Below are 47,375 nucleotides of genomic sequence, written 5' to 3'. Positions count from 1 at the left end.
CGCGCGACAGGCGCTGGAGCGCTTCTACGCGATGTTCAGCAACGAGCCGCTCGTGCTCGACAAGTGGTTCTCGCTGCAGGTACGGCGCCGGAGCGCGACGGCCAGGTCTTCGAGCGCGTCAAGTCCCTCCTGCTTCACCCTGACTTCAGCATCGCCAACCCGAACCGCGCGCGCAGCCTGATCAACGACTTCTGCCGCGGCAACCCGGCGGCCTTCCATCGGCCCGACGGCGCCGGCTACTCGTTCTGGGTCGACCGGGTGCTCGCCCTCGACGCCGTCAACCCGCAGCTCGCCTCGCGCCTGGCGCGCAGCCTCGACCGCTGGACCGTCCTCGCCGAGCCATACCGCAGCAAGGCGCGGGAAGCGATCGCCCAGGTCGCGGCGGCGCCGAAGCTCTCGGACGATACCGGCGAGATCGTCTCCCGCTCACTTTCGGCGAACTGACATGGCCACGAAAGCACGCAAGAAGAACGCGTTCTACGCGCAGTCGGGCGGTGTCACCGCCGTCATCAACGCGTCGGCCTGCGGCGTCATCGAGACGGCGCGCATCCACCGGCACCTGATCGGCACCGTCTACGCGGGGCGCAACGGCATCATCGGCGCGCTGACCGAGGACCTGATCGACACCAGCAAGGAGTCGGCGACGATGATCCGGTTGCTGCGCTCGACCCCGGCCGGCGCCTTCGGATCGGCCCGCTACAAGCTGAAATCGCTCGAGGCCAACCGGCGCGAATACGAGCGCCTGATCGAGGTCTTCCGGGCCCACGACATCGCCTGGTTCTTCTACAACGGCGGCGGCGACTCGGCCGACACCTGCTTCAAGGTGAGCCAGCTGTCGAAGGCGATGAGCTACCCCCTGCAGGCGATCCACGTGCCGAAAACGGTCGACAACGACCTGCCCCTCACCGACTGCTGCCCCGGCTTCGGCTCGGTCGCCAAGTACATCGCCGTGTCGGCGCTCGAGGCGTCGTACGACGTCCGCTCGATGGCACGCACGTCGACCAAGGTGTTCGTCCTCGAGGTCATGGGCCGCCATGCCGGCTGGATCGCCGCCGCCGGCGGGCTGATCGAGGAGCACGGCATCCCGGTCGTCATCCTGTTCCCGGAGATCGAGTTCGACGAGGCGAAGTTCATCGCCAAGGTCGATGCGATGGTGAAGACGCACGGCTACTGCACGGTCGTCGTCTCCGAAGGCGCGCACCGAGCCGACGGCAGCTTCCTCGCCGAGCAGGGCTCGCGCGACGCCTTCGGCCATGCCCAGCTCGGGGGCGCCGCGCCGGTGGTCGCCGGCATGGTGCGCTCTGCCCTCGGCTACAAGTTCCACTGGGCGGTGGCCGACTACCTGCAGCGCTCGGCCCGCCACATCGCGTCGAAGACCGACGTCAAGCAGGCCTACGAGCTCGGCAAGCGCGCGGTCGAGCTGGCGATGAAGGGTCACAACGCCGTCATGCCGACGATCGAGCGCACCTCGGATTCGCCCTACCGCTACCGGCTCGGCATGGCCGATCTCGCCGACGTGGCCAACGTCGAGAAGTTCATGCCGCGCGACTTCATCAGCGCCGACGGCTTTTCGATCACCGAGAAGTGCCGCCGCTACCTGCGCCCGCTGATCGCCGGCGTGGACTACCCCGCCTATCGCGGCGGGCTGCCTCGCTACGCGACGCTCAGGAACGTCGCGGTAGAGAAGAAGCTCCCGCCTTTCGAGCTGGCATAACCTACTTCGCGGCGGCCAGACCGAGGCGATCGATCAGGGCCTTGTCGCGCACGAAGGTCTGGTTCGCCCACTTCGCGTAGTCGTCGCCGCTCCGATACCAGGCGTCCTGGTTCAGCTGGTCGAGCAGCTCGAGGTGGCGCGGCTCGTCCATGGCCTTTCTGAACGCGTCGTGCAGCGTCTTGACCACGGCCGGGTCCATGCCCTTGGGCCCGACCAGCCCGTACGGCGAGGTCGAGACGACGTTGTAGCCGAGCTCCTGCGCCGTCGGCACGTTCGGCCAGCGCTTGGTGCGCTTCTCGCCGAAGGTCACGAGCAGGCGCAGCTGGCCGGCCTCGACCAGCTTGTCCCAGCCGGAGGCGTCGCTCTGCGCCATGACGTGGCCGCCGAGGATCGCCTGGGTCAGGTCGGCGTTGCCCTTGAACGGGATGTGGTTGAGGGTGACCTTGGCATTGCCGGCGAGCTCCTCCAACAGCAGGTGCGGCGAGGTGCCGATGCCGGTGGAGCCGTAGTCGATCTTGCCCGGGCTCTTGCGCGCGGCCTCGATGTACTCGTTGAAGGTCTTGTAGGGCGAGTCGGCGCGCACCGTCAGGCCGAAGGTGTAGCCCGAGACGCCCATGATGAAGGTGAAGTCCTTCAGGGGATCCCATTGCACCTTCTGCATGTGCGGCACACGCAGCATGCCCATCGGGTACTGCGCGATCGTGTAGCCGTCGGGCTTGGCCGTCAGCGCCATGGTTCCCGGGCCCGTCGTGCCGCCGCCACCCGGCTTGTTCTCGACGATGATGCTCTGGCCCAGGTGCTTTCCCGCGAGCTCGGCGAGCAGGCGGTGGTGACGATCCGTCGAGCCGCCCGCCGGCCAGGGAACGATGAGGGTGATGGGCCGGTTCGGGAAGACGGCTGCCTGGGCGCCGGCGAGGGCCGGCGCCCCCGCGGCGGCGGCGGCGAGCAGCGTGAGCAGGAGGCGACGCGGCTGCGATGGTCGGGTCATGGTAGGGACGGTCAGTGGGGATGCAGGATCGTGGCGCAGCTCGTCAGGGCCGTGCATTCGGACGAACCCATCCCGCAACGGCAAGGTCTTGCGAGCCTCGCTGGTAGAATCATCGGCTTTAGATCGATCGCCACGGCGACGGTCGACGCCGGCGTAGCTCAGTTGGTAGAGCAGCGCATTCGTAATGCGAAGGTCGGGAGTTCGACTCTTCTCGCCGGCACCAATTCCACCCCCGTCCGGCCCGCAGCGCTGTCCGTTGACCGGGCCTCAGTCCCGGGTCCTGCTCGCCCGGCCAAATGCCGACGCCACGCCCTCGAGGGTCGAAGCCCGGGCCGGGACCAGTCGGGCATCGATGGGCAGGCGCGCTGCGAACGTGGTGCCCGTGCTCCTCGCGGAAATCACTTCCAGCGAACCGCCGTGCGCCCGGGCGATCTGGTCGCAGATGAACAGCCCGAGGCCGAGCCCGCGGCGGGCCGTCGACGTCGAGCTGCGCCAGAACGGCGTGAAGATGTTGGGCAGGCTGTCCTGCGGGATGGGCTCGCCCTGGTTGGTGACCGTTACCGTGATCGAGCTGTCGTCGATCGTCGCTGAAAGGGAGATGGGTTCGGACGGGGAGCCATGGACGAGCGCGTTGCCGAGCAGGTTGGACACCAGCTGCTGCAGACGACCTCGATCGCAGCGGACCGGACGGCCGGCGTCGATGGCGACCTCGAGCTCCCGGTCGGGGTGGCTCAGCTGGTGCTCGGCCACCACCTCGCGCAGGGCCTCGGCAACGTCGTGCACATCGGCCACGTGCAGCTCGAAGCCGCCGCCCAGGCGACCCTTGGCGAAGTCGAGAATGTCGTCGATGAGGCGCGACATCCGGCGGGCGCTGCTGCCGATGCGCCTGGCGACCGCAGCGGCGCGCGGCTGGAGCGCTGCGCTGGGAAGCTGGAGGTAGTCCGCCCCGGCGAGCACGCCGGTCAGCGGCCCACGCAGGTCGTGTCCGAGGATGGCGATGAACTGTTCGCGGAGCTCACGCTCGGCTCGCTCGTTGGCCAGGGCCGCGCGCTGCTCGGCGCTGGCGCGGTCGTTGGCGAGCTGCGCTGCGATCAGCTCGGCGAAGCCCGTGAACATGCCGACGACACGTGGATCGGAGACCTTGGCAGGATGTCGGTCCAAGGCGCAGAGATTACCGAAGTACTCGCCCGTGGGCAGCACGATCGGGACCGAGATGTAGCTCTCGATCCCATAGAGGCGCGGCGTCGGGTGGTCGCGATAGCAGGGGTCCGCGCTGGCGTGGTCGAAGACGACCATCGCGCGCGATTCGCGGGATTCGCGACAGAGGGTGGTATCGATGTCGAGCTGGTCACCGGCGGCGAGGCCGAAGCCCAGCCTGTCGTGCACCGCGCAAGCCGTCCACGTACCGGACGTCACCCGGGCGACTGCCGAGAAGCCCATGCCCGTCACGTCGCAGACGATGCGCAGCAGTGCCGGAACCACGTCGAGTCGGCCGATGGCCGCGACGTCTTCCGCGATGGCGTCGCTGGTGTCTTCGATGCGGACGCTCATGGTCGTCTCCCTGTGATGTCGCTCACGCGGTGCGGGATACGCTTCCCTTCGACGCCGCGCCGATGCTGCCGAGGGCGCCGGCAACGGCGAAGACATACCAGAGCGACAACGTGCCTGCTTCGGGCGCAACGAACGAAGTTGCCGACAGCATGAGCGCCACGGCGGCCAGGACCGCCAGCACCAGCAGCGCGCAAGAGACGCCGAACGAGAAGCCCTGAACCTGGGACGTCCTCGAACCGGCGACGGTCATCATGTAGCCGACCAGGGTGAACAGCGGAAAGAGGATCCAGAGCGCGAGGCCCGGAGACCCACCGGCCAGACCGAACGGCCCCGCCACGAGAAGGGCGCCGGAGAAGAGGCCCATGAGCACCAGAACGGCACCGGCGAGCAGCACGACCATGGGGCACCTGTCGGGAAAGGAAGGGAGATCATTGTGCGGCCTTGACGTGCTGAGCAACTATCGGCCTCGCGGCGGTCCCTGCGATCCCGTCGCGCTGCCCGAGATCTCGTTCAACATCGCCTACACCGTGCCGAGCCGCGATGCCGCGAAATCGTGGCGAAACATCCTCGCCGGGCGCTCGTACATCAACTTCCACACCATTCAGTTCCCGGCCGGAGAGATCCGCGGTGCACTGATCGCGCCGATCCCGGAGCCGGAGACCTACGCCCTGATGCTGGGCGGCCTGGCGGCGCTCGGCTGGATGGGGCGGCGCAGGAAGCAGCGCCGCACGGGCTGATCGTCGGCGCGGCATACCCGGTCCCGCGCAGCCACCCCGGCGCCGGCTGAGCGGTCGGCTGGCCGCAGCGTCAGGCCCGACCGGCTCCTTCACGCAGGGAAACCGTCGGTCCACGAAAGCGGCCGTGGTTCACCCCGTTCCGCGCGGTCGGCCGTGCAACGGGCTACCCACTCTCCACGGAGCCTCGCATGCCGACCCGCCGCACCCTGCTCGCCCTCGCCCTCGCCGCCGCCGCGGCCGGCGCCTGCAGTTCGCTACCCGCCCACGCCGTCGGTGCCCTCGTCGACGTGCAGATCGTCGACCGCGGCCGGGCCGACGTGCTCCCGACCTGGCGCCACCGCGGCGCCACCTACGTCGCCGGACGCCCCGGCGACCGCTACGCCGTCCGCCTGAGCAACCGCACCGGATCACGCGTCCTGGTCGTGCTGTCGGTCGACGGCGTCAACGCCGTCAGCGGCGAGACCGCGGCGACGGGCCAGACCGGCTACGTCCTGGCCGCGTACCAGACTGCCGAGATCACCGGCTGGCGCAAGAGCACCAGCGAGGCGGCGGCCTTCTACTTCACCGCCCTGCCCGACTCGTACGCCGCCCGCACGCAGCGGCCGGACAACGTCGGCGTGATCGGCGCCGCCGTCTTCCGCGAGCGCGTGCCCGAGCCGGTGCCGCACTGGCGCGAGCAGCCTCCGGTCGCGCGCGACCGCGGCGCGGTGGGCAGTGCCCAGGAGGATCGACGCCCGAGCAGCGAAGCCGAAGCAGCCAAGAGCGCCGCAGCGCCGGCGCCTTCTTCCGAGCGCATGCAGCGCGAATCGCCGGCCCGCAACGAGCGGATCGGCACCGGCCACGGCGAGCGCGAGTATTCGCCGACGACGCAGACCGCCTTCGAGCGCGCGTCGCAGCAGCCGGCCGAGATCGTCCAGGTGCGCTACGACAGCCACGCCAACCTGCTTGCCAGCGGCGTCATCCCGCGGGCGCGGCCGCTGCCGCGCCAGCCCGAGGCTTTCCCTTCGTTCGTTCCGGATCCGGCCTGAGCCGCGCCGCCGGCTCAGGCGCCGCCGCCCGCGCCCTGCAGCAGCTGCCAGACGCGAGCCGGCGTCGCCGGCATCTCGAGCGCCTCGGCGCGGCGGCCGAGGCCGGCGCCTGCCAGTGCGTCGATCACCGCATTCATCACCGCCGGTGTCGCCCCGATGGTGCCCAGCTCGCCGACGCCCTTGACGCCGAGCGGGTTGAGCGCGCACGGGATCGAGGTGTCGAATTCGGTCCGGAAGTCCACGCCGACGTCGGCGCGCGGCAGCGCGTAGTCCATCAGGCTGCCGGTGACGAGCTGGCTGCTGCCCGGGTCGTAGACGACCTGCTCGCAGAGGGCCTGGCCGATGCCCTGCACCGCGCCGCCCTCTACCTGGCCGCGCGCGATCGTCGGGCTGATGACGCGGCCGATGTCGTTGACCGAGGCGTAGGCGACGACGCGCACGTCGCCGGTGTCCGGGTCGACCTCGACTTCGCAGACGTGGCAGGCGTTCGGCCAGGTCGGCCCGCCGACGGTGGTGCTCGAGTCGAGGTGGATGCGCGCGCCGGGCTGCTTGCCGGCGAGCGCGAAGAGGTCGATGCCGAGGTCGGTGCCGACGACGGCGAAACGGCCGGCGCGGTATTCGATGTCGGCCGCCGCCGCCTCGAGCGCCTCGCCGGCAAGCGCCTTCGCATGCTCGACCGTGCGCTCGGAGGCGTCGCGAACCGCCGACCCGCCGGTGAACAGGGAGCGCGAGCCGGCGCTGCCGAAGCCGTTGCCGCGGTCGGTGTCGCCCTGGACGACGCGGATGCGCTCGATCGGCACGCCGAAGACGTCGACGGCGAGCTGCGCATAGCTGGTCGCGATGCCCTGCCCCATGGCCTGCGTCGCCGAGAAGATCTCGATCGTGCCGTCCGGGGTCACGTCGACGCTCACCTTCTCCTCGAAGACATTGCCGCCGGTCCACTCCAGGAAGGTGGCGATGCCGCGCCCGCGCAGGAGGCCGCGCCGCTGCGAGGCGTCGCGGCGCGCCGCGTAGCCGCCCCAGTCGGCCAGCGCCAGGCCCTGGTCGAGGATTTTCTCGAACGCACCGCTGTCGTAGACCTGGCCCATCGGGTTCGTGTAGGGCATCTGCGCGGGGGCGAGCAGGTTGCGCCGGCGCAGCTCCGCCGGGTCGATGTTCATCTCGCGCGCGGCGGCGTCGAACAGGCGCTCGATCAGGTAGATCGCTTCCGGCCGGCCGGCGCCGCGGTAGGCGCCGGTCGGCGTCGTGTGGCTGAGGACCGCCTGCAGGTGCAGGTCGATGGCCGGGATGGCGTAGACGCTGGTCGAAACCCACGGCCCGATCAGCAGCTGGATCACGACCCCCGTGGCGGTGGCGTAGGCGCCGACGTTGGCCAGCGAATGCACGCGCAGCGCGAGCACCTTGCCGGCGGCATCGAGGGCGAGCTCGGCGCGGCTGCTGACGTCGCGGCCGTGCGATGCCGACAGGAAGTCCTCGCTGCGATCGGCCTGCCAGCGCACGGCCCGGCCGAGCGCGCGTGCCGCGTGCGCGACGACGATGTCCTCCGGGTAGATGCCGGTCTTCATGCCGAAGCCGCCGCCGACGTCGCCGATCAGGACGTGGACGCGGTCCTGCGCCAGCCCGGGCAAGGCGCCGGAGATGCCGGCCGCCACCGCCGTCGGCATCTGGTTGCTGATGCGCACCGTGAGGCGACCGCTGCCGGCGTCGAAGGACGCGGCGTTGCTGCGCGGCTCCATCGAGACCGGCGCGACGCGCTGGTTGACGAGGTCGAGCTCGATCCGCACCGCAGCGCGCGCGAACGCTTCGGCGGCGCGCGCGGCATCGCCGTGCCGCATCTCGGCAGCGATGTTGTCGGGCGCCTCGGCGGTGACCGCAGTCGCGCCCTCGGCGACGGCGGCACGCGCGCTGACGACTGCCGGGAGGTCCTCGTAGTCGACGGCGATCGCCTCGGCCGCATCGCGTGCCGCCTCGCGCGTCTCCGCGACGACCGCGGCGACCGGCTCGCCGACGAAGCGCGCGAACTCGTGCGCGAGCGCGCGCCGCGCCGGCGTCACGGTCGTGCGCCCGTCGGCGCGGCGGAAGTCGGTCGTCGTCGGCATCGGCTGGACGCCGGCGGCGACCAGCTCCGCGCCGGTGTAGACGGCGAGCACGCCGGGCATGGCCCGCGCCGCTTCGGCATCGATGGCGAGGATCCGCGCATGCGCGTAGGGCGAGCGCTGGAAGGCGATGAAGGCGGCGCCGTCGTGCAGCAGATTGTCGGTGAAGCGGCCGGCGCCCATCAGGAGGGCCCGGTCCTCGATGCGCCGGACCGCCCGGCCGCTGCCGAAGCGCGCCGCGGCGTCGCTGGTCGAAGTCGTCATGGTCACGTTCCCAGGGACACCCACATCGCCTTGTCGCGGTCCGCCGTCCAGATGCGCGGATCGCGGTGGCCGGTGGCCTCGTCGTAGGCCCGCGACACGTCGAACGGGATGCAGTGCTCGTAGATGACCCAGTGGCCGTACTTCGGCCGCAGCAGCGCGTCGGTGTCGGCATGCACGCGCTTCAGGTCGTGGCCCTTGGCGACGCCCGCCTTCACGCTTTCGAACATTTCGGCGATGAAGGAGCGCGTGCCGGCGATGCCCTCGGCGCACATCGCCGCGCTGGTCAGCGCCGCGCCGCGGCCGGGAACCGCCTGCTCGGCGCCGAGCGCGGCGACGTTGCCGAGCGTCGTCGGCCAGTCGCTGAAGTAGGCATCGCCGGCGTAGGGCGTGGCGCCGTACTCGACGAGGTCGCCGCTGAAGAGGATCTTCTGCTGCGGCAGCCAGGCCACGGTGTCGCCCTTGGTGTGGCCGGGGCCGAGCTGGATCAGCTGCACCTCGAGGGAGCCGAGCCACAGCGTCATGCGGCCGCGGAAAGTCACGGTCGGCCAGGTCAGGCCGGGGATCGTCTCGACGGCGCGAAACAGGCGCGGGAAGCGCTCGATCTCGCTCTTCATGTCGGCCGAGCCGCGCTCGACGATGAGGTCGCGCGTGTCCTCGCTGGCGATCACCTCGCTCGCGTCGTACGCGCTCGCGCCGAGCACGCGCACCGCGTGGTAGTGGCTCATCACGACGTGCTTGACAGGCTTGTCGGTGACCTCGCGGATGCGCCGGATGACGTCTTCCGCCATCACCGGCGTCGCTTGCGTGTCGATCACCATCACCGACTCGTCGCCGATGACGACGCCGGTGTTGGGGTCGCCCTCGGCGGTGTAGGCGTAGGCGTTGTCGGAAAGTTTCGTGAAGCTGACCTTCTTCTCGGCGAGGTCGGCCTGCGAGGCGAATGCTTTGCTCATGGGTACGTCCGTTCAGCTCGCCCGCTGCTCCGGGCGAAAGGCGCATTCTGGGCGAAAGCGGAAGTCAGGTTCCGGTGCGGGCCAGGAACGCCGAGATGGTGGCGAAGAAGGCGTCCGGCACCTCGGCGACGCTGAGGTGCGAGGCGTCGGCGAAGACCTCGAGTTGCGCGCCGGGGATGCGATCGGCGATCGCCTTCGCCATCTCCGGTGTCGCGCCGGCATCGCGGCCGCCGGCGATGACGAGCGTCGGCGTGGTCACCGTCGCGAGCCGGTCGAGCCAGTCGACGCCGGACACGGCGTGGCAGGCCGCGACATACCCCTGCGGATGCGTGCGCAGCAGCCGCGCGCGCAGCGTCGCCGCTTCCTGCGGATGCGCGGCCCGGTGTTCGGCATGCAGGTAGCGCTCGACGACGGCCTCGGCGACCGCCGGCATACCGCCTTTCTCGACCGCCTCGATCCGCGCCGTCCACACCGGCCGAGCTGCGTCGGGGTAGCGCGAGGTCGTGTTCGCGAGCACGGCACTGGCCAGCAATCCCGGGTGTCGCACGGCGAGGCCCTGGCCGACCATGCCGCCCATCGACAGGCCGATCCAGGCGACCGGACCGCGGCCCCATTCGCGGATGACGCGGGCCGCGTCGTCGACGAGGTCGTCGATCGCATAAGGGCCGGGCGGCCGCGCCGAGCCGCCGTGGCCGCGGTGGTCGTAGCGCAGGACGGTGTGGGTGGCGGCCAGGCGCGTTGCGAACGCGTCCCACATGTGCACGTCGAGGCCGAGCGCGTGGCTGAGCACCACCGGTGGTCCCTCGCCCTGCACGGCGACGCGGATTTGCGGCGCGCTGAAGGTGTGGTGGACGGCGACCCGTGACGCTGCCGACAGCGGCTGCGGCGCGGGTGCGCGGCCTTCGGCACGAAGGATGTCGGTCGTCAGCTTGAACGCGGTGTTGGCTGCCGGCACGCCGCAGTAGATCGCGCCCTGCATCAGCGTCTCCTTGATCTTGCCGAGGTCGACGCCGCCCTGGATCGCGGCCCGGCAGTGCAGCTCGAACTCCTCCCATCGCGCCAGGGCCATGGTCATGCCGAGGACGAGGAGGCGGCGCGTGTCGTGGTCGAGCCCGGGCCGGCCCCAGATGTCGTTCCAGGCATAGCGCGTGATCAGGTCCTGGAACTCGGCGTTGAAGTCGGTCGCGCCATCCAGCGACTTGTCGACCCAGGCGTCGCCGAGCACGGCGCGCCGGTTGGCGAGGCCCCGCTCGAAGTCGTCGGACCGATCGGAGGGTGGCGAGCGATCGCTCATGGGAGGTCTCCGGACGAGGAAGAGGACACGTGCAAGGCGTCGAGCTGGACCCGGGCGATGGCACCGGCGCGGCGCGCCGCCGCGTCGATGTCGAACACCGCGTCGAGATCGGCCGCGTCGACCGCCGCGAGCGTGACGTCGTCGCGCACGGCGGCGCGGGCCAGCGCGCGCAGGTCGGCGCCGGCGGATCGGGCCGCCTCGGCCGACCACGCCGCGACCCGCTCGTGCGCCCGGCTCTTGCCGACCGAGCGCGCCATCACAGCGGCCGCTGCCTCGGCAAAGACGGCACCGCGCTGCGCCTCGATGTTGGCGCGCATCCGGGCCGCGTCGACCTCGAGGCCCTCGGCCGCATCGGCGAGCGCGACGAGCGCACCGTGCGTGGCGAGAAACAGCGCCGGCCACTCGGCGAGCTCGGCCTGCCAGCGACCGAGGCTGCGCTCGTGCTCCTGCGGCATCGACGCAAGCAGCGCCGCCACTTGGTGCGGCGCCCGCGTCGCCGCGGCGATGGCCGTCATGGCCGCGACCGGGTTGCGCTTGTTCGGCATCGCCGACGACCCGCCTCGGCCGAGCCCGGCCGGCTCGGCCATCTCGCCCACCTCGGCCTGCGCCAGCAGGGCGACGTCGTGGCCGACCTTTCCGAGCGAGCCGCACAGCACCGCGACCTCGCAGGCGAGCGAGACCCAGGCGTCGCGCTGCGTGTGCCAGGCACCGGGGGCGACGGCGAGCCCCAGCCGGTCGGCCAGACGCTGCGCGACGGCCGGACCGCGCTCGCCGAGGGTCGCGAGCGTTCCCACCGCACCACCGAACTGGAGCTGCAGCGCGGCGGTGCGCGCGCGCGCCAGCCGCTCGCCGGCGCGCACCAGGGGCGCGATCCAGGCGACGAGCCTCAAGCCGACGCTGACGACCTGCGCCGGCTGCATCAAGGTGCGGGCGAGCATCGGCGTGTCGAGATGCCGGCGCGCCAGGCGAACCAGCGCGGCCAGCAGGCGCTGCCGGTCGGCGTCGAGCAGTTCGAGGGCGTGGCGCGTCGCCAGCACCATCGCCGTGTCGATCACGTCCTGGCTCGTGCCGCCCCAGTGCACGAAGCCGGCCGCCGCTTCGTCGGCGGCCGCCACGCGCCGGGTCAGGTGCCGGACCAGCGGGATGGCGAGGCTGCCGGCGATGCGCGCTTCCGCCACGAGCACGTCGATGTCCGGCTCGTCGGCGCAGGCAGCGACGATGGCCGCCGCCGCCGCCGCGGGTATCACGCCTTCGTCGGCCTCGGCCTGCGCCAGCGCCGCCTCGAAGGACAGCATCGCCGCGACCAGCGCGCGATCGCCGAACCGTTCGGCCATCGCAGCACTGCCGAGCGTGCGCTCGAAGAGCCACCCGCTCATTCGTCGTGCCGCAGCGGCGGCTGTTCGGCGTCGCGCGGCAGCACCGAGGCCAGCACCTTGTCGACGCGCTTGCCGTCGAGATCGACCACCTCGAAGCGCCAGCCGTCCCACTCGACCGAGTCGGCGGCATCGGGCAGGCGCCCGAGCAGCAGCATGATCATCCCGGCGAGCGTGTTGTAGCGGCCGCGGTCCTCCTCCGGAAGCTCCTTCAGCGGCAGCCGGTCCTTCAGCTCCTGGATCGGGATCAGGCCGTCGAACAGCCAGCTGCCGTCGTGGCGCTGCACCGCCCACGAGTCGGCGTCCGTCTGGGTGCTGAACTCGCCGGTGATCGCCTCCAGCACGTCGCGCACGGTGATCATCCCCTGCACCTCGCCGTACTCGTCGACGACGAAGACGATCTGCGGCGCCGTGGCGCGGAACTGCTCGAGCAGCTCCATGCCGGAGAGCGTTTCCGGAACGAAGACCGGCGGCGGCAGGTCCAGCGCCAGGTTCAGCGGCTCGCCCTGCATCGCCTGCAGCAGCAGCTTCTGCGCGCTGATGACGCCGACGACGTCGTCGAGGCCGTCGCGACAGACCGGATAGCGCGAGTGGTCGGCTTCGCGGATCACCTGCAGCACCTCGTCCGCGGTGTTCGACACGTCGAGCCAGACGATCTCGGCGCGCGGGATCATCATCGAGCCGACCTGGCGGTCGTCGAGGCGGAAGACGTTGCGCACCATCTGGTGCTCGTGCGCCTCGATCACGCCGGCGTCGACGCCCTCCTCGAGGCTGGCCTCGATCTCCTCCTCGGTCACGCTCCGCTCGGGGACGTTGCGCAGGCCGAGCACGCGCAGCGTGCCCTCCGTGCAGGCCGTGAGCAGGCGCACGAAGGGCCGCGTCAGCCGCGACAGCACCTCCATCGGCCGCGACACCACGCGGGCGACCGATTCCGGGTACATCTGGCCGATCCGCTTCGGCACCAGCTCGCCGAAGACGATGGTGAGGAAGGTGATGATGATCACGACCAGTCCCGTGGCCGTGAGGCCCGCCGCGCGATCGCCCATCTCGAAATTCGAGCGCAGCCAGCCGGCGAAGGGGACCGAGAAGGCGGCCTCGCCGACGATTCCATTGAGGATGCCGATCGAGGTGATGCCGATCTGCACGACCGAGAGGAAGCGGGTCGGGTCCTCGTGCAGCGTCATCGCCTGCCGGGCGCCCGCCTCGCCGGTCTCGACCATCACCTGCAGCCTCGCCTTGCGGCTGGCGGTGAGCGCCATCTCGGACATGGCGAACAGCGAATTGAGGAAGATCAGGAAGAGCAGTAAGGCAACGTCCATGCGCGGGCGCGGGCGTAAGCGGAGAACGAGCGTAGCAGAATCAGGTCAATGCACGCCCCCGCGCTCACTTCGTTCGCTGCCCCCCGAGGCGCCGCGCCGCGCCCTCCCGTCGGCCGGGCGGGCGCGCGATGAACTACGTGGTGGGCGACATCCAGGGCTGCGACGACGCACTCGCACGGCTTCTGGGCACCATCGCCTTCAGCCCGTCGCGAGACCGCGTCTACGTGCTCGGCGATCTGGTCAACCGGGGGCCGGCGTCGCTGGCCACCCTGCGCCGGCTGCGCGATCTCGGCGACGCCGCGGTCTGCGTCCTCGGCAACCACGACTGGCACCTGCTGGCCGTGGCCGCCGGCGTGCGCCCGCGCCACCGCACTGACAGCTTCGACGACATCCTCGACGCACCGGACCGCGACGCCTGGCTCGAATGGCTGCGCCAGCGGCGCATGGCGGTGCACGCGCACGGCTGGCTGATGCTGCATGCCGGCGTGGTGCCGCAATGGGATCTCCAGACGACGCTGTCGCTCGCCGGCGCGCTGGAGCGAGCCCTGCGCGAAGCGGCGCCGCGCGCGTTCCTCGACGCGATGTTCGGCAACGATCCCTCGTGCTGGAGCGACGTTCGCACCGACAAGGAACGGCTGCGCTTCACCCTCAACACGCTCACGCGCATCCGCTTCGTCTCGGCCGAGGGACGGCTGGAGTTCACCGTCAAGGACGGCGCCGACGCGGCACCGCCGGGCTTTCATCCCTGGTTCGACGCGCCCGGCCGGCGCACCGCCGGGCAGGCGATCGCCTTCGGCCATTGGTCGTCGCTCGGCCTGCTCGACCGCCCCGACCTGCTCGGCCTGGATACCGGCTGCGCCTGGGGCGGCAAGCTGACCGCAGCCCGGATCGGGCCTGCGACGCGCGAGATCTTTCAGATCGCGTGCTGACCGGGGGAACGCCTGCCCTCGTTCAGAAGCTCGCGATCAGCGCGACGCGGAACGATCGCGACTCGATCGGGTGAAAGTGAATGTCGTCGACGCCGCCGCTCGCTTCCCCGGGCAGCCTCGAGGTATAGAAGTAGTCGATGGCCGTCGCCTTGCGGTTGGTCAGGTTGAAGGCTTCCAGCTCGATCTGCACCGACTTGCTGAACTTGTAGCCGATGCGACCGTTGAAGATGCCGGTGCTTTTCGAGCGGACGCTGTTGTCCTCGGTCAGCGGGCGCGGGCCGAAGTAGCGGAACTGCAAGGCGCCGAACCAGGGCCCGACGTTGTCGACCGCCAGCGCGAACGAGGCGACGCCCTCCACGGCGCCGGGGATGCGATCGCCGGCCGGGCCGGCATTCCTGAACCGCGCCCGCGCGAAGGCGATGTCGGCGTCGATCGTCAGCCGGTCGTCGAGCTTGTAGTAGTTCGCCAGCTCGAAACCGGTCCGCCGGCTCGGCCGACTCGCTTCGGTGCCGCCGGCGTCGCCCACGAAGAGCAGCTCCGAATCGAAATCGAGCCGATACACCGCGAGCGACGTCTGCAGGCCGGGAAGCAAGGTCGTTCGCAGCCCGACCTCATGCCCCTTCGAGCGCACCAGCGGCGATACCTTGTCGACGGGTCCGCCTGTCCTGGGGTCGACGGTGATCGTCGTGCCGCGCGCATCGTTGCTGTGAAAGCCGCCACCGAGGTTGACGTAGTACTCGGTTTTCGCCCAGGGCCCGAAGATCAGGTTCAGCTTCGGGTTGACGATGCTGTCTGACGCCTTGCCGCTGTTGGCCGGGTTGTCGCTCGCCACCTTGAATCGGTAATGGTCGGCACGCAGACCGGCGACGGTACGGAACCATTCGCTCCAGCGGGTCGTGTTCTCGACGTAGACACCCACGCTGCTTTCGACGATGTGGTCGGAGCGGGTGGTCGACAGGAGCTGGCGCGCCCGGGTGCTGTTCAGCGAATTGAAGATGTTGTCGTTCTGGATCTGCAGGCCGATCGTGGTGTCCGAGTCGCGGCCGGAAAACGGCGTGCGCAGGGTGTGGCTCGCGTTGACCGCGCTGGTCGTGCGCCGGTCGGGCTGGCTGAATTGGTCGCCGTTCACCGGATCGTCCAGGAAGTAGGTGAAGTTCGAGAACAGCTTGAGCTGCCAGCCGATGAGATAAGCCTGGACCTTGGTGACGCCGGCCTCGGTACTGCGGCGCCACTCGCCCGAGAGGCTGTAACGATGCGCGCTGCCGCCGTCGCTCGGGTCGATGGCGTCGAAGCGATTGCGGATCAGACCGCTGTCGATCGCCCGCTGCGGAATCTGGTCGGTGGCGTTCCACCTGGCCCGGTAGGCCATGGCGGTGATGTTCGATCCGTTCGCCAGGTCGCCCTGGCTGTAGCGGAGCACGGCATTGACCTTCCGGTAGTCGTCCGGGTTCTCGAACGGGCCGTCGTTGCGCAGGCCTTCGAATGCGTACAGGAACTCGCCCGGGCCGAGACGGCGCGAGCTGGCGACCAGGGCGCGGCGGTAGCCGTTCTCGCCGAGCGCCACGCTCGCGATTCCCTGCGCCAGGGCGTTGGCGTAGCTCAGGCTCACCGCGCCTGCCGACGAAAAGTCGCCTTCGCTGGCGTAGTACGGGCCCTTCCTGTACTGCAGGCCGGTCGCCAGCTCGGGAATGATGAAGTTGAGGTCGGTCCAGCCTTGGCCATGCCCGTGCGAACGCTGGTTGACGACCATGCCGTCGACGGTCGTGCGCAGGTCCGTGCCGTGGTCCAGATTGAAACCGCGCAGATAGAACTGGTTGGCCTTGCCCTCGCCGCTGTGCTGGCTGACGATCAGCCCGGGCGTGCTCTCCAGCAGCTCGGCGGGCCGGTATACCGTCCGTGCATCGAGCTGCTTCTTGGTCACGGTACCGACGTTGGCAGAGTCGGCCACACCGACGAGGTTGGTCGAGTTCCCGGTGATCTCGACCTTCTCCAGGACTTGTTCGCCGCCGGCATGGGCAGCGGTGCCGGCGAGCAGGACGATGGCCGCTGCGCAAGGGCGCGAGACGGGGGTCCAGCGACAGGGAAGCCGGGCGGCAGACGGCCCGTGCAGGTGTTTCATGAGAGTCCTCGAGTAGGGCCAGCGTCCGATGCGTCGCGCCGTGGACGCGCGCGAAGGAACGGATGGCCCGATGGATGGTCCGCGCCGCGTTTCGGCGGCCGAAGGGGGTGCCGAGCGATCCCCGTGGACCGCATGGCGGGCTCTGGCGAGCTCGGGCGAGCTCGAAGGCGACCTACGCCTTCGGCGGACGCTCAGGTGGCGCCCAAGCCAAGCTCTTGAAGCGTCCCGGCGGTTCCTGCCTCCACCGCAACGACGAAACCTCCGGCACGTGCAGACCGGGCTCGGGCATCGTCGCGGCATGAAGCACGATCGACGCGACGAGCGAAGGAACGGCATCGGCGGACGTCGACCCTGGCCCTGCGGGCCCCAGGGCGAGAACGGTCGCATCGGCCGCGCCATGCCGGTGCTTCAGCCAGAGCGTGTGGCCGTGCGTCGTGCGGGCAGCCGCAGCGCCGACGACGATCCGGCGAAAGTCCTGCCAGCCCTGGAGCGGATCGCCGTGCACCGCCGCCGGACGATGGACGTGCGTCGTGCCGAGCAGTTGCGCCAGCACACCTGACAGGCCGATGAGCGGAAGGGCGATCAGGAGCAGCGATGCCACCCAGAGCCGCGACGAGCGGGCTCTGGCCGCACGGCGGCCGGGTGGCCCGTCCTCGCATTCGCCCCTGCTCATCGGAAAGAGGATACGTGGGCGAGGCGGGGTCGGATGCAGCCAAGCCCGAGCCGGCGCCTCAGGCGGAAAACAGCCGCTGCAGCATCCAGACGTTGAGCGTCACGACCACCGCGGCCGCCGTCCACAGCAAGGTGGCGGTCCGGCGGCCGAAGGCGAGCGCGCCCAGATGCTTGCGGCTGGTCGTGAACATGAGCAGAGGCACGATGGCGAAGGGCAGCTGCATGCTGAGCACGACCTGGCTGAAGACCAGCATCGAGTTGGCGCCGGCGCTGCCGTACCAGGCCGTCACCGCGATGGCCGGGACGATGGCGATGGCACGCGTCAGGAGCGCGCGCAGGGCCGGCGTCATGCGGATGTCCAGGAAGCCTTCCATGACGATCTGGCCGGCAAGCGTGCCCGTGACCGACGAGCTCAGCCCCGAGCACAGCAGAGCGACGCCGAAAAGAGCGCTCGCCGCGCCGACGCCGAGCAGCGGCGACAGCAGCTCGTAGGCCTCGCTGAGCTCGGTGACCGTGCCGACTCCAGGCCGGTGGAAGGCGCCGGCGGCGAGGATCAGGATGCTGGCGTTGACGAGCAGCGCCAGGCCGAGGGCGAGGGTCGAGTCGATCGTCGCGAAGCGGACCGCCTCGCGCCTGCCCTCGGTCGTCTGCACATGGCGCCGCGTCTGCACGATCGAGGAGTGCAGGTACAGGTTGTGCGGCATCACCGTGGCCCCGATGATCCCGATGGCGAGGTAGAGCATCTCCGGATTGGTAACGATCTCGGGCCGCGGCACGAAGCCGCCCAGCACGGCGGCGAACGACGGTTGCAGCCAGGCCATCTGGAAGGCGAAGCAGACGCCGATCGTCCCCACCAGCACCACGATCACCGCCTCGAGCCAGCGGAAGCCGCGCGTCTGCAGGGCCAGGATCAGCATGACGTCGAGGAAGGTGATGCAGACACCGCCGAGGAGCGGGATGCCGAAGAGCAGGTTCAGGCCGATCGCCATGCCGATCACCTCGGCCAGGTTGCAGGCGACGATGGCGATCTCGCAGAAGACCCAGAGGAGCAGGTTCACCGGCCGGGAGAAGTTCTTCTTGCAGGCCTGCGCCAGGTCGAGCCCGGCGCCGAGGCCCAGGCGCACGGCCGCCGCCTGGAACAGCATCGCCATCATGTTCGAGAGCAGGATGACGGCGAGCAGCGTGTAGCCGAACTGGGAGCCGCCGGCCAGCGAGGTCGCCCAGTTTCCCGGATCCATGTAGCCGACGGCGACCAGGTAGCCCGGGCCGAAGTAGGCGAGCATCCGGCGCATGCCGGAGCCGTTCGCGTCGGCGGCCGGGACATGGATCGAGCGATGGACCTCGGGCAGGCTGCGCGGCCCGTCCGGAGCAGGGTCGAAGGCGGGCGGGGCGGCGGCGGCGGCAGTGTTCATCGGTGCGAGGACGGGCAGCCCGGCCCCTGTGCAGCCATCGTGCCGTCGCAGTGTCTGCGAAACACGCGGCGCCCGCCGGCGCCGGCCGCTGCTTCAGGCCGCGGCGAGGCAAAACCTGCCGTCAGGATTACGTCCCGAGTGTGCGCAGCCCTTGCCGTTCTGATAGGCCGGTCGGCCGACCTGGCCCGCATGGCTGGCGGAGACGGTGAGATTCGAACTCACGGGGGAGTCGCCCCCCCGGCAGTTTTCAAGACTGCTGCCTTAGACCGCTCGGCCACGTCTCCGGGCACGGCGACGTCGAATCGCCGGCGCCGGGATCTTCGCACGGCGGTAACCCAGAAATGGCGGCCTGCCTACGACCTTGCCCTCTTCCCCGGCCCGGCACGCTCCGGTGCCGCCGGCCACGAACTCATCGCCATTTCCACGCTGGCGAGGAGGCTCTTCCTCGAAGCGCCGTCCTTGGCCTGCATCGACATGCCCTGGTAGACGGTCGCATAGAAGTTGGCGAGCGCACGCGCATCGGTGCCGGCCGGCAGCTCTCCATCGTCGATGCCTCTCTGGATCCGCTCCGCAATGCTCCTGACGTACAGGGCGCGCCGCTTGGCGACCAGGGCTTGCACGCGCTCGGCAGCGACGGAGCAGTTCGTCGTCGCCATGACCATCATGCAACCGTGCGGCTGGCAGGCGTCAGTCAGCTGCGCTGCGCCCTCCTCCAGCAGCCGCTGCACCGCCCCGCGCGCCGTCGGCTCCTCGGCGAGCGCCCGCGCGCCGAACCCGCCCGGGCCCTTGAGGTAGGACTCGATCGCTTCGAGGAAAAGACGCTCCTTGTCACCGAAGGCGGTGTAGAGGCTGGGTGGCGTGATCCCCATCGCGGCAGTCAGGTCGGCGACCGACGCGGCTTCATAGCCACGCTCCCAGAACACGTGCATCGCCTTCTCGAGGGCGGCATCGCGGTCGAAGGACAGAGGTCGTCCACGCGTCTTGGCGGTTCGCGACGCAGCTGCATCAAGCGCGGGTGGACCCGAGCTGCGGCTCGTCTTGCGGGCCTCGATCCTGCTTTTCATAGCGATAACTACTTAATGTCTTGACGAAGTCACATGGGATGGCTACATTCTGCCAGATGCCGTAGCGCTCGCTATGGATTGATCAGAATCCCATGAACTCCATTCCTCCCGGTATTCAACCGCGCCTCCTGATGTCGGGCACGGTGTTCACGGCGCTTGCAGCCCTGCCTCTTCTCGTCGGCTGCGGCGCTCAGGCGGAAGCGCAAGGCGGACCGCCACAGGCGCCGCCGGTGAGCGTGGCCCCTGCCGTTCAGCGACAGATCGCGGACACCGAGGAGTTCAGCGGCCGCCTGGAAGCGGCGGAGTTCGTCGAGCTTCGGCCGCGCGTCGGGGGCATCATCGACAAGGTCCACTTCGCGGACGGGGCGGTGGTCCGCAAGGGCGATCTTCTCTTCTCCATCGACCCTCGGCCGTTCGAAGCCGAGGCCGCACGGGCCCAGGCCCAGCTCACGTCCATGAAGGCGCGCCTGGAGCTGGCGCAAAGCGAGCTCGCCCGCGCGCAGAAGCTGCTCGACTCGCAGGCAGTCTCGAAACAGGAGGTGGATCAGCTCAGATCCGGGCAGCAGACGTCGCAGGCAGACATCCAGGGCGCCGAAGCGGCGCTGCGGATCGCCCGGCTCAATCTCGAATACGCGCAGGTGCGCGCGCCGATCGCCGGACGCGTGTCGCGTGCCGCCGTGACGGCGGGCAACGTCGTCAACGAGCAGTCGGTGCTGACCACGCTCGCCGGGGTGAGCAAGGTCTACGCTTACTTCGACGGCAGCGAGCGCACCTATCTGCGCCTGAAGGACGCCCGAGCCGCAGGCAAGGCACCCAGGGTTCGCATGGCCCTGCTCGACGAACAGGGCTTCCCGCACGAAGGCCAGGTCGACTTCATCGACAACCGGCTCAATCCGCAAACCGGCGCGATCCGCATGCGGGTGAGCTTCGACAACCCGGGCGGCCGCTTCACGCCCGGTCTCAGCGCCCGGCTGCGGATGGAGAGCGCCACCGCCTATGACGCGGTGCTGGTGCCCGAGCGCGCCATCGGCACCGACCAGACGAAGAAGTTCGTCTACGTCGTCCCGGCCGACGGCAAGCCACAGTTCCGCGAGGTGAAGCTGGGCGCCCTGGCCGACGGCATGCGCATCGTGCAAGGCAGCCTCAAGAGCGGCGAGCATGTCGTCGTCGACGGCCTGCAGCGGATCCAGCCCGGCATGACCGTCGCTCCGCAACTGCTGCAGGTCGATGCCAGAGGCATGCCGATTTTCCCGCCGCCGGCCGGTGCGCCGGGCACCCCGCCACCCGGCGACAAGAAGCCGGACGCCAAGAGCTGAAGCCGGACCGGCCATGGATATCTCGCGCTTCTTCATCGACCGGCCGCGGTTCGCGGCCGTGCTCTCCATCATCATCTTCCTGCTCGGTCTCCTGGCGATCTTTCGCCTGCCGATCTCCGAGTACCCGGAGGTCGCGCCGCCGCAGGTCGTGGTCAGGGCGCAGTTCCCGGGCGCCAACCCGAGGGTGATCTCCGAGACGGTGGCGACGCCGCTCGAGGAGCAGATCAACGGCGTCGAGAACCTGCTGTACTTCGACTCGCAGGCGACCGCCGACGGCGCCATGACGCTCACCGTCACCTTCAAGATCGGCACCCATCCCGAGGTCGCGGAGACGGCGGTGCAGAACCGGGTCAACCGGGCCCTGCCCCGCCTGCCCGAGATCGTCCGCCAGATCGGCGTCACGACCGAGAAGTCGAGTCCCAATCTGACCATGGTCGTCCACCTGGTCAGCCCTGACAACAGCCGCGACGCGCTCTACCTGCGCAACTACGGCCAGCTCAACATCCGCGATGAGCTGTTGCGGATCCCCGGCATGGGCTCGGTGCTCCTCTTCGGCGCCGGCGACTACGCCATGCGCATCTGGCTGGACCCCGCCAAGCTCGCGGCGCGCAGCATCACGACCGGCGAGGTCGTCGCCGCTGTCCGTGAGCAGAACGCCCAGGTCGCGGCCGGCACGGTCGGCACGCCGCCGTCGCCGCGAGGCACCGAGTTCCAGCTTGCCGTCAACACCCAGGGTCGCCTCGTCAGCGAAGAGCAGTTCGCCGACATCATCGTGCGCGCCGAGCCGGCGACCGGTGGCCTGGTCCGGATCCGCGACCTCGGCCGGGTCGAGCTCTCGGCCGGCTCGTACTCGCTGCGCAGCCTCCTCAACAACAAGCAAGCCGCGGCGATCGCCATCTTCCAGGCCCCGGGGTCGAACGCCCTTGCCCTCTCCAACAACGTCCGTGCGGCAATGGAGCGCCTGAAGGCCGACTTCCCCCAGGGCATGGGCTACAGCATCGTGTACGACCCGACGCGCTTCGTGCAGACCTCGATCGAGAAGGTGGTGCAGACCCTCATCGAGGCGACGCTGCTCGTGGTCCTGGTCGTCATCATCTTCCTGCAGACCTGGCGCGCGTCGATCATTCCCCTGATCGCGGTGCCGGTCTCGATCGTCGGCACCTTCGCGGTCCTGCTCCTGCTCGGCTACTCCATCAACACGCTGACGCTGTTCGGCCTGGTGCTGGCGATCGGCATCGTCGTCGACGACGCCATCGTGGTGGTCGAGAACGCCGAGCGCAACATCGAAGCCGGCCTGACGCCGCACGACGCCACGGTCAAGGCGATGCGGGAGGTCTCCGGCCCGATCATCGCGATCGCGCTCGTCCTCTGTGCGGTGTTCGTGCCGCTGGCGTTCGTGCCCGGGCTCACGGGCCAGTTCTACAAGCAGTTCGCCGTCACCATCGCCATCAGCACCGTCATCTCGGCGTTCAACTCGCTGACGCTGTCGCCGGCGCTGAGCGCCATCCTCCTGCGTCCGCACGACGCCCCCAAGGACCGGCTCACGCGCGGCATGGACAAGGTGTTCGGGCCGTTCTTCCGCTGGTTCAACGGCTGGTTCGGGAGGCGCAGCGAGGGCTATGGCCGCGGCGTCACTCGCATCGTCCAGCGCAAGTCGCTGGCCTTGATCGTCTACGCCGTGCTGCTGGCCCTGACGGCGTTCCTCTTCACGCGGATCCCGTCGGGCTTCGTGCCGGCGCCCGACAAGCAGTACCTGATCGGCATCGCCCAGCTGCCCGCCGGCGCCTCGCTCGAGCGCACCGACGCCGTCATCCGGCAGATGAGCGACATCGCTCTCAAGGTCCCGGGCATCGTCGACTCCATTGCGTTCCCGGGCCTGTCGATCGCCGGCTTCTCGGCCGCGCCCAACGAGGGGATCGTCTTCTTCGGCCTGGCGCCGTTCGAGCAGCGCACGTCCGGTGACCTGTCCAAGGGCGCCATCCTCGGCAAGGTCAACGGCGCCCTGCAGCAGATCCAGGGCGCGCGCATGTTCGTCGTGCCGCCGCCGGCAGTGGACGGCCTCGGCAACGCCGGCGGCTTCAAGCTGCAGGTGCAGGACCGCGAGGGACTGGGCGAACAGGCGCTCTTCGGTGCCGCGTGGGGCACGCTCGGCCAGGTCTACGGCAATCCGAAATCGAGCATCGGCACGTCCTTCTCCACCTACGACATCAACGTTCCCCAGCTGTACGCCAACGTCGATCGGGAGCGCGCCAAGCAGATGGGCGTCGCGCTCGGCGACATCTACGACACGATGCAGGTGAACCTCGGCTCGCTGTACGTCAACGACTTCACCCGCTTCGGCAAGACTTACCAGGTCGTCGTCCAGGCGGACGCCCCCTACCGCGCCGACGCCGAGTCGATCACGGCGCTCAAGACGCGCAACGCCGCTGGCGAGATGGTGCCGCTCGGCGCCTTGATGAAGGTCGAGCCCACCTATGGGCCGACCCGGGTGACGCGCTACAACGGCTATCCCTCGGCCGACATCAATGGCGCCGCCGCACCCGGCTTCTCGTCCGGCGAGGCCGAGGCCGTGATCGAGACGCTGCTCAAGCGGACGCTGCCGCGCGGCATGACCTACGAGTGGACGGAGCTCACTTACCAGGACCGGCTCACCCGCAATGTCACGCTGCCAGGGACGCAAGTCCAGGTGCCGGTGATCGCGGCCGTGATGATGATCGCGGTGCTGCTCGTCATCCTGGTCCTCTCCGCCCAGTACGAGAGCTGGAGCCTGCCGATGGCGATCGTGCTGATCGTGCCGATGTGCGTGCTGGCGGCTTTGTTCGGAGTCTGGCTGTCGCAGTTCCCGCCGTTCAACCAGCCCGGAGACCTGAACATCTTCACGCAGGTGGCGCTCGTCGTGCTTGTCGGCTTGGCCTGCAAGAACGCCATCCTGATCGTGGAGTTCGCGAAGGAGCTCGAGGAGCGCGGCGAGGCGCTGATGGACGCGATCCTGCACGCCTGCCGGATGCGCCTGCGCCCGATCCTGATGACCTCGATCGCCTTCTGCGCCGGCGTGCTGCCGCTCATCTTCGGCAGCGGCGCCGGCAGCGAGATGCGCCGGGCCATGGGCATCGCCGTGTTCTCCGGGATGCTCGGCGTCACCCTCTTCGGCATCTTCCTGACGCCGGTGTTCTATGTGCTGCTGCGCGGCCGAAGGGCAAAGCGGATGGCCGCGGCTGAAGGCCATGCGGTCGCGGCTGCAAACGCCTCGGCAGTCACGGTGGGCAGCGACAACAGCGCCGTTTTGGCGTCGCCGCTGTCGCCCTTGAGGAGAGACGGCGATGCTTGAACGTATCGCTTCCACGGCGATGCTGGCCGGCATCGCCCTCGTCCTGTCCGCCTGCGCGGTCGGCCCCGACTACCGCGCACCGGGGATTGCCCTGCCAAGCGGCTACCTGCATGCCGGTGCTGGCGCGGTCGACGCCACCGCACCCGGTGCGGACATCGCCCACTTCTGGCGCGGCTTCAGCGATCCGGCCCTGTCGCAGCTGGTCGAGCGGGCGCTGGCCGCCAACGGCGACGTTCGGATTGCGCAGGCGCGGCTGCGCGAATCGAGGGCAATGCTGCAAGGCGCGCGAGCGGAGCTGCTGCCGGAAATCGGCACCGCGGCGGGCGTGGGCCGATCGCTGACCCCCGACCACCTCCAGCCGGGCTCCTCGCGCAGCGAGCGCACCTCCACCGTGTACGACGCGGGCTTCACGGCCAGCTGGGAGCTGGACTTCTTCGGCCGCAACCGGCGTGTCAGCGAGTCGGCCACCGCCCAGCTGAACGCCTCCGCCGCCGGCGTCGCCGCGGTGGGAACGTCGATTGCAGCAGAGGTCGCGCGCAACTACCTGGAGTTGCGTGGCCTTCAGCAACGCCAGCAGGTGGCCGAGGAATCGATCGCCAACCAGCGCCAGAGCCTGCGTCTGACCGAGGCCAGGCTGGAGTTCGGGCGTGGCACGCGGCTGGATGTGTCCCGCGCGCGCAGCCTCCTCGGCAGCACGGAAGCGACGCTGCCCGCCCTCCAGGCAGCGATCGATCGCGCCGCGTACCGGCTGGCGACGCTCTCGGCACAGCCTCCGGGGGTCGTCCTCGCGCAGCTGGCCGCAGGTCCACGGCAGCTGCCCTCGCTTCCGGTGACCGACCTCGGAGCGCTGCCGATCGGCACGCCGGAGCAGCTGCTGCGCCGGCGACCCGATCTCATTCAGGCCGAGCGGCAGCTCGCCGCGGCCACGGCCAACATCGGCGTCGCCACTGCAGATCTGTTCCCGCGCGTGAATCTCTCAGGTCTGATCGGCCTGGCCAGCCTGCGCCTGGGTTTGCTCGGCGACAGCGGCTCGCAGCAGTACGCCTTCGGCGCCGGCATCACGTGGCCGTTGTTCGACTTCGGCCGGGTGCGCTCCCGCATCACCGCCAGCGAGGCGCGGGCCGAGCAGGCGCTGGCCGCCTACGAGCAAAGCGTCGCGCTGGCGCTCGAGGAAACCGAAGGCGCCCTCACCCAGTTCACACGCAACGCCCAGCAGGGCGAGCGGCTCGGTGCAGCGGCGCGGGACGCAGAGGACGCTTCCCGCCTGGCCGGACTTCGCTTCGATTCCGGCGCGGTCGACTTCCTCGCTGTCCTCGACGCCCAGCGGCAAGCGCTGACCACGCGAGACGCGCTGGTGCAAGTGCAGGTGGTTCAGGCAACTGCCCTGGTCGCCGTGTATCGGGCACTGGGCGGCGGCTGGCCCATCCCCTTGGCCGTCGCACGCCGCTGAAGGGCGCGGGCCGGCCAGCTTCTAAAGCAGCCGATGCCCCTGGATGCCTGCCATCACACGATGATTTCCTCGCTGATCTCGGCCATCAGTTCCACGCGCCGCTCGGCCATCTGCTGCGCAACGCCGGCGACATCCAGCTTGGCTTTGCGGCACTTGGGGAACATCTCGTCCTGCTCTTCTTTGACGTGGTGATCGATGTACTCGCCCAACACCTTCACTTTCGCGTCGTAGAGATCGTCGTCTGGTGCCATGCCGCGGATCTGCGTGATGAGACTCTTGGCCGAAGCATGCTCAACCTCCGCCTCGTCGAGCAGATCGACCTCCACGCCCTTTTCCCTGGCAGCCGGATAAAAGATCTCTTCCTCGAGCGTGGCGTGCACGGTCAGCATCATGCAAATGCGTTCTGCCAAGGCCTGCCGATCGGAAGAGTCGGCGCCCAGCTTGGCGATGCGCTCGTACTCGGTGAACAGCCTACGCACGTCCTCGTGGTCCTGACTGAGGAGCTTGATGGCGTCCAGGGTGCCGGCACGCTTGGCTTTGACTGAGGGCATAAGGTTCTCCGGTGGTTGCCGTGACGGTACCGGCCGCCCCGGTGGGTGGCTGTAGGCCAACGCCGTCTCACCGCGTCCGTCCGTCAGCGCCCCATCGCCGGCGCCCGCCGAACGACGAGCTAGCGTCGACGCCTGGGCAGGTTGGCAGGGAGGGCTTCGCCAAGAGCCATGTCGAGCGCCGGAAGCATGAAGTTGAATGACTCCATCGCGGCGGCACCTCGCTGGCCACGCAAGCTCGCGATGCCGTACATCTGCAGGTCCAAGACCAGGTAGCCGAGGCGCCAGGTCGGAAAGCGTGTGGGCTTCGAGGTGGACGCGGAGTTCAGAATCTCCATCGCTGCGTGACGGCTGTCGGTGCGCATCAGCTCCGCGGTCTTGACGACCGCTTCGGCCGGCCCCTCCATCAGCTGCGCGAAATGCGCACCATCGAACACGAGCAAGCCGGTGATGCCGTTGCGTCCGTTGTTGTGCCTGGCCTGTCTCGTAATGGTGACAACGGCGTCGGCAGGAGCGCCCGGGGCCAGCTCGCTGACGAAAAGGAGGGCGTGGTGGTCCAATGGAGAAGGAGGAGGCGCCTGATCGGGCAGGGCCGGATTATCGTTTTCCGCCGCCATGCCTGTCGCCCTCGATCGAGGAACAGCCGGTCGAGCTCGCGACGCGTCTCCAGCACCTGGAGCTGCTGGCGCAGGTCGATCTGGGTGACCACGAACCCGCGCCGCGGCAGGATCTGCACGAGATGCTCGCGCGACAGGCGCTGCAACGCTCCCGGATCGGTGTCGTGCCGATCCCGATCAGCGTGCTGAGGCTCGCCCCCGAGACCACGCTGCGGGGCGCGAGCTGCAGCGTGACGATGAGCTCCTCGAGGCGGCGGTAGGCCTCCTCGCTGAGCGTGGAGGTCTGTCGCAATCGGGGGCAGCGTATGAGGCGCCGCCGCAGCCTCGAAGGATCCCCTGTCCATTTGCAAGCCGGGGAGCGCTTCACCAACTAATCCGCGTGCGGAACGGTCTCGCGCCTTCGGGCAACGCCGCCTGTGGCGGCCGACGGGTGGAGATCTCGTATCGCAACTCGGCGAAGCCGGGGCCGATGCGTTGTGCGGACACCAGTCGCAGAGACGGAGAAAGGATTGTCCGGGGCAGGAGCTGCTTCCCGGCGCCGAGGGTGACCGAGCCCACCTGGACGATCAGTTCGTCCAGGAGACCGGCGTCGTAGAACTGTCCGGCGAGCTCGCCGCCACCCACGACCCAGATGTTCCGGTCGCCGGCGGCGATGCGCATCGACTCGTGAACCGGGCGCACATCGCCGCTCGCGAACCGGATGTCCGCACCGGCCACACCGACGAGACTGCGGCTGGTAAAGACCCAGGTGGGCTGCGCATACGGCCAGGGCGACCCCGTGCCCGAGCCGAAGCGGACGACGTGACGGAGCACCCACTCGTACGTGGCGGAACCCATCGCCAGTGCCCCGACACCCTGAATGAACGCGGGATAGCCGGTGTCGTCGATGTCTCCGAGCGGGAAGAGCCATTCGAGCGAATCGTCAGGCGTCGCAATGAAGCCGTCGAGACTCGTGGCGGTGTAGTACTGGGTTCGCATGTCGACGAAATCTTCATGCTAGCCCCGGATCGGGGATTCGCTATCGGCAGCAGATCGTCGCGCTGGCGGTTCGATGTGACGCGCGAAACCGCCCGAACATGTCGTCTGCACGCTCGACCGCGTCGCGATGCGCCGACGGGGCTGGAAAGCGGCTCAAGGCCTCGTGCAAAGGCACGGGCGGCGCCTGCAGCCGCCTCCCGTAGCCGGCCAGGCGCTCTGCCTCGACCGCCAGCCGTGACGAGCGCTCGCGGACCTCGCGCCGAACGTTGTCGGCTTCTGTGCCGAGGGCGAAGCGGACATGTTCGCGGAGCCGCTCGTGCAGGAATTCGATCTCCTGCACCTCTTCGGCCAGTCGTTGCCGGCCGGACGCGTTCGTGCTTCTTTCGATCTCGGAGCGCAGCAGATCCGCCTGCAGGCCGGCGAACTCGGCGCGGACCGACCCCAGGGCAATCTGCATGGCGACTTCGCTGGCTCGATCCGGATCGATCGTGGCCGCCGTGCTCATCGGGTCGAGAGCGGCCTGGCGGACGATATCGATCGCGATCGACAGGACGCCCATCGTGTCGTGGTCCTGGAAGGCCCCCGGACGATCGCGCTCGCTTCCGGCGCGCTCGAAGAACCTGAAGGTCACGAGCTCCCGCGCGTAGGCCTCGAACTCGAGCAGCCTGGAAGCAATCTGCCCGGCATCCTCGGGCGCCGTCGGGAAAGGACCGCCCGTTCCATCCGCGCGGCGCGCGAACACCCGCTGCGCGGCCATGAAGACCGCTCGAGCATCCGCATGACGCTCCCAGACGAGGGTGCGCAGTTCCGCGGCGGCGCCCGGCAACCAGGGGAGGATCCGGCGGGTCGGGTCGCCGTCCCATCCGAAGTGGTGGTACGCGGCGCTGAAGACGTTGCTCTTCCGGTCGTGCTCGGCACTTCTGACCATCGCGATCGCTTCGCAATGAGCCATCTCGTGAAAGAGGATCATCTCGCGCTGCTTCGAGGCGTCGATGGGCACGCCGCTCGCTGCGGCGATCCCGCCCAGCCAGTTCTGCAGGCTGTCCATGCCCTGCATCGCGATGCGGCAGGACACATGCGGCGTGTGGTCGGCTGCGACCCATTCCATGAAGGGGAAACGGAACTCCGGCCTGGTCGAATCCTTCCCGTCGAGCGACAACCTGGAGATTGCCTTCCTGGCACTCGCGCTGCCGAGACCGAGCAGCAGCCCGGAGGCCTCGGCCCACTGGCGGTCCGCGGGCGAAGGCGCGGGATCTCCGGCCCCCTGCGGCGAACCGCGGTGCGCCCAAACGACCGGGCCCTGCGTGTGCATGGCAGCCGACGATTGCTGCGCGGCAGCCGGAGCAGGTGGAGATGCGACGTTCAGACCGATCACCGGCGCGAGGATGGCCAGTGCGGCCACCACGACACCGGCTCGACCCAGTCGAACGGTGCCGCGCAGGCGAAAAGGTTCATGACTCGGCCGCCGACCCATCCCCATCGCTCATCGTAGGCGGCGGGTCCGATCGACGGGGTGTCTTTCCCGGCGCGATGGATGCGGGAACGGACCTATTCACGTTCGCACTACCCGCGCTCGCGGGATGTGCCGCTTACGAGCGGCCACCTATCCTGAGCCGATGACTTTCACGGTGGTGCGGGCGGTGCGGGAGGCTGCGGCGACGATCCCGCCGGGCCCGAGCGACAAGCTGCATCGAACGGCGCCCCAAGCCATGCCGATGCGGCCCTTGGCCATGGACCTTCCCCGCGCGGAGGAGCTCATTCGCCTCGACTTCGACAGCGCCGACTTCGCGCCGACCACTCCCGGCGGCCTTGCCTAGAGACACACCCGGCCCGGGCACGTCATGGAACCCTGGTGGTACGAAGCGTCACCCTTCCTGTATGCCGTCGGCGGGCTCGGCCTGGTCTGGAGCACCGATTCCGCCCTGGCCTTCACGTCGGGTGCGGTGCTGGTCATGTCCGCCGTTCGGATCCTGGTCCTTCGACGCAGGTACAGGAGAGCCGTCGCGGAACACCGGCGCAAGTACGCACGCCGGCCCTAGTAAGACGGTCGTCAACTCAGAGGCAGGGCTCCATCAGCTGGCGGGCTTCGGCGCGAAGCTGGCTGATCCGGCTGCCGTGCGTATTGAGCCGAAGCGCGACTTCGACCGGCGCGAGCCCCGAAGCCAGCAGCCGTGTGCATTCGATGAGCTGGGGCGAGCCCTTGCGGTCGAGCCGAGCCAGCGCCTGGCGCAGCTGCGCGATGCGCTCGGGGTCGTCGGGGGCGAGGGCCTCGGGCCGGGCTTCACCATCGTCGTCTTCCCTGTCTGCCAGCGAATAGGTGTGATTGGGCCGCTGCGCGAACGACTCGCGGATCCCGTCGAGCATCGCCCAGACGCACTTCCGGCGCAGCCAGTTCTCGGCGTGGCGCCGGTCGCGCGGCCGCTCCGCCTGTACCGCGCGCCCGGCGGCATCCGCCTCGAGCAGCGCCAGCGCCGCGATCTGATGCAGGTCGTCGAGGCCCAGGTCCGGCGGGGTCCGCCGGCGCAGGAAGCGGGCGGCCTGGCGGATCAGCTTGTCGATCGTCGCCGGGTCCAGCTGCGCAGCATCGGCAGCGACCCGCAATCCCTTCGCATCGTCCCTGTTCATTCTGGTCCTGACTCCCTGTTCCGGCACGTTCCAGAGTCTGCCCTCTTCAGAGGCCGTCGGTGCGGCGCCCTAACGTCTCGTCACAAGAAGGTGTACGCCGCGCGGTCGCGCGAGGCCCGCAGCTCGCATGCCTCAGCCGATGCAGGTGCGGTTCTTCCCCGTCCGCTTGGCCTCGTAGAGCGCCTGGTCGGCCCGCTCGAGCGAGTCCTCGATGCGCTCGTCCTTGCGGTAGCCGGTCACGCCGGCCGAGAAGGTGACGAAGACCTGCTTGTCCTTGTGCATGAAGAGCCCGCCGGTGAGCGAACGCTGCAGGCGGGTCAGGACCTGCTCGCCTTCCTCGGCCGGCGTCTCGGGCAGGAGCACGACGAACTCCTCGCCGCCGTAGCGCGCGACGCGGTCGGTGGGCCGCAGCGTCCTGGTCACGACCGCCGCCAGGGACTTCAGCGCTTCGTCGCCGGCGCTGTGGCCCAGCTCGTCGTTCAGACGCTTGAAGTTGTCGATGTCGAGCAGGCCGATCGACAGGCTGCCGCCGCTGCGCTCCAGGCGAGCGCGCTCGATCTCGAAGGCCTGCATCAGGCCGCGCCGGTTCGCGATCTGCGTGAGCTGGTCGGTCGAGACTTCGTCGGACAGCCGCTTCATCTCGTCCTCGAGCTCGCCGACGCGACGGTTCAGGTCGGTCGCCTTGCTGTGCTCCTCGTGCAGCCGGTCCTGCGTCTGCTGCACGAGCGTCTGCACGGCCCGGCTTTCCGCGACCATCTCGCGCACCACGCCGGTCAGGCTCTCGAGCGAATCCGACTCCTCGATGACCGCGGCGTAGCGGCCGACGCTCTCGTGGAAGTTGCCGGTCTTGGAGCCGAGCTCCCCGAGCTCGGCCAGCATCTGCGCCATCAGCGACTTCAGCGCGTCGCGTGCCTTCTCGCGCTCACCGCGCACCTCGCCGTGCCGCTTGCGGGCGTGGTGGAGCATGTCGCTGACGGAGCGGACGCCGCGCGCGGTCAGGCCTTCGTCGATCTTCAGCCGCATCGCCTCGCACTGGCCCTTGACCCAGCTGCCGTCCTCCGCCAGGTCGGCGAGGGATCCGGTCAGCTCGCCGCAGAGCTTGCCGAGCTGGTCGAACAGGTGGTGACGGTGCTGGACCACGCGCTCGATGCGCGGGCCGAGCAGCTTCATCTCGTCGGCAAGCGACGCGCTCGCGCCCTCCGCTGCCATGCGCGAAAGCAGCCGGGACAGCTCGCCCCACAGCTCCTCGTGGGGCGCGTCGTGCCTGGGCAGCGCCTGCTGCAAGGCATGGCCGAGGGTCAGGGCAACGCGGTCCCAGGCCAGGGCAGGCTCGGTGCCGGCGCTGACCGGTGCCGCCCCGGCTCTAGGGACTGCGTCCACCGCCGCCGGCGCCACCGCGGCAGCCGCGGTGGGTGCAGCGGTCGGGGCAAGCGCAGCGACGGCGACCGTGGTCGCCGCCGAATCGCTGTCCCAGCTGTTGACGAGCTGCGACAGGCGCTGCTGCAGGCGCCGGGCGTCGCCGCCGCTGCCGGCGAGGACACGCTGGATGCCCTCCTTGCGCCGGGCCGGCGTCCAGTTATGACCGCCGCGCTCGATGCCGCGGATGATGCGTTCGATCAGGGTGGCGAGGGCATCGTGCGGAAGCTCCGCTTCGCCCGCCTCGTGCCGGTAGGCGCGCTCGTAGTTCTCGGGGGTGGGCTCCTGCCGCAAGGTGGCCAGCCGGCGCAGCGCCGCCTTGGCGAGCTGCGCCGCGGGCACTTCGGCCGGCCTGGCGAGCGGAACGGGACGCGAGCTGTCCATGGCTTAGGCGACCGGCGCGTCAGGGCAGGGGCTTGGCCCGCGGCGAGCGCGCCCGGCCCACACGGGGCGGCTCGACGTCCTCGTGGCCCGTGGCCTGGCCGATCCAGGGCGCCTTCTTCGGCAGCACGGTCTGCTGCAGCCAGAGCTCGATGTCCTCCGGCGGCTGCGGCTTGCTGAACAGGAAGCCTTGCATGATTCCGCAACCCAGGCGGTGCAGCACCTCCATCTGGCGCAGGTTCTCGACGCCTTCGGCGACCACCCGCAGGCCGAGCGACCGCGCCAGCGCAATGATGGCCGTGACGACGGCCGAGCTCTGCGGCGTCATGCCGAGGTCGCGGATGAAGCTGCGGTCGATCTTCAGCTCGCTGATCGGCAGCGTCGTCAGGTAGGCGAGCGACGAGTAGCCGGTCCCGAAGTCGTCGATCGAGATCTCGACCCCGATCTCGTTCAGCCGGTGCAGCGACGGGATCACGTTCTGCAGGTCCTTCATCAGGCCCGTCTCGGTGATCTCGAGCTCGATCATGTGGTGCGGCACCCCGTAGGTGGTGACCGCGTTGTGGATGTACTCGACGAGGTCGGTGCGCTCGAACAGGCGGTTCGGCAGGTTGACGGCGATGGAGTCGGAGAAGCCGAAGTTGTCCTGCCAGATGCGGGCCTGCCGTGCCGCCTCGCGAATCGCCCACTCGCTGAGGGGAATGATCAGCCCGGTCTCCTCGGCCAGCGGGATGAAGTCGCCAGGGGCGATGAGGTGGCCGTGGCGACGCCAGCGCATCAGTGCCTCGGCACCGACCATGCGGGCACCGCGGACGTCGATCTTCGGCTGGTAGTGCAGGACGAGCTCGTTGCGCTCGATCGCCTTGTGCAGGGCGCTCTCGAGCTCGAGCTTCTCGCGCCCCTGACCGGCGAGGTTGGGGCGATACAGGGACGAGGAGTTGCGCCCGGCCGACTTCACCGCGTACATGGCGATGTCGGAATTGCGCATCAGGTCGGCGACGCTGACACCATCGCGCGGGAAGATGGCGATGCCGACGCTCGCGGTGACGAAGCACTCCTGCATGCCGATCGTGATCGGCTTCCTCATGATGTCGAGGATGCGGCCGGCGACGCGCTCGGCGTCCTCCTCGTTGATCACCTCGGGCAGCAGGGCCACGAACTCGTCGCCGCCGAGGCGGCCGACCGCCTCGAGCGTGCGGTGCGAGCGGACCCCGACCGACTCGAGCGAGCTCTCGAGCACCTGGTCGGAGTGACGCACGCACGAGCGCAGGCGCCGCGAGACCTCCATCAGCAATTCGTCGCCGGCGCCGTGGCCGAGCGTGTCGTTGATGACCTTGAACCGGTCGAGATCGATGAGCAGGAGCGCGACCTGGTGGCCGAGGCGGCGGCCATGCTCGAGCGCGCGCTCGGCGCGCCAGATCAGCTGGCGCCGGTTCGGCAGGCCGGTCAGGGTGTCGAAGTTGGCGAGGTGGCGGATCCGGTCCTCGGCCAGGCGGCGGTCGGTCACGTCCTGGACGATGCCGGTGTAGCCGATCAGGTTGCCGTGCTCGTTGAACTCCGGCTCGGCCTCGAGGTGGACGATGCGCTGCCGGCCGTCGACGAGGCGCGCATGGACGTCGGTCGCCAGCACCGTGCTGCGCTCGAGGGCGCCGTGGACCATCTCGAGGAAACCGTTGCGCTCTTCCTCGGCGACCATGCGCAGCAGGCTGCGGAAGGTGGGCTGCTCGCCCGGGCCGAGGCCGAACACGCGCAGGCCCTCGATCGAGAAGACCGGCCCGCCGTGGCCGCGCCGCCAGTCGAAGCTGCCCATGCGGGCGAGGTCCTGGGCGCGGGCGAGGCGCGACTTGCTGCGCTCGAGCTCGACCCGGGTCCGCGATGCGCGCAGGAGGTAGCGCAGCCGCCCGGACAGCAGGCTCCACTGCGTCGACTTGACGAAGAAATCGGTGGCACCCGCCTCGTAGGCGCGGGCGATCGAGGCGTCGTCGTCGAGGCCGGTAAGCATCAGCACCGGCAGCGATTCGTAACCGGGCAGCATGCGCAGCTCGCGGCAGGTCGCGAAGCCGTCGAGGCCGGGCATCACCGCGTCGAGGACGACGATGTCGGGGAGCCAGTCGGCCAGGATGCGGATCGCCAGTTCGCCGCTGGCGGCCTCGGTGACGTCGAAGCCCTGGTCCTTCAGGGCCAGGGACGTGAGCAGGAGGTTGACTTCGTCGTCGTCGACGAGAAGGACCTTGGGCCGATCCGGCAGATCGTCGGCGAACGGCTCGGTTCGCATCGTCATGGTGAGTTGCCCGCCGCGTCTGCCGGGCCCAGAAGGGACTTCACCGCTTGTAACACGGCCTTCAGCTCACGGTCCATCGCGTCCAGCCGGTCGCCCAGGCCGGCAAGGGCTTCGTTGCGGATCGAGGCCTCGATTTCGGCACAAAGTCTCGACAGGTCGAGCGCGCCGATGCTCGCCGACGACGACTTCAGGGTGTGCGCGACGTGGCGGATGCCCTGCAGGTCGTCGCGCGCGCGCGAGTCGGCGAGCTGCTGGGTGAGCCGCCGCGCGGAGGCGTCGAAGGCACGCAGGACACGCGCGAGGAGCCCGCTCTGGCCGCCCGGGTCGAGCTCGCGCAGGCGCTGCAGCGCCTGCTCGTCGAGCTCGACGGCCAAGCTCACGCCCTCCCGCCGGGGGCGGACGGCTGACGGCAAGGGATCGGCACAGGCATGCTCATGGCTCGGACTGGCCGGGGACGGGGCCTCTGCCTATTTTCGGCGCCCGGGCGGCAGACTTGAACCGCGTGCGGCGTGCCCGCCACAGGGATCCCCCGCCCCTCGTTCCCGGGATTGCGGGGCCGGAAGCGTCACTCCAGGGCGCCGGCGCCCTGGAGCGCCCGGAGCTGGGCGCGGTTGATCTCGGCCACGCTCATCAGCAGCTGCTCCGCGGCCTCACGGTACTCGAAGACCGACTCGCCTTCGGCCGCCCGCACCATCGCCAGGTAGGGCTGGTACGGCCCGGTGTTGCCGACGAGCGCCTGGTGGACGCGCTCGGGCACCGGGATCGATCCGAGCAGCTTGGCGAAGCTCTCCTGGAACATCCGATCGAGCAGCGAGAACACGCCGCAGATGAAGACCTCGTTGCGCATCTCCTCGTCGCCGCTGCCGGCGACGAGCTCTTCCATGAGCAGGCCCCGGCGCACGGCCGCGAACATGACAGGGCGCAGGTTGACGTCCTTGCTGGCGGTGGCGAGCAGGAGCGCCAGCCAGCGCTTGAGGCGCTGGTAGCCCAGCAGCATGATGGCGTGCCGGAACGAGTTCACCTCGACACGCAGCCCGAATGCGGGCGAGTTGATGTAGCGCAGGAGCTTGAAGGCGAGCGACGGGTCGCGCTTGAGCGTGTTCTCGAGCCGCTCGAGCGGCTCCTCGTTGTCGACCCGATGGATCAGCTCGACGACGACCTGCAGGTCGGGCTGCGCCGTCGGCTTGCCCGTCCGCGCCGCGGTGGCGTGGATGGCGTCGTCGATCGGCCAGCCGAGAACCGCGTGCGCGCCGCGTGCGAACGCGGCCTCCATGTCCGTCACCGTGCGAACGCCGGACTGGACGTGCGGGATCGAGCGCGTGATGCCGGGCGGTGCCGAAACGGCCTCGCCGATCCGACGCTCGTCGGCGAGATCGATGATCGAGTACTTGAAGCAGGGCAGGACCTCGCGCGGCAGCTCGGCGTTGGGCCGGCCCTTCAGCAGCAGCGTGTTGCCGTTCTCGTGCAGGCGCCGCAGCGCCTCCACGTTGGCCGGATCGGCGGCCATGAAATTCGGCACCTCGACCATCAGGTTGACCGACGGGCTGGCGCGCAGAAGATCGTGCAGCAGGCTCTCGCTGACGACGTTGAGGGACACCGTCCCACCACTCGCCGGCCAGACGTCGCCGACGGCATGCAGGAGCTGGGCAACGTCGAGCGCGGCATCGGGGCGCAACGGGAACACCGTGAGGCGCGTCGCGGCAACGCTCCGGTTGCGATCGATGAACGGGGAGTATCCGAGGGCGACCTGGCCCAGGATCGCTACATCCAGCACTAGACAAGCTCCTGCCATGCCCGCCGCCGGCACGGCGTCTGCCGCCGGGATCAGCCGCCGTTCACGTACTGGAACAGCGACAGACGCTGCACCATCGCGTACGACTTGAGCGCCGCATCGTAGCCGCTTTGCTGCCTCTGAAGCTCGGAGATGGCGTGCACCAAGTCCACATCTTCGGCGTTCGAACGTTCCGTCCGGCTGGCCAGCTTCTGCGCTTCCAGACGTTCGCTCTCGCTGTCGATCCGGTTGAGCACGGCACCCACCGCGGCCCGCGCATCGACCAGCGTGCCGAGCACGGAATCGACGTCGCCGAGGCTGTCGGCATTGGCCTGCACGATCTGCGACGCGGTGCGGCCCGGGGTCGACAGCGCCGCAGCCGCTTCGTCGAGGACGGCGAACACGCTCAGCGTCGGCGTCGACGGGGCGATCCGGAACCCGTCGCCGGCGGCCGGCGTGCCGCTGACGCTGACCGTCATGCCGTCGACGGTGATGGCTTGGCCGGACACATAGGGTGCGGCCGTGACCGCCGTCGGCAGGCCGTCGCGGAGCACGGCATAGGTGGTGACGCCGCCGGCGACGCTGAACTGCAGCGTGTAGTCGGAGCCGGTCAGCAGGCTCGGGTCGGCGACGCGGCCGGCGTCGATGACGGCGTTCAGCACCGTCGGCGCCGCGCTCGTCGCGAACACGCCGTTGCCGGTGGCCGAGGTCAGCCACGCTGCACGGCCGTCGGTGCTGAGCGGCAGCCCGGTCGAGGCCTCGGTGAGTGCCTGGCCGGGCACGGCCGCGTACTGCACGCCGCCCGGCGCATCGATGAAGGGCTTCTGTGCCCCGCCCTGCCCGCCGAAGAGGTGGTTGCCGGTGCCGTCGCCCTGGTTGGCGAGGCCGAGGAGCTGGGCCCGGATGGAGCGCAGCTCGGCGCCGAGCGCACTGCGGTCGGAATCTCCGTAGCTGGCGTTGCCGGCTGCGACGAGCAGCTCGCGGGCACGCTGCATCAGGAGCCCGGCGTCGGCGAGCGTGCTCTCGGTCTGCCGCATGGCGACGCGGCTGGCCTCGACGCCGCGCTGGTTGGCCATGGCGCGTTCGAGCGACGCCGTCGCGCGCTCGGCGCGAGCGGCAGCCGCGGGGTCGTCGCTGGCCCGCTGGATGCGCTTGCCCGTCGTCAGCTGCTCCTGTGTATCGGCGAGCTCGGACTGCCGCCGGTTCAGCGTGTCGATGCCCTTGTCGTAGACGTTGGCGGTGCTGATGCGCATGGTGGCGAGGCCTACCGGCCGATCTGGAGGAGGGTGTCGAAGACGGACTGGGCGACCTGCAGCATCTTGGCCGCAGCCTGGTAGCTCTGCTGGAACTGGATGAGCCGGGCCGCTTCCTCGTCGAGGTTCACGCCCGAGGTGTCGGCGGCGGCCGCCTTGGCATCGGCGGCGATCGCGCCCGACTGCTCGGCGGCATAGCCGGCGCTCTGCACGCGCACGCCGATCGATCCGAGCGCGCTGGCGTAGGCGTCGGTCACGCTCTCGCCGGGCGCGACCACGCCAGGCGCGACCGTACGCTGGCCGACGAAGGGGGCGTCGCGCAGCGCGACGAAGGCGTTGGCGTTGCGGTTGTCGGCGGCGGCATAGGCAGTGCGCGCGACGACGAGCGTGTCACCGCCCTTCGGCACGCCGGCGAGCCGCAGCTCGAATCCGTTCAGGGCGATCGGCTGGCCGGCCACGAACGTGCCCGTGCCGTTGACCGTCGGCAGCGTGCCGGTGGTGTCGACCAGGCTGTAGCTGTAGTTGCCGCTGTCGTCGGTGAAAGCGAAGCTGGCGCTGAGGTTCGGGTTGAGCGTGCTGCTCACGGCGCCCAGCGAAGCGACGCTCGCCGTGCCGGTGTTGGCGACGCCGAGCGTCGCGGCCACCGGCGACGCGGCGGCGATGCCGCTCGGGTCGTCGAGGACGCGGGCGATGCCGCGTGGCGCGTCGGTCACCGGCCGCAAGAGGAAGCGGTCGCGGAGCGACGGCAGCGGCATGGCGACGTCGATGCGGAAGCCGTCGAAGACATCGCCGGCGGCGACCGTCCGGCTGGTGCCGTCGGAAAGACGCGTCAGGCGATAGCTGCCGGCCGGCAGGGACGGATCGGCGAGCAGCTCGTAGTCGCTCGGCTGCAGCTGGTTCGAGTCGACGACGCTGATCGAGACGCTGGACACGCGCACGCCGCTGCCGTCGAGGTAGGAAGCGACCGGCACGCCGCCCGCCATCGCGTTGCCCGACGACGGCGCCACCGATGCGGCGCCGATGGACAGCAGCGGTGCGCCGGCTCCGGCCGGCTGGCCGAGGTCGAGGCCGAGCGCCTGCTGCCGGTTCAGCCCGCCGGCGATCGCCGACGCGAGCCGGCCGAGCAGGCCGCGCGCGTCGCCGAGGTCGTGGTTCTGCACCCGCAGCAGGCCGGCGACCGAGCCGCCGCCGACGAAGCCGTCGGGGAAGGCGCGCGTCGTTCCGCCCTCGGTGATGCCGAGCTGCACCTTGGCCGGATCGAAGGCATCCGGCACCGCCGCGAGTGCCGTGGCGTTGCCGCCGAGGACGAGCTTCTGCGAGCCGCCGAGGAAGACGCCGACCGTCCCGTCGGCCGCAGCGACCGTGGTCACGTGGACGAGCCCGGACAGCTCGCCGATGGCGAGGTCGCGCTGGTCGAGCAGCTCATTGGGCGCGTGGCTCGTGCCCTGGACGCTGGCGATGCGGCGATTGAGGTCGGCGATCCGCGTGGTCAGCGAATTGATCGACCCGACCGAGGTGCGCAGGTCCTGGGCGATGCCGACCTGCAGCGAATCGATCTGCTCCGAGGCGTTGCGAAACCGCGCGGCCAGGTCGCCGACACGCGCCAGCACGACCTGCCGGGCGGCCGCGTCCTGCGGCGCGTTGGCGACGTCGACGAAGGCGTTGAACATTTGCTGCGCGGCGTAGCCGATGCCCGCCTCGCCGGTCTTGAACACCTGCTCGAGGTACCGAAGCTGGGTGCTGCGCGTGCTGTCGGCGGCGGCGAGCGAGGCGGTCGTCGCCGCTTCCCGGGTCAAGAACGCGTCGTGCGATCGCGTCACCGTGGCGACGTCGACGCCCTTGCCGAAGAAGCCGGTGCCGGTCTGCTGGCTGGTCGCGGTCTCGAGCTCGAGCCGCTGCCGCGAGTGGCCGGGCGTGTTGACGTTGGCGATGTTGTTGCCCGTCACCTGCAGCGCGGCGTAGCTCGCGTTCATGGCCCGCGAGCCGATGTTGAGCAGGGTGGAGACGCTCATCTGTGCCCGCCCGGCCGCCCGAAGGGCACTGAGCGCCCCCTCGGGGGGCAGCGATCGAAGAGAGGCGCCATCGGGCTCATGTACATCAGGTCGCCACGCGCTGCATTCGCAGGGTCGTGTTGATCACGCGCGACAGCTTGTCGGCGTAGGCCGGGTCGGTGGCGTAGCCGGCGCGCTGCAGGCCCTGCGCGAAGTCGCGTGCCGAGGCAGCGCTGGCGACCGCCTGCGAGACCTGGGCGACGACGGCGGCGTAGCGCGGGCTTTCCTTCATCAGCCGCGCGTAGTCGCGGAACGACTCGTCGTAGGACGCGTAGGCGCGGAACTTCGCGGTCACCTTGTGCGCTTCGCCGCCGACGTACTCGGTGGTCGTGATCTCGGCGACGGGGCCGGTCCAGCCGGCGCCGGCCTTGATGCCGAACAGGTTGTGCGAGCTGCTGCCGTCGGCATTCCTGATCTCACGCCGGCCCCACCCGGACTCGTGCGCCGCCTGCGCGACCATGAACGCCGCGGGAATGCCGCTCAGGGCCTCGGCGTTGCGCGCCGACCCCTGGTGCGAGCGGACGAAGTCGGCCTGCTTCGGCGCCAGCGGCTCGATGGCACCGGCCGGTGCGTCGGCATGGCCCGGCTCGGCCGGGGCCGGCGCGGCGAAGGCGGCGGCTGCGCCCGGCCCCATCTGCCGTTCGAGCTGGCGGGCGATGGCGTCGGCCAGGCCGCCGGGCAGGCCGGTCAGCTTGGTCGCGTACTGGGTATCGAGCAGCTCGGTGCCGAGCTGGGTGCCGGCGTTGTCGAGCATGCCGGAGCTCACGGTCGCCTCGCGCATGCTCTTCATCAGCTGCTGCATGAAGAGCGCCTCGAACTGCTTGGCGACTTCCTTGATCGCGGCCTTCGGGTCGCGCGCGGCGGCCGAGCGCAAGTCGCCGATGGCCAGCGCGCTGCTTGCGCTCGAAGGGAGGCCGGCGGTCGACGCCGATGCCAGCGGCGCGCTCATCAGATCACCTCCAGCTCGGCGTTCAGGGCCCCGGCCGACTTCATCGCCTGCAGGATCGCGAGCAGGTCCTGCGGCGTCGCGCCGAGCGAATTGAGGGCCTTGACGACGTCGGCCAGCTTCACGCCGGGCGCCATCTGCACCAGCGAGCCGGCCTGCTGGGTGATGGTGATGTCGGCCTTCTCCGTGACCACGGTCCGGCCGCCGCGCGAGAACGGCTCCGGCTGGCTGACCTGCGGCGTGCTGCTGATGGTGACCGAGAGGTTGCCGTGCGCGACCGCGCAGGCGGCGAGCGTCACCGCCTGGTTCATGACGATCGATCCGGTGCGGGCGTTGATCACGACCTTGGCCGATGGCGAGGCCTGGCGGATCTCGAGGTTCTCGATCTCGGCCATGAAGCCGACCCGCGCACCGGCCGAGGCCGGCATGCGGACGCGGACGGCGCGGCCGTCGAGCGCATCGGCGGTACCGCTGCCCATGCGCGCGTTGATCACCCGCACCACCTCGTGCGCCGTGGCGTAGTCGCTGCTGTGCAGGTCGAGCTGGATCGAGTCGCCCTGGCCGATCGGCGTGGCGACGCTGCGCTCGACCGATGCGCCTTCGGGGATACGGCCGGCGCTCAGGTGGTTGATCTGCACCTTCGAGCCGGCCGCCGAGGCACCGGCGCCGCCGACGATGAGGTTGCCCTGGGCCAGGGCGTAGATCTGGCCGTCGGCGCCCTTGAGCGGCGTGGCGATGAGGGTGCCGCCGCGCAGGCTCTTGGCGTTGGCGAGCGAGGAGACGTTGACGTCGATGGTCTGGCCCGGCTGGGCGAAGGCCGGCAGCTGCGCCGTCACCATCACCGTGGCCAGGTTCTTGAGCTGCAGGTTGGTGCCCGGCGGCACGGTGACGCCCATCTGCTGCAGGAGGGCGAGCAGGCTCTGCGTCGCGAACGGCGCCGAGGTCGTCTGGTCGCCGGTGCCGTCGAGGCCGACCACCAGGCCGTAGCCGACCAGCTGGTTGCTGCGCACGCCCTGCACCGCGGCCACTTCCTTGAGGCGGGCCGCGTGCGCCGGTGCCGGCCACCACAGCGCGGCGCTGGCCATGACCGCGGCGAGGACGAGCGCGGCGCGGAGAATTCGTTCGGTCTGGATCATGGCAGGCACGGAGAGGGAGCCTCCGATTCTTGGCAGGCCTAGATGGGCAGAACGTTCAAAAAGAAGCGGCCCAGCCAGCCAATTCCCTGCGCTTCGGCCTGCGCGCCGCGGCCGCGCTGCTCGATGCGGACGTTGGCGATCTGCGCCGAGGCGACGATGTTGCCGTTCTGGATCATGCGTGGGTCGACCTGGCCGGAAAAGCGCAGGACGTCGACGTTGTGGTTGACGCCGATCTGCTTCTCGCCGGCGACGAGGAGATGCCCGTTCGGCAGCACGCCGGTGACGACGGCGGTGATCGTCCCCGAGAAATCGTTGCTGTTTTCCGTCGTGCCGGCGCCGGCGAAGGGGTTGGTGGACGTCGCCGCGGCGCTGGCCCGATTGAAGGAGTTCGGCGAGATCAGCGGCAAGGCGGTGACGCCGGCCGAGAGCTTGCCGCTCTTGTCGATGGAGCTCGTGCTCTTCTGCGTCGCCGAGATCTTCTCGACGATCTGGACCGTGAGCGAATCGCCGACGAGACGGGCCCGGTAGTCCTCGAACAGGGGCCGATACTGGCCGGCCTGGTAGATCGAGCCGTTGCTCGGCCGCGGCTGGACCACGGCGACGGGCTGGGCGTAGATCGGCGTCGCCAGGTCGACCGGCGGACGCGGGTTGAGCTGCTCGCAGCCGCCGAGGCTGGCAAGAACGGCGGCGCAGATCACCGCGCAGGCGACGATGCCGGCGACGCGCCGCAGCTTCGCGGTCGAGTTCATCTTCACAGTTGCGCCAGCTTCTGCAGCATCTGGTCCGAGGTCTGGATCGCCTTCGAATTGAGCTCGTAGGCACGCTGCGTCTGGATCATCTGCACCAGTTCCTCGACGACGTTGACGTTGGAGGTCTCGACGAAGCCCTGCTGCACCGTGCCGAGCCCGGTCTGCCCTGGCGTGCCGGCGTTCGGCGTGCCCGACGCGGCCGTCTCGGCGTACAGGTTTTGCCCCTTCGGCTCGAGGCCAGAGGCGTTGACGAAGCTGGCGACCTGCAGCTGGCCGACCGACTGCGGCAGCGCCTGCCCCGGCAGCACGACGCTCACCGTGCCGTCGTTGCCGATGGTGACGCTCTGCGCCGCCGCGGGGATGGTGATGCCCGGCTGCACGGTGTAGCCGTTGTTGGTGACGAGCTGGCCGGTGGCGCTGACCTGGAACGAGCCGTCCCGGGTGTAGCCGGTGGTGCCGTCCGGCAGCTGCACCTGGAAGAAGCCGTTGCCGCGGATGGCGACGTCGAGCGGGTTGCTGCTCTGCTGCAGGTTGCCCTGGCTGAAATTGCGTGAGGTAGCGACCGCGCGGGTGCCGAGGCCGATCTGCAGGCCGGTCGGCAGCTCGGTCTGCTCGCTGCTCGCCGCGCCGGCCTGGCGCATGTTCTGGTACATGAGGTCCTCGAACACCGCGTGCGAGCGCTTGTAGCCGTTCGTCGACACGTTGGCGAGGTTGTTCGAGATGGTGTCCAGCTGGGTCTGCTGGGCCTCCATGCCGGTCTTCGAGATCCACAGCGATCGCATCATGTCGGGGCTCCGGTGATGCCCGGCATGGTGGGGCGCGGGCCGCGCCGGCAAAGCCGCGAACAGCAGGGTCGATCGGCGCCTTCTCCGCGGTCAGCCGCCGGAAAGCTTCGCCGTCCAGCCTTCCTGCTGCAGCCAGGCGAGGACCCGCTCGCGGTGGTCGCCCTGCAGCTCGAGCACGCCTTCGCGCACGGTGCCGCCGGTGCCGCAGGCCGAGCGCAGGCGCTTGCCGAGCACCTCGAGCGCCGCCGCGTCCAGGGGCAGGCCGCGCACCAGCGTCACGGTCTTGCCGGCGCGACCCTTGCTCTCGCGGCTGACCCGCACGTTGCCGTCGCCGCGCGCCGCCGCGGCGGCCGAGCCGCACGCGCAGGCGGCCTTGGCCCGACGGCAGACCGGGCATGTGCGGCCGCCCTGCTCGGTCGAATAGACCAGTCCTCCGGCATCGTCGCGGCGCGGCATGGCACGATTCTCCTGCGCCGCGGCGGGCCGTGCTCGACAGCGCCGGGGCTGCGCGATATGGTCGCAAGGCGCAGCGATCCATGCAGCAAGGAAGGAAGAGGCGATGAAGAGCAACCCCGTGGGCTGGTTCGAGATCTACGTGCAGGACATGGCCCGCGCCCGGGCCTTCTACGAAGCGGTGTTGGACGGCAAGCTCGAGCGCCTGCCGAGCCCGGAGGGCGAGATGTGGAGCTTCCCGATGCAGCCGACCGCCTCGGGCGCAGGCGGCGCGCTGGTGAAGATGGCAGGCTTCCCGTCCGGAGGCAACAGCACGCTCGTGTACTTCGTCTGCGATGACTGCGCCGTCGAGGAAGGGCGCGTCCAGCGCAGCGGCGGCCGCGTGGAGCGACCCAAGATGTCCATCGGCGAGTACGGCTTCATCTCTCTCGTCGTCGACACCGAGGGAAACATGATCGGCCTGCACTCGATGAAGTGAGGTCCGAAGCGTCCCGCACCCGGGTCGGCCTCGTCTCCGACACGCACAACCTGCTGCGGCCGGAAGCGATCGCCTTCCTGCGCGGCTGCGACCGCATCGTCCATGCGGGCGACATCATGGAAGCGGCCGTCCTCGACGAGCTCGGGCGCCTGGCCCCGCTGACAGCGGTGCGCGGCAACAACGACCGCGGCGACTGGGCCAGGCATCTGCGCGAGGTCGAGATCATCACCGTAGGCGAGCTGAAGCTCTGCGCGATCCACGACCTCTCGCAGCTCGATCTCGATCCGGCCCGGGCCGGCATCGACGTCGTGGTCTCAGGCCATTCGCACAAGCCACTCGTCGAACGCCGCGGCGGCACGCTCTTCGTCAACCCCGGCAGCGCCGGACCGCGCCGCTTCAGCCTGCCGATCGCGGCGGCGGAGCTCGTCATCGAGGGCCGGTTGGTGTCGGCGCGCATCGTCGAGCTCGTCACCCGGGAGAGGACGACATGAATTCATCGGACAAGGCATTCGCAGGCTCGATCCCCCAGCTCTACGAGCAGTTCCTCGTGCCGCTCATCTTCGAACCCTACGCCGTCGACCTCGCCGGGCGAGTCGCCACGCGCCGGCCGTCCCGCGTGCTCGAAGTCGCCGCCGGCACCGGCGTCGTGACGCGGCACCTGGCGAGCTCGCTCGCGACGGACGCGGCCATCGTCGCGACCGACCTGAACCAGCCGATGCTCGACCACGCGGCGAGCCGGGGCACGCCGCGCCCGGTGGAGTGGCGGCAGGCCGACGCGATGCAGCTGCCCTTCGCGGACGCGTCGTTCGACGTCGTCGTCTGCCAGTTCGGGGTGATGTTCTTCCCGGACAAGGCGAGAGCGTTCGCGGAAGCCAGGCGGGTGCTCCGTGCCGGGGGCGCCTTCATCTTCAATGCCTGGGACGCGATCGCCGTCAACGAGTTCGCCGACGTCGTCACGCGCTCGCTCGAGACCTTGTTCCCGGTGGATCCGCCCCGCTTCCTCGCCCGCACGCCGCACGGCTATGCCGACACGGCGAGGATCGCGACCGACCTCGCGCAAGGCGGGTTCATGCGGCCGGCGATGCTCGACACCCTGCCGCTGCCCAGCCGCGCGCCATCGCCGCGCCATCCGGCAGTCGCCTTCTGCCAGGGCACGCCGCTGCGCCACGAGATCGAGACGCGCGAAGGGGCAGGGATCGAGGAAGCCACCGAGATCGCCATGGCCGCCCTCGCCGGCCGCTTCGGGACCGGCGCCATCGAGGGCCTGATGCAGGCGCACGTCGTCGTGGCCGAGAAGTAGGCCGGGACGCCGGCCTGCCCGCCACCACCGCATGCGCCGCACCATGCTGACCTTCATCGCCTTGGCCGTCCTCGTCTACCTGGGCTTGTGCGCGGCCCTGTTCTTCTTCCAGCGCTTGCTGATCTACTTCCCGCAGCCGCGGTCGGCGGCCGCCACGGCGCAGACGATCACGCTGAAGGCCGGCGACCACGACGTGCTCGTCACGACGCGGCCGCACGCCGGCACGCAGGCGCTGGTCTACTTCGGCGGCAACGCCGAGGACGTCTCGCACAACCTGCCCGGGCTGTCGCGCGCGTTCCCGCAGCACGCCATCCACCTGATGCATTACCGCGGCTACGGCGGCAGCGGCGGCGCGCCGTCGGAGGCGGCCCTGTTCGCCGACGCGCTGGCGCTGTTCGACCGCGTCCACGCCGCGCACCCGGACGTGCTCGTCATCGGCCGCAGCCTCGGCAGCGGCGTCGCCATCCACCTGGCCAGCGTTCGCCCGGTCGCACGGCTGGTCCTCGTCACGCCGTACGACAGCCTCGAGGGCATCGCCGCCGGCCGCTTCCCCGTCTTTCCCGTGCGCTGGCTGCTGCGCGACAGGTTCGACTCGCGCAGCTACGCGCCCCGGGTCAGCGCGCCGACGCTGCTCATCGGCGCGGAGCTCGACGAGGTCATCCCGCCGAGCAGCACCCGCCTGCTCGCGACGCGCTTCCGGCCCGGCGTCGCGACCCTGACCGTGCTGCCCGGCACCGGCCACAACACGATCTCGGACCATCCGGATTACCTGCCGCTGCTCCGCGGCGAATCGCGGCCGGCCCGCTAGAAAGGACCCATGACGCTTTCCCGACGCGACACGATCGGCCTCGCCGCCTGGCTTCTGCTCTGCTTCGCGACGGCAGCGATCGGCGGCCTCGCGGCAGCGAACGCGAGCGGCTTCTACCTGTCGCTCTCGCGGCCGTCGTGGGCGCCGCCGGCGTGGCTGTTCGGGCCGGTGTGGACCGTTCTCTACATCGCCATGGGTGTGGCCGCGTGGATGGTCTGGAAGGCGAAGGGCTGGGCCGGCGCGCGCGGCCCGCTCACGCTCTTCGTCGCCCAGCTCGGCGCCAATGCGCTCTGGACCTGGCTCTTCTTCGCCTGGCGGCTCGGCGCTGCCGCATTCGCCGAGGTGCTCGTGCTGTGGCTCCTGGTGGCTGGCACGGCGCTCGGGTTCTGGCGCGTGCGGCGGCTCGCGGCCCTCCTCCTCGTCCCCTACCTGGCCTGGGTCGGCTTCGCCGCCGCGCTCACGCTGTCGGTGTGGCAACGCAACCCGCAGCTGCTCGGCGCCGCGAGCCTGCCCTGAACAGGAGTCCACCTCGGTGACGATCAACCATGCACGCGAGCTGCTGGCTTCCGGCCGGCCGTCCTTCGGCGCCATCGTGACGATGCCGAGCCCACAGGTCATGCGCATCCTCGCCGGCGCCGGCTTCGACGTGCTCGTCATCGACATGGAGCACGGGCCGATCGATCTCGCCACCGCGCACGCGATGATCCTCGCCACCGCCGGAACGGCCGCCGCGCCGATGGTGCGCATCGCCGCCAACATGCCGTGGCTGGCCAAGCCGCTGCTCGACATGGGCGCGCTCGGCATCGCCGTGCCGATGGTGGGCAGCCGGGCCGAGGCGGAGGCGGCAGCGCGGGCGGTTCGCTACCCGCCGCGCGGCGAGCGCATGTGGGGCCCGTTCCACGCGCCCTTCCGCTGGGGCCTTTCCATGCCCGACTACATGCGCGCGGCCGACGACGCCATCCTGTCCATCGTCGCCGTCGAGCACATCGACGCGGTGCGGCGCATCGACGAGATCGTCGAGGCCGAAGGGGTCGACGTCATCGTCATCGGGCCGGGCGACCTCGCGACGAGCATGGGCCTGCTCGGGCAGGTGGACCATCCGGACGTGCAGACTGCCATACGTGCTGCCGAGCAGGTGGTGCTGAAGAGCCGCATCGCGCTCGGCGGCGTGGCGTTCTCCGCCGTGCAAGCGAAC

43 protein-coding genes, 2 tRNA genes and 3 pseudogenes are annotated in these 47,375 nt (G+C 70.0%); 20 read left to right on the top strand and 28 right to left on the bottom strand.

Annotated elements, in window-relative coordinates; translation table 11 throughout:
- Positions 1–444, top strand: a pseudogene (locus AC30N0_RS16015) (aminopeptidase N C-terminal domain-containing protein); the annotation flags it as partial.
- A 1-nt stretch (position 445) separates the two neighbouring features.
- Positions 446–1,714: a 6-phosphofructokinase gene (locus AC30N0_RS16010; RefSeq protein ID WP_489518896.1), complete on the top strand. Its 1,269-nt coding sequence runs from the start codon at positions 446–448 to the stop codon at positions 1,712–1,714.
- A 1-nt stretch (position 1,715) separates the two neighbouring features.
- On the opposite strand, the gene AC30N0_RS16005 is transcribed toward AC30N0_RS16010, so the two are convergent.
- The gene (locus AC30N0_RS16005; RefSeq protein ID WP_489518895.1) at positions 1,716–2,702 is read right to left on the bottom strand and encodes a tripartite tricarboxylate transporter substrate binding protein; all 987 of its coding nucleotides are present in this window, start codon (positions 2,700–2,702) and stop codon (positions 1,716–1,718) included.
- 147 nt (positions 2,703–2,849) lie between these two features.
- Here AC30N0_RS16005 and AC30N0_RS16000 point away from each other — a divergent pair.
- Positions 2,850–2,925, top strand: a tRNA-Thr gene (locus AC30N0_RS16000).
- A 44-nt stretch (positions 2,926–2,969) separates the two neighbouring features.
- Here AC30N0_RS16000 and AC30N0_RS15995 read toward each other — a convergent pair.
- Together AC30N0_RS15995 and AC30N0_RS15990 are read right to left on the bottom strand one after the other, a co-directional pair.
- Complete coding sequence (locus tag AC30N0_RS15995; protein ID WP_489518894.1) at positions 2,970–4,253, bottom strand: GAF domain-containing sensor histidine kinase; 1,284 nt, start codon at positions 4,251–4,253, stop codon at positions 2,970–2,972.
- Positions 4,254–4,275: 22 nt separating this feature from the next.
- Positions 4,276–4,653: a hypothetical protein gene (locus AC30N0_RS15990; RefSeq protein WP_489518893.1), complete on the bottom strand. Its 378-nt coding sequence runs from the start codon at positions 4,651–4,653 to the stop codon at positions 4,276–4,278.
- Here AC30N0_RS15990 and AC30N0_RS15985 point away from each other — a divergent pair.
- The 3 genes and pseudogenes from AC30N0_RS15985 to AC30N0_RS15975 all read left to right on the top strand — a co-directional run.
- Positions 4,616–4,873, top strand: a pseudogene (locus tag AC30N0_RS15985) (hypothetical protein); the annotation flags it as partial. The gene AC30N0_RS15990 and the pseudogene AC30N0_RS15985 overlap by 38 nt on opposite strands.
- Before the next feature lie 15 nt (positions 4,874–4,888).
- A pseudogene (locus AC30N0_RS15980) lies at positions 4,889–4,990 on the top strand (PEP-CTERM sorting domain-containing protein); the annotation flags it as partial.
- 188 nt (positions 4,991–5,178) lie between these two features.
- Complete coding sequence (locus AC30N0_RS15975; RefSeq protein WP_489518892.1) at positions 5,179–6,018, top strand: hypothetical protein; 840 nt, start codon at positions 5,179–5,181, stop codon at positions 6,016–6,018.
- A 14-nt stretch (positions 6,019–6,032) separates the two neighbouring features.
- Here AC30N0_RS15975 and AC30N0_RS15970 read toward each other — a convergent pair whose 3' ends face one another.
- From AC30N0_RS15970 to AC30N0_RS15950, 5 genes are all read right to left on the bottom strand, one after another.
- Complete coding sequence (locus tag AC30N0_RS15970; protein WP_489518891.1) at positions 6,033–8,378, bottom strand: xanthine dehydrogenase family protein molybdopterin-binding subunit; 2,346 nt, start codon at positions 8,376–8,378, stop codon at positions 6,033–6,035.
- Positions 8,379–8,380: 2 nt separating this feature from the next.
- Positions 8,381–9,331 carry an MBL fold metallo-hydrolase gene (locus tag AC30N0_RS15965; RefSeq protein ID WP_489518890.1) on the bottom strand — a complete coding sequence of 317 codons (951 nt, stop codon included), beginning with the start codon at positions 9,329–9,331 and terminating at the stop codon, positions 8,381–8,383.
- A 64-nt stretch (positions 9,332–9,395) separates the two neighbouring features.
- Positions 9,396–10,625 (bottom strand): bifunctional 4-carboxymuconolactone decarboxylase/3-oxoadipate enol-lactonase PcaCD, encoded by a 1,230-nt coding sequence (gene pcaCD, locus AC30N0_RS15960; RefSeq protein ID WP_489518889.1) that lies wholly within the window; start codon positions 10,623–10,625, stop codon positions 9,396–9,398.
- Positions 10,622–12,001 carry a 3-carboxy-cis,cis-muconate cycloisomerase gene (gene pcaB / locus AC30N0_RS15955; RefSeq protein ID WP_489518888.1) on the bottom strand — a complete coding sequence of 460 codons (1,380 nt, stop codon included), beginning with the start codon at positions 11,999–12,001 and terminating at the stop codon, positions 10,622–10,624. The genes pcaCD and pcaB overlap by 4 nt, the downstream gene beginning before the upstream one ends.
- Positions 11,998–13,317, bottom strand: coding sequence for a hemolysin family protein (locus tag AC30N0_RS15950; protein WP_489518887.1), 1,320 nt, complete (start codon positions 13,315–13,317; stop codon positions 11,998–12,000). Before AC30N0_RS15950 ends, pcaB begins: the two co-directional genes overlap by 4 nt.
- A gap of 128 nt (positions 13,318–13,445) precedes the next feature.
- On the opposite strand from AC30N0_RS15950, the gene AC30N0_RS15945 reads away from it, so the two are divergent.
- A complete protein-coding gene (locus AC30N0_RS15945; protein WP_489518886.1) occupies positions 13,446–14,246 on the top strand; it encodes a symmetrical bis(5'-nucleosyl)-tetraphosphatase in 801 nt (266 codons plus the stop codon).
- 22 nt (positions 14,247–14,268) lie between these two features.
- Here the strand turns inward: AC30N0_RS15945 and AC30N0_RS15940 are convergent, their stop codons facing one another.
- Complete coding sequence (locus AC30N0_RS15940) at positions 14,269–16,365, bottom strand: TonB-dependent receptor (RefSeq protein WP_489518885.1); 2,097 nt, start codon at positions 16,363–16,365, stop codon at positions 14,269–14,271.
- 268 nt (positions 16,366–16,633) lie between these two features.
- On the opposite strand from AC30N0_RS15940, the gene AC30N0_RS15935 reads away from it, so the two are divergent.
- The gene (locus AC30N0_RS15935; RefSeq protein ID WP_489518884.1) at positions 16,634–16,924 is read left to right on the top strand and encodes a hypothetical protein; all 291 of its coding nucleotides are present in this window, start codon (positions 16,634–16,636) and stop codon (positions 16,922–16,924) included.
- Positions 16,925–17,096: 172 nt separating this feature from the next.
- Here the strand turns inward: AC30N0_RS15935 and AC30N0_RS15930 are convergent, their stop codons facing one another.
- From AC30N0_RS15930 to AC30N0_RS15920, 3 genes are all read right to left on the bottom strand, one after another.
- Entirely contained in the window at positions 17,097–18,449 is a 1,353-nt protein-coding gene (locus AC30N0_RS15930) for an Nramp family divalent metal transporter (RefSeq protein ID WP_489518883.1), read from the bottom strand.
- Between the two features lie 194 nt (positions 18,450–18,643).
- Positions 18,644–18,733, bottom strand: a tRNA-Ser gene (locus AC30N0_RS15925).
- 69 nt (positions 18,734–18,802) lie between these two features.
- Entirely contained in the window at positions 18,803–19,513 is a 711-nt protein-coding gene (locus AC30N0_RS15920) for a TetR/AcrR family transcriptional regulator (protein WP_489518882.1), read from the bottom strand.
- A 92-nt stretch (positions 19,514–19,605) separates the two neighbouring features.
- On the opposite strand from AC30N0_RS15920, the gene AC30N0_RS15915 reads away from it, so the two are divergent.
- Genes AC30N0_RS15915 through AC30N0_RS15905 form a run of 3 tightly spaced genes read left to right on the top strand, consistent with a single transcriptional unit; the run spans position 19,606 to position 25,607 of the window.
- Positions 19,606–20,829 carry an efflux RND transporter periplasmic adaptor subunit gene (locus tag AC30N0_RS15915; RefSeq protein ID WP_489518881.1) on the top strand — a complete coding sequence of 408 codons (1,224 nt, stop codon included), beginning with the start codon at positions 19,606–19,608 and terminating at the stop codon, positions 20,827–20,829.
- 13 nt (positions 20,830–20,842) lie between these two features.
- On the top strand, positions 20,843–24,157 hold the full coding sequence (locus AC30N0_RS15910) for an efflux RND transporter permease subunit (protein ID WP_489518880.1): 3,315 nt from the start codon (positions 20,843–20,845) through the stop codon (positions 24,155–24,157).
- A 19-nt stretch (positions 24,158–24,176) separates the two neighbouring features.
- Positions 24,177–25,607, top strand: coding sequence for an efflux transporter outer membrane subunit (locus tag AC30N0_RS15905; protein WP_489518879.1), 1,431 nt, complete (start codon positions 24,177–24,179; stop codon positions 25,605–25,607).
- 53 nt (positions 25,608–25,660) lie between these two features.
- Here the strand turns inward: AC30N0_RS15905 and AC30N0_RS15900 are convergent, their stop codons facing one another.
- Both AC30N0_RS15900 and AC30N0_RS15895 read right to left on the bottom strand, forming a co-directional pair.
- Positions 25,661–26,158, bottom strand: coding sequence for a hemerythrin domain-containing protein (locus tag AC30N0_RS15900; RefSeq protein ID WP_489518878.1), 498 nt, complete (start codon positions 26,156–26,158; stop codon positions 25,661–25,663).
- A 119-nt stretch (positions 26,159–26,277) separates the two neighbouring features.
- On the bottom strand, positions 26,278–26,715 hold the full coding sequence (locus AC30N0_RS15895; protein ID WP_489518877.1) for a BLUF domain-containing protein: 438 nt from the start codon (positions 26,713–26,715) through the stop codon (positions 26,278–26,280).
- On the opposite strand from AC30N0_RS15895, the gene AC30N0_RS15890 reads away from it, so the two are divergent.
- Positions 26,715–27,032, top strand: coding sequence for a hypothetical protein (locus AC30N0_RS15890; protein WP_489518876.1), 318 nt, complete (start codon positions 26,715–26,717; stop codon positions 27,030–27,032). The two genes, AC30N0_RS15895 and AC30N0_RS15890, sit on opposite strands and share 1 nt — an antisense overlap.
- 103 nt (positions 27,033–27,135) lie before the next feature.
- On the opposite strand, the gene AC30N0_RS15885 is transcribed toward AC30N0_RS15890, so the two are convergent.
- The gene (locus AC30N0_RS15885) at positions 27,136–27,750 is read right to left on the bottom strand and encodes a dihydrofolate reductase family protein (protein WP_489518875.1); all 615 of its coding nucleotides are present in this window, start codon (positions 27,748–27,750) and stop codon (positions 27,136–27,138) included.
- 40 nt (positions 27,751–27,790) lie between these two features.
- A complete protein-coding gene (locus AC30N0_RS15880) occupies positions 27,791–28,858 on the bottom strand; it encodes a hypothetical protein (protein ID WP_489518874.1) in 1,068 nt (355 codons plus the stop codon).
- A 508-nt stretch (positions 28,859–29,366) separates the two neighbouring features.
- Between AC30N0_RS15880 and AC30N0_RS15875 the strand changes: the two genes are divergently transcribed.
- Positions 29,367–29,567, top strand: coding sequence for a hypothetical protein (locus AC30N0_RS15875; RefSeq protein WP_489518873.1), 201 nt, complete (start codon positions 29,367–29,369; stop codon positions 29,565–29,567).
- A gap of 24 nt (positions 29,568–29,591) precedes the next feature.
- Entirely contained in the window at positions 29,592–29,789 is a 198-nt protein-coding gene (locus AC30N0_RS15870; protein WP_489518872.1) for a hypothetical protein, read from the top strand.
- Positions 29,790–29,805: 16 nt separating this feature from the next.
- On the opposite strand, the gene AC30N0_RS15865 is transcribed toward AC30N0_RS15870, so the two are convergent.
- The 12 genes from AC30N0_RS15865 to AC30N0_RS15810 all read right to left on the bottom strand — a co-directional run bounded on the left by AC30N0_RS15865 (position 29,806) and on the right by AC30N0_RS15810 (position 43,597).
- Entirely contained in the window at positions 29,806–30,351 is a 546-nt protein-coding gene (locus AC30N0_RS15865; RefSeq protein ID WP_489518871.1) for a hypothetical protein, read from the bottom strand.
- A 156-nt stretch (positions 30,352–30,507) separates the two neighbouring features.
- Positions 30,508–32,175, bottom strand: a complete 1,668-nt coding sequence (locus AC30N0_RS15860) for a GGDEF domain-containing protein (RefSeq protein ID WP_489518870.1) — start codon at positions 32,173–32,175, stop codon at positions 30,508–30,510.
- A 19-nt stretch (positions 32,176–32,194) separates the two neighbouring features.
- The gene (locus AC30N0_RS15855; protein WP_489518869.1) at positions 32,195–34,450 is read right to left on the bottom strand and encodes a putative bifunctional diguanylate cyclase/phosphodiesterase; all 2,256 of its coding nucleotides are present in this window, start codon (positions 34,448–34,450) and stop codon (positions 32,195–32,197) included.
- Positions 34,447–34,830, bottom strand: a complete 384-nt coding sequence (locus AC30N0_RS15850; protein ID WP_489518868.1) for an Hpt domain-containing protein — start codon at positions 34,828–34,830, stop codon at positions 34,447–34,449. The genes AC30N0_RS15855 and AC30N0_RS15850 overlap by 4 nt, the downstream gene beginning before the upstream one ends.
- Before the next feature lie 185 nt (positions 34,831–35,015).
- A complete protein-coding gene (locus AC30N0_RS15845) occupies positions 35,016–36,224 on the bottom strand; it encodes an EAL and HDOD domain-containing protein (protein WP_489518867.1) in 1,209 nt (402 codons plus the stop codon).
- Positions 36,225–36,274: 50 nt separating this feature from the next.
- A complete protein-coding gene (flgL, locus tag AC30N0_RS15840; RefSeq protein WP_489518866.1) occupies positions 36,275–37,474 on the bottom strand; it encodes a flagellar hook-associated protein FlgL in 1,200 nt (399 codons plus the stop codon).
- A gap of 11 nt (positions 37,475–37,485) precedes the next feature.
- Complete coding sequence (gene flgK, locus AC30N0_RS15835) at positions 37,486–39,486, bottom strand: flagellar hook-associated protein FlgK (RefSeq protein WP_489518865.1); 2,001 nt, start codon at positions 39,484–39,486, stop codon at positions 37,486–37,488.
- Positions 39,487–39,571: 85 nt separating this feature from the next.
- A complete protein-coding gene (flgJ, locus tag AC30N0_RS15830) occupies positions 39,572–40,474 on the bottom strand; it encodes a flagellar assembly peptidoglycan hydrolase FlgJ (RefSeq protein ID WP_489518864.1) in 903 nt (300 codons plus the stop codon).
- Positions 40,474–41,607, bottom strand: coding sequence for a flagellar basal body P-ring protein FlgI (locus tag AC30N0_RS15825; protein WP_489518863.1), 1,134 nt, complete (start codon positions 41,605–41,607; stop codon positions 40,474–40,476). The genes flgJ and AC30N0_RS15825 overlap by 1 nt, the downstream gene beginning before the upstream one ends.
- 38 nt (positions 41,608–41,645) lie before the next feature.
- Positions 41,646–42,356, bottom strand: a complete 711-nt coding sequence (locus AC30N0_RS15820) for a flagellar basal body L-ring protein FlgH (protein WP_489518862.1) — start codon at positions 42,354–42,356, stop codon at positions 41,646–41,648.
- A 2-nt stretch (positions 42,357–42,358) separates the two neighbouring features.
- Positions 42,359–43,141: a flagellar basal-body rod protein FlgG gene (gene flgG / locus AC30N0_RS15815; RefSeq protein ID WP_489518861.1), complete on the bottom strand. Its 783-nt coding sequence runs from the start codon at positions 43,139–43,141 to the stop codon at positions 42,359–42,361.
- Between the two features lie 90 nt (positions 43,142–43,231).
- The gene (locus AC30N0_RS15810; protein WP_489518860.1) at positions 43,232–43,597 is read right to left on the bottom strand and encodes a translation initiation factor Sui1; all 366 of its coding nucleotides are present in this window, start codon (positions 43,595–43,597) and stop codon (positions 43,232–43,234) included.
- Between the two features lie 103 nt (positions 43,598–43,700).
- On the opposite strand from AC30N0_RS15810, the gene AC30N0_RS15805 reads away from it, so the two are divergent.
- The 6 genes from AC30N0_RS15805 to AC30N0_RS15780 all read left to right on the top strand — a co-directional run.
- On the top strand, positions 43,701–44,072 hold the full coding sequence (locus tag AC30N0_RS15805) for a VOC family protein (RefSeq protein WP_489518859.1): 372 nt from the start codon (positions 43,701–43,703) through the stop codon (positions 44,070–44,072).
- The gene (locus AC30N0_RS15800; RefSeq protein WP_489518858.1) at positions 44,069–44,563 is read left to right on the top strand and encodes a metallophosphoesterase family protein; all 495 of its coding nucleotides are present in this window, start codon (positions 44,069–44,071) and stop codon (positions 44,561–44,563) included. The genes AC30N0_RS15805 and AC30N0_RS15800 overlap by 4 nt, the downstream gene beginning before the upstream one ends.
- Positions 44,560–45,372: a class I SAM-dependent methyltransferase gene (locus tag AC30N0_RS15795; protein WP_489518857.1), complete on the top strand. Its 813-nt coding sequence runs from the start codon at positions 44,560–44,562 to the stop codon at positions 45,370–45,372. The genes AC30N0_RS15800 and AC30N0_RS15795 overlap by 4 nt, the downstream gene beginning before the upstream one ends.
- 31 nt (positions 45,373–45,403) lie before the next feature.
- The gene (locus AC30N0_RS15790; protein ID WP_489518856.1) at positions 45,404–46,180 is read left to right on the top strand and encodes an alpha/beta hydrolase; all 777 of its coding nucleotides are present in this window, start codon (positions 45,404–45,406) and stop codon (positions 46,178–46,180) included.
- A 9-nt stretch (positions 46,181–46,189) separates the two neighbouring features.
- Positions 46,190–46,696: a TspO/MBR family protein gene (locus tag AC30N0_RS15785; protein WP_489518855.1), complete on the top strand. Its 507-nt coding sequence runs from the start codon at positions 46,190–46,192 to the stop codon at positions 46,694–46,696.
- Between the two features lie 16 nt (positions 46,697–46,712).
- A partial coding sequence (locus AC30N0_RS15780; RefSeq protein WP_489518854.1) for an HpcH/HpaI aldolase family protein occupies positions 46,713–47,375 on the top strand: 663 nt, incomplete at its 3' end.

Source organism: Rhizobacter sp. (genome assembly GCF_031412495.1).
Classification (GTDB): domain Bacteria; phylum Pseudomonadota; class Gammaproteobacteria; order Burkholderiales; family Burkholderiaceae_C; genus Schlegelella_A.
This window is presented reverse-complemented; position numbering and strand designations above follow the sequence as displayed.

Coding starts and splice junctions, on each gene's coding strand:
- AC30N0_RS16010 (WP_489518896.1), top strand. CDS start 446: ATGGCCACGAAAGCACGCAAGAAGAACGCGTTCTACGCGCAGTCGGGC.
- AC30N0_RS16005 (WP_489518895.1), bottom strand. CDS start 2,702: ATGACCCGACCATCGCAGCCGCGTCGCCTCCTGCTCACGCTGCTCGCC.
- AC30N0_RS15995 (WP_489518894.1), bottom strand. CDS start 4,253: ATGAGCGTCCGCATCGAAGACACCAGCGACGCCATCGCGGAAGACGTC.
- AC30N0_RS15990 (WP_489518893.1), bottom strand. CDS start 4,653: ATGGTCGTGCTGCTCGCCGGTGCCGTTCTGGTGCTCATGGGCCTCTTC.
- AC30N0_RS15975 (WP_489518892.1), top strand. CDS start 5,179: ATGCCGACCCGCCGCACCCTGCTCGCCCTCGCCCTCGCCGCCGCCGCG.
- AC30N0_RS15970 (WP_489518891.1), bottom strand. CDS start 8,378: ATGACGACTTCGACCAGCGACGCCGCGGCGCGCTTCGGCAGCGGCCGG.
- AC30N0_RS15965 (WP_489518890.1), bottom strand. CDS start 9,331: ATGAGCAAAGCATTCGCCTCGCAGGCCGACCTCGCCGAGAAGAAGGTC.
- pcaCD (WP_489518889.1), bottom strand. CDS start 10,625: ATGAGCGATCGCTCGCCACCCTCCGATCGGTCCGACGACTTCGAGCGG.
- pcaB (WP_489518888.1), bottom strand. CDS start 12,001: ATGAGCGGGTGGCTCTTCGAGCGCACGCTCGGCAGTGCTGCGATGGCC.
- AC30N0_RS15950 (WP_489518887.1), bottom strand. CDS start 13,317: ATGGACGTTGCCTTACTGCTCTTCCTGATCTTCCTCAATTCGCTGTTC.
- AC30N0_RS15945 (WP_489518886.1), top strand. CDS start 13,446: ATGAACTACGTGGTGGGCGACATCCAGGGCTGCGACGACGCACTCGCA.
- AC30N0_RS15940 (WP_489518885.1), bottom strand. CDS start 16,365: ATGAAACACCTGCACGGGCCGTCTGCCGCCCGGCTTCCCTGTCGCTGG.
- AC30N0_RS15930 (WP_489518883.1), bottom strand. CDS start 18,449: ATGAACACTGCCGCCGCCGCCGCCCCGCCCGCCTTCGACCCTGCTCCG.
- AC30N0_RS15920 (WP_489518882.1), bottom strand. CDS start 19,513: ATGAAAAGCAGGATCGAGGCCCGCAAGACGAGCCGCAGCTCGGGTCCA.
- AC30N0_RS15915 (WP_489518881.1), top strand. CDS start 19,606: ATGAACTCCATTCCTCCCGGTATTCAACCGCGCCTCCTGATGTCGGGC.
- AC30N0_RS15910 (WP_489518880.1), top strand. CDS start 20,843: ATGGATATCTCGCGCTTCTTCATCGACCGGCCGCGGTTCGCGGCCGTG.
- AC30N0_RS15905 (WP_489518879.1), top strand. CDS start 24,177: ATGCTGGCCGGCATCGCCCTCGTCCTGTCCGCCTGCGCGGTCGGCCCC.
- AC30N0_RS15900 (WP_489518878.1), bottom strand. CDS start 26,158: ATGCCCTCAGTCAAAGCCAAGCGTGCCGGCACCCTGGACGCCATCAAG.
- AC30N0_RS15890 (WP_489518876.1), top strand. CDS start 26,715: ATGGAGAAGGAGGAGGCGCCTGATCGGGCAGGGCCGGATTATCGTTTT.
- AC30N0_RS15885 (WP_489518875.1), bottom strand. CDS start 27,750: ATGCGAACCCAGTACTACACCGCCACGAGTCTCGACGGCTTCATTGCG.
- AC30N0_RS15880 (WP_489518874.1), bottom strand. CDS start 28,858: ATGGAATGGGTCGCAGCCGACCACACGCCGCATGTGTCCTGCCGCATC.
- AC30N0_RS15875 (WP_489518873.1), top strand. CDS start 29,367: ATGACTTTCACGGTGGTGCGGGCGGTGCGGGAGGCTGCGGCGACGATC.
- AC30N0_RS15870 (WP_489518872.1), top strand. CDS start 29,592: ATGGAACCCTGGTGGTACGAAGCGTCACCCTTCCTGTATGCCGTCGGC.
- AC30N0_RS15860 (WP_489518870.1), bottom strand. CDS start 32,175: ATGGACAGCTCGCGTCCCGTTCCGCTCGCCAGGCCGGCCGAAGTGCCC.
- AC30N0_RS15855 (WP_489518869.1), bottom strand. CDS start 34,450: ATGACGATGCGAACCGAGCCGTTCGCCGACGATCTGCCGGATCGGCCC.
- flgL (WP_489518866.1), bottom strand. CDS start 37,474: ATGCGCATCAGCACCGCCAACGTCTACGACAAGGGCATCGACACGCTG.
- flgK (WP_489518865.1), bottom strand. CDS start 39,486: ATGAGCGTCTCCACCCTGCTCAACATCGGCTCGCGGGCCATGAACGCG.
- flgJ (WP_489518864.1), bottom strand. CDS start 40,474: ATGAGCGCGCCGCTGGCATCGGCGTCGACCGCCGGCCTCCCTTCGAGC.
- AC30N0_RS15825 (WP_489518863.1), bottom strand. CDS start 41,607: ATGATCCAGACCGAACGAATTCTCCGCGCCGCGCTCGTCCTCGCCGCG.
- AC30N0_RS15820 (WP_489518862.1), bottom strand. CDS start 42,356: ATGAACTCGACCGCGAAGCTGCGGCGCGTCGCCGGCATCGTCGCCTGC.
- flgG (WP_489518861.1), bottom strand. CDS start 43,141: ATGATGCGATCGCTGTGGATCTCGAAGACCGGCATGGAGGCCCAGCAG.
- AC30N0_RS15810 (WP_489518860.1), bottom strand. CDS start 43,597: ATGCCGCGCCGCGACGATGCCGGAGGACTGGTCTATTCGACCGAGCAG.
- AC30N0_RS15805 (WP_489518859.1), top strand. CDS start 43,701: ATGAAGAGCAACCCCGTGGGCTGGTTCGAGATCTACGTGCAGGACATG.
- AC30N0_RS15795 (WP_489518857.1), top strand. CDS start 44,560: ATGAATTCATCGGACAAGGCATTCGCAGGCTCGATCCCCCAGCTCTAC.
- AC30N0_RS15790 (WP_489518856.1), top strand. CDS start 45,404: ATGCGCCGCACCATGCTGACCTTCATCGCCTTGGCCGTCCTCGTCTAC.
- AC30N0_RS15785 (WP_489518855.1), top strand. CDS start 46,190: ATGACGCTTTCCCGACGCGACACGATCGGCCTCGCCGCCTGGCTTCTG.